This window comes from Candidatus Nanohalobium constans (genome assembly GCF_009617975.1).
Taxonomy (GTDB): Archaea; Nanohalarchaeota; Nanosalinia; order Nanosalinales; family Nanosalinaceae; genus Nanohalobium; species Nanohalobium constans.
In genome coordinates this window covers 329908-385022 of the sequence record NZ_CP040089.1, presented here as the reverse complement: position 1 = coordinate 385022, position 55115 = coordinate 329908, and the positions used below count along the sequence as shown (strand labels likewise).

62 protein-coding genes (2 of these 62 only partly in view) are annotated in these 55115 nt (G+C 42.9%); 22 read left to right on the top strand and 40 right to left on the bottom strand.

Annotated features, from left to right (window positions below):
• The 10 genes from LC1Nh_RS02260 to LC1Nh_RS02215 form a co-directional block, all read right to left on the bottom strand.
• Window positions 1-1700, bottom strand: the 5' portion of a protein-coding gene (locus tag LC1Nh_RS02260; RefSeq protein WP_153550088.1) for a hypothetical protein. It extends 1063 nt beyond the left edge of the window; 1700 of the gene's 2763 nt are visible here — the first part of the coding sequence; it begins with the start codon at window positions 1698-1700; its stop codon lies beyond the left edge, outside the window.
• Between the two features lie 31 nt (window positions 1701-1731).
• Window positions 1732-2256, bottom strand: coding sequence for a HemK2/MTQ2 family protein methyltransferase (locus LC1Nh_RS02255; protein ID WP_153550087.1), 525 nt, complete (start codon window positions 2254-2256; stop codon window positions 1732-1734).
• A gap of 153 nt (window positions 2257-2409) precedes the next feature.
• On the bottom strand, window positions 2410-3987 hold the full coding sequence (pyrG, locus tag LC1Nh_RS02250) for a CTP synthase (RefSeq protein ID WP_153550086.1): 1578 nt from the start codon (window positions 3985-3987) through the stop codon (window positions 2410-2412).
• Window positions 3988-4042: 55 nt separating this feature from the next.
• Entirely contained in the window at window positions 4043-4225 is a 183-nt protein-coding gene (locus LC1Nh_RS02245) for a hypothetical protein (RefSeq protein ID WP_153550085.1), read from the bottom strand.
• The gene (locus LC1Nh_RS02240) at window positions 4222-4584 is read right to left on the bottom strand and encodes a nucleotidyltransferase domain-containing protein (RefSeq protein ID WP_153550084.1); all 363 of its coding nucleotides are present in this window, start codon (window positions 4582-4584) and stop codon (window positions 4222-4224) included. Before LC1Nh_RS02240 ends, LC1Nh_RS02245 begins: the two co-directional genes overlap by 4 nt.
• Window positions 4566-4994: a DUF86 domain-containing protein gene (locus LC1Nh_RS02235; RefSeq protein WP_153550083.1), complete on the bottom strand. Its 429-nt coding sequence runs from the start codon at window positions 4992-4994 to the stop codon at window positions 4566-4568. The genes LC1Nh_RS02240 and LC1Nh_RS02235 overlap by 19 nt, the downstream gene beginning before the upstream one ends.
• Window positions 4995-5024: 30 nt before the next feature.
• Entirely contained in the window at window positions 5025-5816 is a 792-nt protein-coding gene (gene rsmA, locus LC1Nh_RS02230; protein WP_153550082.1) for a 16S rRNA (adenine(1518)-N(6)/adenine(1519)-N(6))-dimethyltransferase RsmA, read from the bottom strand.
• A 12-nt stretch (window positions 5817-5828) separates the two neighbouring features.
• On the bottom strand, window positions 5829-6365 hold the full coding sequence (locus LC1Nh_RS02225) for a DUF655 domain-containing protein (protein WP_153550081.1): 537 nt from the start codon (window positions 6363-6365) through the stop codon (window positions 5829-5831).
• A gap of 114 nt (window positions 6366-6479) precedes the next feature.
• Window positions 6480-6821 (bottom strand): hypothetical protein, encoded by a 342-nt coding sequence (locus tag LC1Nh_RS02220; RefSeq protein WP_153550080.1) that lies wholly within the window; start codon window positions 6819-6821, stop codon window positions 6480-6482.
• A 5-nt stretch (window positions 6822-6826) separates the two neighbouring features.
• On the bottom strand, window positions 6827-7114 hold the full coding sequence (locus LC1Nh_RS02215; RefSeq protein ID WP_153550079.1) for a 50S ribosomal protein L21e: 288 nt from the start codon (window positions 7112-7114) through the stop codon (window positions 6827-6829).
• A 162-nt stretch (window positions 7115-7276) separates the two neighbouring features.
• Here LC1Nh_RS02215 and LC1Nh_RS02210 point away from each other — a divergent pair, with 162 nt between their 5' ends.
• Window positions 7277-7777: a hypothetical protein gene (locus LC1Nh_RS02210; RefSeq protein WP_153550078.1), complete on the top strand. Its 501-nt coding sequence runs from the start codon at window positions 7277-7279 to the stop codon at window positions 7775-7777.
• 6 nt (window positions 7778-7783) lie between these two features.
• Here the strand turns inward: LC1Nh_RS02210 and LC1Nh_RS02205 are convergent, their stop codons facing one another.
• The 10 genes from LC1Nh_RS02205 to LC1Nh_RS02160 all read right to left on the bottom strand — a co-directional run bounded on the left by LC1Nh_RS02205 (window position 7784) and on the right by LC1Nh_RS02160 (window position 15960).
• Entirely contained in the window at window positions 7784-9019 is a 1236-nt protein-coding gene (locus LC1Nh_RS02205) for a tRNA pseudouridine(54/55) synthase Pus10 (RefSeq protein WP_153550077.1), read from the bottom strand.
• Window positions 9020-9157: 138 nt separating this feature from the next.
• The gene (locus LC1Nh_RS02200; RefSeq protein ID WP_153550076.1) at window positions 9158-10060 is read right to left on the bottom strand and encodes a hypothetical protein; all 903 of its coding nucleotides are present in this window, start codon (window positions 10058-10060) and stop codon (window positions 9158-9160) included.
• Window positions 10060-11232, bottom strand: a complete 1173-nt coding sequence (locus LC1Nh_RS02195; RefSeq protein ID WP_153550075.1) for a twin-arginine translocation signal domain-containing protein — start codon at window positions 11230-11232, stop codon at window positions 10060-10062. Before LC1Nh_RS02195 ends, LC1Nh_RS02200 begins: the two co-directional genes overlap by 1 nt.
• Before the next feature lie 74 nt (window positions 11233-11306).
• Window positions 11307-11744, bottom strand: coding sequence for a hypothetical protein (locus LC1Nh_RS02190; RefSeq protein WP_153550074.1), 438 nt, complete (start codon window positions 11742-11744; stop codon window positions 11307-11309).
• Between the two features lie 27 nt (window positions 11745-11771).
• Window positions 11772-12461: a twin-arginine translocase subunit TatC gene (tatC, locus tag LC1Nh_RS02185; RefSeq protein WP_153550073.1), complete on the bottom strand. Its 690-nt coding sequence runs from the start codon at window positions 12459-12461 to the stop codon at window positions 11772-11774.
• A 10-nt stretch (window positions 12462-12471) separates the two neighbouring features.
• Window positions 12472-12684 carry a twin-arginine translocase TatA/TatE family subunit gene (locus LC1Nh_RS02180; RefSeq protein WP_153550072.1) on the bottom strand — a complete coding sequence of 71 codons (213 nt, stop codon included), beginning with the start codon at window positions 12682-12684 and terminating at the stop codon, window positions 12472-12474.
• A 253-nt stretch (window positions 12685-12937) separates the two neighbouring features.
• Entirely contained in the window at window positions 12938-13291 is a 354-nt protein-coding gene (locus LC1Nh_RS02175; RefSeq protein ID WP_153550071.1) for a hypothetical protein, read from the bottom strand.
• A gap of 1 nt (window position 13292) precedes the next feature.
• Window positions 13293-13655 (bottom strand): hypothetical protein, encoded by a 363-nt coding sequence (locus LC1Nh_RS02170; RefSeq protein ID WP_153550070.1) that lies wholly within the window; start codon window positions 13653-13655, stop codon window positions 13293-13295.
• A gap of 3 nt (window positions 13656-13658) precedes the next feature.
• A complete protein-coding gene (locus tag LC1Nh_RS02165; RefSeq protein ID WP_153550069.1) occupies window positions 13659-14336 on the bottom strand; it encodes a hypothetical protein in 678 nt (225 codons plus the stop codon).
• A gap of 433 nt (window positions 14337-14769) precedes the next feature.
• Entirely contained in the window at window positions 14770-15960 is a 1191-nt protein-coding gene (locus LC1Nh_RS02160) for a hypothetical protein (RefSeq protein WP_153550068.1), read from the bottom strand.
• A 349-nt stretch (window positions 15961-16309) separates the two neighbouring features.
• Between LC1Nh_RS02160 and LC1Nh_RS02155 the strand changes: the two genes are divergently transcribed.
• The 4 genes from LC1Nh_RS02155 to LC1Nh_RS02140 all read left to right on the top strand — a co-directional run bounded on the left by LC1Nh_RS02155 (window position 16310) and on the right by LC1Nh_RS02140 (window position 17955).
• On the top strand, window positions 16310-16513 hold the full coding sequence (locus LC1Nh_RS02155; protein WP_153550067.1) for a peptidylprolyl isomerase: 204 nt from the start codon (window positions 16310-16312) through the stop codon (window positions 16511-16513).
• On the top strand, window positions 16513-16914 hold the full coding sequence (locus tag LC1Nh_RS02150) for a type II toxin-antitoxin system VapC family toxin (RefSeq protein ID WP_153550066.1): 402 nt from the start codon (window positions 16513-16515) through the stop codon (window positions 16912-16914). Before LC1Nh_RS02155 ends, LC1Nh_RS02150 begins: the two co-directional genes overlap by 1 nt.
• Window positions 16915-17141: 227 nt before the next feature.
• Window positions 17142-17462 (top strand): UPF0175 family protein, encoded by a 321-nt coding sequence (locus LC1Nh_RS02145; protein WP_153550065.1) that lies wholly within the window; start codon window positions 17142-17144, stop codon window positions 17460-17462.
• Between the two features lie 7 nt (window positions 17463-17469).
• Window positions 17470-17955 (top strand): PIN domain-containing protein, encoded by a 486-nt coding sequence (locus LC1Nh_RS02140; RefSeq protein WP_153550064.1) that lies wholly within the window; start codon window positions 17470-17472, stop codon window positions 17953-17955.
• A gap of 11 nt (window positions 17956-17966) precedes the next feature.
• Here LC1Nh_RS02140 and LC1Nh_RS02135 read toward each other — a convergent pair whose 3' ends face one another.
• The 10 genes from LC1Nh_RS02135 to LC1Nh_RS02090 all read right to left on the bottom strand — a co-directional run bounded on the left by LC1Nh_RS02135 (window position 17967) and on the right by LC1Nh_RS02090 (window position 32190).
• Window positions 17967-20915 carry a LamG domain-containing protein gene (locus LC1Nh_RS02135; protein WP_153550063.1) on the bottom strand — a complete coding sequence of 983 codons (2949 nt, stop codon included), beginning with the start codon at window positions 20913-20915 and terminating at the stop codon, window positions 17967-17969.
• 9 nt (window positions 20916-20924) lie between these two features.
• Window positions 20925-21554 carry a twin-arginine translocation signal domain-containing protein gene (locus LC1Nh_RS02130; protein ID WP_153550062.1) on the bottom strand — a complete coding sequence of 210 codons (630 nt, stop codon included), beginning with the start codon at window positions 21552-21554 and terminating at the stop codon, window positions 20925-20927.
• Window positions 21555-21589: 35 nt separating this feature from the next.
• Window positions 21590-23188: a hypothetical protein gene (locus LC1Nh_RS02125; protein ID WP_153550061.1), complete on the bottom strand. Its 1599-nt coding sequence runs from the start codon at window positions 23186-23188 to the stop codon at window positions 21590-21592.
• A gap of 86 nt (window positions 23189-23274) precedes the next feature.
• Entirely contained in the window at window positions 23275-23913 is a 639-nt protein-coding gene (locus tag LC1Nh_RS02120) for a hypothetical protein (protein ID WP_153550060.1), read from the bottom strand.
• A gap of 44 nt (window positions 23914-23957) precedes the next feature.
• The gene (locus LC1Nh_RS02115) at window positions 23958-24524 is read right to left on the bottom strand and encodes a hypothetical protein (RefSeq protein ID WP_153550059.1); all 567 of its coding nucleotides are present in this window, start codon (window positions 24522-24524) and stop codon (window positions 23958-23960) included.
• A 226-nt stretch (window positions 24525-24750) separates the two neighbouring features.
• The gene (locus LC1Nh_RS02110; RefSeq protein ID WP_153550058.1) at window positions 24751-25947 is read right to left on the bottom strand and encodes a hypothetical protein; all 1197 of its coding nucleotides are present in this window, start codon (window positions 25945-25947) and stop codon (window positions 24751-24753) included.
• A 3-nt stretch (window positions 25948-25950) separates the two neighbouring features.
• Complete coding sequence (locus tag LC1Nh_RS02105) at window positions 25951-29010, bottom strand: hypothetical protein (RefSeq protein WP_153550057.1); 3060 nt, start codon at window positions 29008-29010, stop codon at window positions 25951-25953.
• The gene (locus tag LC1Nh_RS02100; protein WP_153550056.1) at window positions 29007-30701 is read right to left on the bottom strand and encodes a hypothetical protein; all 1695 of its coding nucleotides are present in this window, start codon (window positions 30699-30701) and stop codon (window positions 29007-29009) included. Before LC1Nh_RS02100 ends, LC1Nh_RS02105 begins: the two co-directional genes overlap by 4 nt.
• Window positions 30702-30773: 72 nt before the next feature.
• The gene (locus LC1Nh_RS02095) at window positions 30774-31565 is read right to left on the bottom strand and encodes a hypothetical protein (RefSeq protein WP_153550055.1); all 792 of its coding nucleotides are present in this window, start codon (window positions 31563-31565) and stop codon (window positions 30774-30776) included.
• A gap of 40 nt (window positions 31566-31605) precedes the next feature.
• A complete protein-coding gene (locus tag LC1Nh_RS02090) occupies window positions 31606-32190 on the bottom strand; it encodes a riboflavin synthase (RefSeq protein ID WP_153550054.1) in 585 nt (194 codons plus the stop codon).
• A gap of 54 nt (window positions 32191-32244) precedes the next feature.
• On the opposite strand from LC1Nh_RS02090, the gene LC1Nh_RS02085 reads away from it, so the two are divergent.
• Genes LC1Nh_RS02085 through LC1Nh_RS02070 form a run of 4 tightly spaced genes read left to right on the top strand, consistent with a single transcriptional unit; the run spans window position 32245 to window position 34992 of the window.
• On the top strand, window positions 32245-32685 hold the full coding sequence (locus LC1Nh_RS02085) for an NUDIX hydrolase (RefSeq protein ID WP_153550053.1): 441 nt from the start codon (window positions 32245-32247) through the stop codon (window positions 32683-32685).
• A 4-nt stretch (window positions 32686-32689) separates the two neighbouring features.
• Window positions 32690-33178 (top strand): histidine phosphatase family protein, encoded by a 489-nt coding sequence (locus LC1Nh_RS02080; RefSeq protein WP_153550052.1) that lies wholly within the window; start codon window positions 32690-32692, stop codon window positions 33176-33178.
• Between the two features lie 42 nt (window positions 33179-33220).
• Window positions 33221-34651: a cysteine--tRNA ligase gene (cysS, locus tag LC1Nh_RS02075; RefSeq protein WP_153550051.1), complete on the top strand. Its 1431-nt coding sequence runs from the start codon at window positions 33221-33223 to the stop codon at window positions 34649-34651.
• On the top strand, window positions 34648-34992 hold the full coding sequence (locus LC1Nh_RS02070) for a TIR domain-containing protein (protein WP_153550050.1): 345 nt from the start codon (window positions 34648-34650) through the stop codon (window positions 34990-34992). The genes cysS and LC1Nh_RS02070 overlap by 4 nt, the downstream gene beginning before the upstream one ends.
• Before the next feature lie 27 nt (window positions 34993-35019).
• Here LC1Nh_RS02070 and LC1Nh_RS02065 read toward each other — a convergent pair whose 3' ends face one another.
• The 6 genes from LC1Nh_RS02065 to LC1Nh_RS06160 are packed head-to-tail and all read right to left on the bottom strand — an operon-like array spanning window position 35020 to window position 40213.
• Window positions 35020-35172 carry a hypothetical protein gene (locus LC1Nh_RS02065; protein ID WP_153550049.1) on the bottom strand — a complete coding sequence of 51 codons (153 nt, stop codon included), beginning with the start codon at window positions 35170-35172 and terminating at the stop codon, window positions 35020-35022.
• 48 nt (window positions 35173-35220) lie between these two features.
• A complete protein-coding gene (locus LC1Nh_RS02060) occupies window positions 35221-35592 on the bottom strand; it encodes a type II toxin-antitoxin system VapC family toxin (protein WP_153550048.1) in 372 nt (123 codons plus the stop codon).
• Entirely contained in the window at window positions 35576-35806 is a 231-nt protein-coding gene (locus tag LC1Nh_RS02055) for a hypothetical protein (RefSeq protein WP_153550047.1), read from the bottom strand. Before LC1Nh_RS02055 ends, LC1Nh_RS02060 begins: the two co-directional genes overlap by 17 nt.
• A 39-nt stretch (window positions 35807-35845) precedes the next feature.
• Window positions 35846-36952 (bottom strand): DHH family phosphoesterase, encoded by a 1107-nt coding sequence (locus LC1Nh_RS02050; protein ID WP_153550046.1) that lies wholly within the window; start codon window positions 36950-36952, stop codon window positions 35846-35848.
• Between the two features lie 57 nt (window positions 36953-37009).
• Window positions 37010-40030, bottom strand: a complete 3021-nt coding sequence (ileS, locus tag LC1Nh_RS02045; protein ID WP_153550045.1) for an isoleucine--tRNA ligase — start codon at window positions 40028-40030, stop codon at window positions 37010-37012.
• A 57-nt stretch (window positions 40031-40087) separates the two neighbouring features.
• Window positions 40088-40213, bottom strand: a complete 126-nt coding sequence (locus LC1Nh_RS06160; RefSeq protein WP_256727648.1) for a hypothetical protein — start codon at window positions 40211-40213, stop codon at window positions 40088-40090.
• 71 nt (window positions 40214-40284) lie between these two features.
• Here LC1Nh_RS06160 and LC1Nh_RS02040 point away from each other — a divergent pair, with 71 nt between their 5' ends.
• From LC1Nh_RS02040 to LC1Nh_RS02015, 6 genes are read left to right on the top strand one after another with little or no spacing between them, the layout of a single operon-like run.
• Window positions 40285-41109 carry a hypothetical protein gene (locus tag LC1Nh_RS02040; RefSeq protein WP_153550044.1) on the top strand — a complete coding sequence of 275 codons (825 nt, stop codon included), beginning with the start codon at window positions 40285-40287 and terminating at the stop codon, window positions 41107-41109.
• Between the two features lie 54 nt (window positions 41110-41163).
• Window positions 41164-41490 carry a twin-arginine translocation signal domain-containing protein gene (locus tag LC1Nh_RS02035; protein ID WP_153550043.1) on the top strand — a complete coding sequence of 109 codons (327 nt, stop codon included), beginning with the start codon at window positions 41164-41166 and terminating at the stop codon, window positions 41488-41490.
• Window positions 41491-41509: 19 nt separating this feature from the next.
• On the top strand, window positions 41510-41980 hold the full coding sequence (locus LC1Nh_RS02030) for a hypothetical protein (RefSeq protein ID WP_153550042.1): 471 nt from the start codon (window positions 41510-41512) through the stop codon (window positions 41978-41980).
• Window positions 41981-41984: 4 nt separating this feature from the next.
• A complete protein-coding gene (locus LC1Nh_RS02025) occupies window positions 41985-43427 on the top strand; it encodes a LamG domain-containing protein (protein ID WP_153550041.1) in 1443 nt (480 codons plus the stop codon).
• Complete coding sequence (locus tag LC1Nh_RS02020; protein ID WP_153550040.1) at window positions 43424-44770, top strand: LamG domain-containing protein; 1347 nt, start codon at window positions 43424-43426, stop codon at window positions 44768-44770. The genes LC1Nh_RS02025 and LC1Nh_RS02020 overlap by 4 nt, the downstream gene beginning before the upstream one ends.
• Window positions 44770-45435, top strand: a complete 666-nt coding sequence (locus LC1Nh_RS02015; protein ID WP_153550039.1) for a LamG domain-containing protein — start codon at window positions 44770-44772, stop codon at window positions 45433-45435. Before LC1Nh_RS02020 ends, LC1Nh_RS02015 begins: the two co-directional genes overlap by 1 nt.
• Here LC1Nh_RS02015 and LC1Nh_RS02010 read toward each other — a convergent pair.
• Together LC1Nh_RS02010 and gatC are read right to left on the bottom strand one after the other, a co-directional pair.
• A complete protein-coding gene (locus LC1Nh_RS02010) occupies window positions 45432-45923 on the bottom strand; it encodes a metallophosphoesterase (RefSeq protein ID WP_153550038.1) in 492 nt (163 codons plus the stop codon). The two genes, LC1Nh_RS02015 and LC1Nh_RS02010, sit on opposite strands and share 4 nt — an antisense overlap.
• Window positions 45924-45962: 39 nt before the next feature.
• Window positions 45963-46241, bottom strand: a complete 279-nt coding sequence (gene gatC, locus LC1Nh_RS02005; protein WP_217907073.1) for an Asp-tRNA(Asn)/Glu-tRNA(Gln) amidotransferase subunit GatC — start codon at window positions 46239-46241, stop codon at window positions 45963-45965.
• Window positions 46242-46645: 404 nt separating this feature from the next.
• Here gatC and ftsZ point away from each other — a divergent pair, with 404 nt between their 5' ends.
• The 6 genes from ftsZ (at window position 46646) to LC1Nh_RS01975 (ending at window position 52301) form a co-directional block, all read left to right on the top strand.
• A complete protein-coding gene (ftsZ, locus tag LC1Nh_RS02000; RefSeq protein ID WP_153550036.1) occupies window positions 46646-47713 on the top strand; it encodes a cell division protein FtsZ in 1068 nt (355 codons plus the stop codon).
• Window positions 47714-48095: 382 nt separating this feature from the next.
• Window positions 48096-48593: a hypothetical protein gene (locus LC1Nh_RS01995; RefSeq protein ID WP_153550035.1), complete on the top strand. Its 498-nt coding sequence runs from the start codon at window positions 48096-48098 to the stop codon at window positions 48591-48593.
• 46 nt (window positions 48594-48639) lie between these two features.
• Entirely contained in the window at window positions 48640-49143 is a 504-nt protein-coding gene (locus tag LC1Nh_RS01990; RefSeq protein ID WP_217907072.1) for a transcription elongation factor NusA, read from the top strand.
• A gap of 74 nt (window positions 49144-49217) precedes the next feature.
• Window positions 49218-51008 (top strand): ribosome biogenesis/translation initiation ATPase RLI, encoded by a 1791-nt coding sequence (locus tag LC1Nh_RS01985; RefSeq protein WP_153550033.1) that lies wholly within the window; start codon window positions 49218-49220, stop codon window positions 51006-51008.
• Window positions 50998-51417: an NUDIX hydrolase gene (locus tag LC1Nh_RS01980; RefSeq protein ID WP_153550032.1), complete on the top strand. Its 420-nt coding sequence runs from the start codon at window positions 50998-51000 to the stop codon at window positions 51415-51417. Before LC1Nh_RS01985 ends, LC1Nh_RS01980 begins: the two co-directional genes overlap by 11 nt.
• Window positions 51418-51476: 59 nt before the next feature.
• A complete protein-coding gene (locus LC1Nh_RS01975; protein ID WP_153550031.1) occupies window positions 51477-52301 on the top strand; it encodes a hypothetical protein in 825 nt (274 codons plus the stop codon).
• A 27-nt stretch (window positions 52302-52328) separates the two neighbouring features.
• Here LC1Nh_RS01975 and LC1Nh_RS01970 read toward each other — a convergent pair whose 3' ends face one another.
• Window positions 52329-52475 carry a hypothetical protein gene (locus tag LC1Nh_RS01970; RefSeq protein WP_153550030.1) on the bottom strand — a complete coding sequence of 49 codons (147 nt, stop codon included), beginning with the start codon at window positions 52473-52475 and terminating at the stop codon, window positions 52329-52331.
• Between the two features lie 165 nt (window positions 52476-52640).
• On the opposite strand from LC1Nh_RS01970, the gene LC1Nh_RS01965 reads away from it, so the two are divergent.
• Entirely contained in the window at window positions 52641-52832 is a 192-nt protein-coding gene (locus LC1Nh_RS01965) for a 30S ribosomal protein S17e (RefSeq protein ID WP_153550029.1), read from the top strand.
• Here LC1Nh_RS01965 and LC1Nh_RS01960 read toward each other — a convergent pair.
• Window positions 52804-55115: the 3' portion of a vWA domain-containing protein gene (locus tag LC1Nh_RS01960; RefSeq protein WP_217907071.1), read on the bottom strand. The gene runs 31 nt beyond the window's last position; the window shows 2312 of its 2343 coding nt (coding positions 32-2343); its start codon lies off the right edge, out of view — the gene reads right to left on this strand; its stop codon occupies window positions 52804-52806. The two genes, LC1Nh_RS01965 and LC1Nh_RS01960, sit on opposite strands and share 29 nt — an antisense overlap.

Below are 55115 nucleotides of genomic sequence, written 5' to 3'. Positions count from 1 at the left end.
GTGCTTGCGTCTGTGAATTTGATTTCGCCTTCTTTGTCGTTTAGTTCTGTGAGATTGATTTCTATTTCTATGTCTGTGTCTTCCTCTGGTTGTAGGGTTATCGGGTTGTCGTTGATGGTTATCTGGTCTTCTAGTTCTGTTACTTCGGCTTCAAGTTCGTTTTCCTGTTGTAGAAGGTTTTCTGCTTCTATGTTGAATGTTGCGGGTTCAAGCCTGTTTACCTCTACTTCTATGTTTTCTTCTGTTTCAAAGGTTGCGTCTGCGTCTTTGACGCTGAAGCCTGAGACTTCTGTTTTTTCTTCACCGTAATTGTTTTCTGCTGTTATTTCGAGGCTGTAGCTTCCTGTAGGGTTGTCTTCATCTATTACTGTTGATGCTGTGACTACTCCTTCTGTTTCTGAGTAGCTCAGGTTGTTCATTGTGAATCTTTCGTAGTTTGTTCCGTTGGAGTCGTCGATGTCTACTTCTATGTTGTTGAAACGGTCCATGCTGTAGTCGTCTAGTGAGAATGGTTTTCCGAGGAAGATGTTGAGTTCGTATTCTTTTCCTAGGTATGTTGTTGCTGAGCTTCTGTCGTCGATTGTGAACGTGTTTAGTGTTATGTTTCTTCTGTCTACGCTTTCTCTGTTTCTGTTTGTTGCGTTGAACTTGAACTCTATTTCTTTGTCGTATTTTGATGTGTTTATGTCCGGTACTTGGACTGAGCCTGAGAAAAGTGTGCTGCTGTCCTCAGTCAGGTTCATTGTGTCCAGACGTGTTCTTCCTGAGTTGTTGAAAGCAAATATTGATAGGTTAACGTTTTCTGCTTCTGCGCTTGTGATAGAGTATTCTATGTCGATTGTTGCTCCTTGTTCGCAGCTTGATACTTCTTCCTGTGTTCCGCAGCCTCCTTCTGCGTCGAATCCTGTTATTTCTCCTTTTACCTGTGGTGCTATGTCGATGATTCTGGATGTTGTTCCTTCGGTGTCTCCTGTTGTGTCATTTATGGCTTTGACGTGCATCAGGTAGGTCGAGTTCGGGTTGTCTGGGTAGTTTACTCTGGAGTTGTAGAACTCTCCTGCTTCGTAGTTGTCTATTTTGGTTGTAGTTGTTGTTTCGTCTGGGTTTGTGAAGTATGCTTCAACGCTTGCTTCGCTGTCGTCTTTTACATTATCTGACTGGTCTGTTACCACGGCTTCTAGTTCGAATTCCATTCCTGCTTTGACAGGTTTGTCGTATTTGTCCTGTAGTTCGACGGTGTAGTCTCCTATGTTCAGGGTTTTTGTAATGTTTGCTTCTTCGTTTGAGTTTTTTACGCCCTGTTTGGTTGTTGTGCCGTTTGCTGAGAAAAGTAGTTTGTTTCCAGCGGTATTGTTTGGTGTGAATTTGGTGTACCACATTCCGTTTTTGAGGTGGGTTAGGTCGCTGTCAGTTCCGTTTGTTGCATTGTATGCTGCGGTTATGTTGTAGTTTTCTGAGAGGTAGTCTGGGGTAAGTTGTACGGGATATGCTGTGTCGTCGTCAGGGGTTAGCGTGGTATCGGTCGTGTCGGCAGTTATATTTACTACCTGGACTGTAGGAGAGTCCGCTGATACTACTCCTGTGTTTAGTCCTGTGTTATCGTATATGCTCCAGTTTGATGCTGCTGATCCGAGTGTGGTGGCGAGTATACAAACTGTTAGAAGAAAGAATGTCTTTTGTTTAATGCTTGGCACGACCATATACACAGTTGTTAAAGTACCGTTAAAAAATCTATTCGAATTTCATCAAGAAAAGCGTTTCAAACCAGATTTTCTCAGATTCAACCTGTTCAAGGTTGAACTTTTCCACCAGTTTCTCGTATTCTGTCTGCGAGCTCAGTATAATCCATGCCTTTCCACCATCAGTTAGGTAGGCAGGTACTTTCTTTAGGAATCTTTCTGCGGCTTCTAAACCGGTTTCGCCTCCTCGCCACATCTCTTCATCGCCGATACCTTCTTCACCTTTCAGATAAGGCGGGTTAAATATGATGAAGTCAAATTTTCCTTCAACCTGTTCAAATAGGTTGCTTAGGAAAAGTTCTGCCTCCAAATCGTTTTCTTTAATTCTTTCCTGGGTGTGTTTGATGGCTTCGGGGTTTATGTCTACTCCTGTGGCTTTTGCCCTTTTTTCAGCTGCTAAGACTGTGTTTTCGCCGTTACCTACTCCTATTTCTAGGAAATCTTTGTCTTCTAAGTCCTGCTCTTCTAGGTTTCTTTTGACTAGTAGTGTGTCTTCTCGGACGGGATAAACGCTCATGTTTGGAATCTCCGTGGTTTTTCCTGGTTTTTGGTATATTATTTGTGGTGAATATGCTTAATTCTTCGTCACAGATGGTTATGAAAAATCCCGGTTGAACGTGTGTGACTGCGTGGATTTATGGAAGAAATAAAGGGGGTTGAAAGAGTTAAATTAGGGGGTTTGGTTTTGGGCTGTCTTTGTGAAGGCGTGGTAGAGTGGATTAGGTTCTTCGAATGTGGAGTTGAATTCTGGGTGTGCCTGGGTTCCTATGAAGAAGCTGTGTTCCGGTATTTCGACATATTCGGCTAGTTCGCCGTTCCCTGTTTTTCCTGAGATTTTTAATCCGTTTTGTTCAAGTTTTTGATGGTATTCTGGGTTGACTTCGTAGCGGTGTCTGTGCCTTTCCGAAGCCATCTCTGAGCCGTAGATTTCTTTTACTTGTCCGGTTAGCTCTGCTTTGTAGCTGCCTAGGCGCATCGTTCCGCCCTTTTGATCGATTCCTTCTTGGTCTGGCATATGTTTCACTACATACTCTTGGTCTTCGTCTCCGAATTCAGCTGATGCGGCATCAATGTCTAGTTTGTTTCTGGCAAACTCCACCACCATTAACTGTAGTCCGTAGCAAAGTCCTAGTACGGGTATATCGTTTTCTCTGCAGTGCTTTATTGCTTCTATTTTGCCTTGGACGCCTCTGCTTCCGAATCCTCCGGGAATGACCACTCCATCAAGTTCTTCTAGTTTTTCGGGATCAAAGTTTTCCGTGTCTATGTATTCGATACCTATTTTGCCGCCTTCTTCGACTGCTGCGTGTTTCAGTGCCTCTTCGACTGAGGCATAGCTGTCTTCCATATCCATGTATTTTCCGCAGATTCCGATCATCGCTATTTCTCCATTTCTTAATGCTTTTACTCTTTTCTTCCAGTCCTGCATATCTTTGTTTCTGGTTTGAAGCTTCATCTTACGGGATATTATTTCGTCCACTCCTTGATCTTCGAAGAGTAATGGCAGTTCGTATACGCTTTCGAGGTTTGGATCTGAGATAACTGCTTCTTTTTCTACATCGCAGAAAAGTGAGATCTTTTCCTGTACTTCTTCCGTTAGTTTTTCCTGGCTTCTGCCTACTATCATGTCTGGGCTCAGTCCTTCTTCCCTAAGGTCTTTGACCGAGTGCTGTGTTGGCTTGGTCTTCTGCTCGCCAGTCGTCTCCAGATACGGAACTAGTGTAGTATGTATCAGGAAGGTATCCTCTTCCGGAAGCTCTGATCTCATCTGTCTTATTGTCTCCAAGTAAAGCATGTTCTCGATGTCTCCAACGGTTCCTCCGACTTCAACTATAACGATATCTGCATCTTCTTCTTGGGCTGAGTTTTCCCATTTATCTCTTATCTGGTCCGTTACATGAGGCACCATTTGAACTGTCTTACCTAGATAATCTCCGTTTCTTTCCTTGTCTATTACTTCCTGGAAGATCTTCCCGCTTGTAAGGTTCCAGTCTCCTTTTCCTTTAACGCCTAGAAATCTTTCGTAGTGACCGAAGTCCATGTCGACCTCTGTTCCGTCCTCTAACACGAAAACCTCTCCGTGCTCATGTGGATTCATTGTACCGGGATCAATGTTTAGGTAGCCGTCGCATTTGACTGGCATCATGTCCTGGTCTCTGAGTTGTAGGAGTTTGGAAACGCTTGCGGACACGAGACCTTTCCCGAGTCCCGAAAGAACGCCGCCTGTAACAAAAATCCACTTCGGCATAATATAATTACATAAACCGGAAATAAATATTCTTCGAAACCGTAAATTTTCGGATTCAAAGCTTTTGCAGGATTGTTTGCCTATTGTTGTAGATCTTCCAGATTACGAAATAAAATACTGTTATTATGAATGAAATATTTATTGCGGAATAATTGAAGTATTTCTGAGCTATTAGTGGTGTTAGCATCCAGAAGAGGATTACAAATGCTATTGCTGCGTATTGCCCGTATCTTTTCATGCTTTTATCCAGTTCTTGGCTTGGTCGTTCCAGAGTTTTTTGTATCTGAAAAGGTAGTCTTGAAGTTCTGTGTTGTCTCTGGTCCAGATTACTTCGTGATTTTGCATTATGCTGTTTTTTAGTCTGAGAGTTAACTCTTCAAATACTTTGATGTCGTAATTCTTCTTTTCGATGTTTATCTTGGGGTATATTTTAGATAAGATGCTCCATGGGTCTGTATCTGGTGCTACTATACAGATATCGGTATCGCTTTGACTGTGGTCTTGATTCTTCACTTTTGATCCGAATATCAGTACTGCTAGTACATCTTCATTTTCTTTCAGGAAATCAAAATCTTCTTTTATTTCTCCTCTATCCATTTTTCAAAACCTTCTACGAATTTTCTCACTGCTGGTTTTGTATCTTTTATCCCTGTGTATACTGTATTGTGTTGGATTTTATCGTATTCGTGGACTATTCTATTTCTCAGACCATTCAGATTTTTCAAATCTCTGGTTATTTCTTGATTGAAAAGCTCTCCTGAACATGCTTCTAGGTTCTCATAGTTGTCTCCTACTACTCTTTCTTTGTCTGATAGATACATTGCTGTCAGGTCTGTTACAGCCTCAGATATTTCTTGAATGGCTTTGTAAACCGAAAGCCTTAGTTGAAGTTCATTTGAAAACTCTTCTTTTGAAACATCTTCCATCCACTCCTCCACACTTTCTAGACGGCTCTCAATCCTCTCTAATTTTGCCTTGTACCTATCTTCTCGTTCCAAAACAGACATAGTTACAGTTTATGTTTGAGTCTTAAACAACTATCGCTCTTCTAGAAACTCTGCTACTTCAGCCAATTGTTTGATATCCAGGTTTATGACCCGTTCCTCAGAATGAGGTAGTTCGTCGCGAATTGCCTTGGCTTCTTCTTTTTCGTAGTCTAGCATGTGTCTAGTGTCGACGAAGGCGTTCCGCAGTTTCTTTCTCTTATGTGTAAACAGTGCTTTGACTAGGTCGAAGAATGCTTCTTCGTCTTCGACAGGGTGGCGATCCTTGTTCGGGTATAGCTTTACTATGGCTGCGTCTACCTCTGGTTCTGGGTAGAAGGTCCGTGAAGAAAGCGTCCTAAGTTTGACTGGTACGAAGTAGTACTGTGCTTTGACTGTGAAGAATCCGTAGTTTTTGTCGCTGGGTTCAGCTACTAGTTTATCGGCTAGTTCATCTTGGACGATTAATGCGGACTGCATCTGAGCTTTGCCTAGTTTTTCGATTATGTCGGAGGATATCTCGAAAGGAATGTTTGATACAACCCTCTCAATTTCCATTTCTTCTAGTTCAATTTCTAGGAAGTCTTCTTTCAGTACTTCTGCTTCTGGGAACTCTTTTTTGATGTAGTTTGCTAGGTTTCCGTTTCTCTCGACTAGGATGAGGTCGTCGGTTTTCTCTGCCAGTTTTTCGGTTATCATACCGGTTCCTGGTCCGATTTCCAGAGTCTTTTCTCCGTCTATTTCTCCTGCTTGGGCTAATGCTGCGGCTGTTGAGTCTGTTCTGAGAAAGTTTTGTCCTTTCCCTGGCTGTACTCCGATCTCTTGGAGTTTTTCCTCTATTTCCATAAAAAGAAGTTTTTAGGATAGAAGTAGTTTGTGTTTGGTTTCTCCTTTCATTTCCTGCACGATTCTTTCCTGAATTGTCTCTGCAGGGTCTGGTACTGAAGGTACTCGTTCTTCTATGTCTTCGAAGCTTTCAAAGTCACCGCTTTCTCTTTCATCGATCAGTTTCTGCATGTGTTTGCTTCCGATGCCTGGAAGTAGTTCAAATGCGTGTCTCCTCGGTGTTACTGGTGTGGCAGTGTTGAAGAATTCGACGAAATCGTCTTCGTTTTCCTTGATCAATGCTTTGAGCACATATTTGAGCTCTGCCTGCGCTGAGTTTGTGAGGTCGTCGTGGCTGATCCTCTGTTTGATGAATTCGACTTTGTCTCGGTCGCCTTCACCGATGTACAGTTTTTCTCCTCCTTTGGGTCTTTCTTCTTCCCGCATCACTACTTCTAGGAGTGTGTAGTTTTCTGTTCCGATTACTTGTGCGACTCTTTCGTCTCTGTCGTTGCTCCTCCCGTGTTCCAGGAAGTCAAGTACTTTGACATATTCGTCTTTGTCAGCCATTTTTGTTTTTGCACCTCAATTATGTTTTTATGGGAGAGAAAAGCCCTCTCACTGTGTATAATACGAAATCTGGAAGTTAAAAACCTTCCCTAATATAAGGGAGAGAAAATGTGTTTACTCCTGTTCTTCTGTCTCAATGCTCTGGCAGATATCAAGGATTTCCTCGATCTCCTCATCTTCAAGTTTAATCCTTTCTTTCTGGAATACTGCTCTAACAGTTGATTCGTGTTGAGGAACTACTTCAAGCAGCTTGAAGATGTGCTTGTCCTTCAGGGAGTCGATTTCTGAGAGTTCTCCGTGAATTTCTTCCAGTGTGTCTAGGTCTCTTACTTTGCAGTGTCGGGACAGGTTCTCGAGTGCGATTAACTGTTCATGCTCAAGTTCGTCTTCATCCCGTTCTTCAAGAAGCTGAAGTGCTTCAACAGGGTAGACTGTTTCCTCATCAACTACTTCCACAATAATCACTCAGTCCTTTTTAGGTGGATTGGAGGGATGTAGAGAGTTTTCTCGATGTTTCCGTCTTTGAACTTCACTTCGTAGCTGTCTCCTTGTTTACCTGTTACTTCGACTGTTTTTCCGTGGAATCTCTGGTGTGGACGTCCTTCAGATTCGCTTGGCTCAATTTTGATCAAGACTTTTTCTCCTTCTTCAAATTCTTTCAAGTATTCGTTTACCGTTGTCTTGTCCTTAGCAGTGTTGGAAAGCTTGTTCCGTGCACCTTGCTGAGAACCCTGACTCTTCTGTGCCATTTTAGATTACCTCTTATATAGTGTTTACGGCATGAAATCTTTAAAAACAAGAAGGACGGGACTTTGCTACTGGAATTCTCTATAGAGAATCCCTATTACTGAGGCAGTAAGAGTTGTAACTAGAGAATAACAAGTTATAATTGTTCTGGTCTAGGTTAGTCTATGACCGATTTGGGTGATCATGGGATCGAACCACAAGCAGAAGATATAGAGTATATCGCCAATAGGCTTATACTGTATACAGGAGCTGTTGACAATGTCCATGAATCTCTAAAAGAATTAGACGAAGTGACTGTAGAAGAACCGGAGTATTCAGAAATTTATTCAGATATTGAATCGTTTTTCATCCATTCTAACCCTTACTGGACAGATTCAGAAAATCCAGAAAAAGCTTATTTAAATAGCAGAGAGGATCTTCCAATCTCCGATGAAGTTGAAATATCTTCCACAAAGTTACAACCCGGGCCAGGAGCAGATAATGCTGAGCTTGGTCTCTATGCAGAAATGAGAGATGGTGAAGCAACTTCGTTCTGGAGACTAGACTATGAAAGCGGCAAATCAATTGAAGATGAAGAGAATATAATTCTTGAAACAGCAAGAAGCTTAAGTCCGCTACATGGAGAAAATGAAGGAAACTGGAACTTTGAAGAATTAAATGACTAAATACATCTATTTCTCAATCCAGATCACATCCAACTGAACACATTCTGCCCGAGTTCCAATCAGGTCAGAGATATTCGGCTGTGTCCGACCTTCATCACCGTGAATTAACTCTTTGATGTATGTCCCGGCTTCGGCCTTAACCTCTAACTCGAATTCTTTTTCTCCTGTCTTCTCCCAGGAAACTTCATAAACTTCTCTCTTCCGTGTTTTCTCGGCTCTACGGTGTTCTACTCTCTCTGGGGTATCCTGTTCTATCTCTCCGACTACCTCAGAAATATTCTCTAGGTCTTCCTCAGTTATCTCCTCTTCAGTCTCGACTACTGCTCGATACTCTTTGTCGGCGTGCTTCTGTTTGATATCAGCAGCCTTGTCTTTGTGCGTGAATTCAATATTGAAGATTTCTACTTTATCCGTTGATTCGTTGACTTCTTCCTGCAGTTCCTCTAAGTCTAGGTCTCTGTTTAACGGCTCTAATAGTTCAAGTACAAACTCTCTTTTACCTAAACATTTAGCATCGACATCTTCTCTGCCTCCACCGTGGAACTTGGATTCTACGGCTTTTGACTCTCTCAGGAACGGTTTTTGTATCTCTTCCTGCACGCTGGTTGGGTACTGGTGTCCTGTCCAGTCACATTCTTCGCATCCACTGCCTCTGCATTTCCTGCAGTGCCACTCTGTCTGCGGGATCTCCCGAGAATACTTGTTGTACTGTGCGTAGATCAGCAGCGAGTTGACCTGTAATTCGACTCTTTCCCTTCCTTCTCTCATATCGATTACAGCCATTATATCGGCTCTCTCGAAGTCAACCTCTACACCTAATTCTTTCTCTATCTTTTTTCCGATTAGTCGGGAGAGTTCTGTTTTCAATGGCTCTGTCCATTCTACCCCGTATTCTTCCCAGAGCTCTTCCTCGGCTCTAACTGATTCCTCTCTCGGCCGGATACCAACCAAGAAGGTCTCAAGTTCATATCTTTCAAAACTGTCTTCTACTTGGTCGACCCAGCGATCCAGTTCGTCGAACACGCCGTTACAGATTTCGCATTCCCCGCCTATTTCTGCGTCTTCTGGAATGTTTTCACGGACGAAACTGTCTTCTTCCAAGTTTTCTGTATTTCTGATTATTTGTCCTCTTTCGTAGTTTTCAAGTCCGTGGCCGAGTTGTGCGAACTGTCTTCCTAAGCAGTGGTCACACAAGTCTTCCTCCTCGAGAAGTTTCTCGGCTTTTTCCTGGATACTAAGCATAGGGATGTGTTAGTCTGGGAAGTTTTATTACAGTGGCTAAGAGTTTTTCCAGTTAGATTTGTAATTTGATGTCTTGAGAGAAAGTGTTTCTCAGCATTAGTATTTAGCTGTAGTTTTCTAAGATCAGGAACTGTGGTTTTAGGATGTTGTCTGCCATTGTGAGCCGTCAAAGTTGCTTATTTCGTTTGCCATAACCCATTTTGATCCATCCCAGTATTTTAGCCTGCCTGAAACCCATTTTGATCCATCCCAGTATTTCACAGTTACAGGCTCTGTGTACGTAATTTTGACCTTGCCGTTTCCTGTATTTTCATTGTCTTTTGTTGTTACATTGGTTACGCCTAGAGTGTATTGTTCTCCTGCTCCTCCTCCTGTGGCGTTGAGGTCGTTTCTGCTGAAGGTAATATCTACTATGCCGCGGCTTCCAGCATTGAAACCTCCTCCGCCTCCACCACTGGCTCCAAGATATGCGTCTCCATCCTTTGTCTTTTTTTCTTGATTTCCATCTTCTCCAATTGTTGGATCTGACTTGCTGCTTTCTCCTCCCTGCCCTCCTTCGTATTCTATTGTATCTGGTGCATCACCTCCGTTCGCGTGACCACCTCTCTTACCGTCATCATAGTTAGTTGCGCCACCTCCTGAACTAACGGCTGCACCTCCACCACCGCCGCCAGCCCCGATAACAACATCGTTTTGGCGGTCAGATCCACCTTGCATAACGTGTGAGGAACCACCGCCGCCCCCACTTTCTACCAATTGATACTCCATATTCGTACCTCTGACGTCTCCGCTACCTCCATTAGGAAATCCGCCGGAATCCTCTCCACGGTAAGCATCTCCGCCTGCTACCAAATGCAGGGTTTCTCCCGGAGTAACAGATAGATCTCCTTTCACATAGCCGCCTCCACCTCCGGCTCCATCATCAGTATCTCCATTTCCATCTCCTCCTTCACCACCCCAGCACTCAATAGTAACTTCGGTGACCCCCTCAGGAACAGTCCATTGCTCACTGTCAGGACCATGAAGAATGTGTTCCGCCATTAACTAGTATCAACCCATATATCCCCATTAGAAGGATTTGAAGGCTGAGAAGACTGCACAAAAACATTACTACCATCCACAGTGTCAGCATCACCAGCACTATCAGCATAATCAGCATTGGGTACATCAGCATTATTTTTAGTCCATTTCCGGGTTGCTACTTGGTCTCCATTGATAGTTACTGGTCCTTCGGGATATTCTACTGAGCCGTCTTGGTTTAGCCTCCAGACTGTTCCAATTCCTGTACCCGAGTAGAACCTCATGTCTCTATCGTCAAATCGTGCTGTGTGCGGGCTGGTATTGGACCCTCCCGAACCATCATTTATCCGCCAGAAGTCATTGCCTGAGTTGTTGAATGTTGTCTTTTCGACATTTTTGATATTGTTATTCCTCATGTCTAGGTTCGCTTTGGTCAACTCTAGAGTTCCTTTGGTTGAGTCGGTTGTGTATTTAACTGCGTTAAACTCTCCATTCTGATCATTTATGATGAAAGGTTGACCGCTTCTTGGGAAGAACTTTATATGGTTGGAGTCCTTGTACTGTGCTGCCAGATTTCCTGCTCCATCACGGACCTGAGTCGCCGTAGATGAATTAAACTCTAGTCTACTGTTTCCCGAATCATCTTCAAGCGATTGACCTGTCTGCAACCTAATATTTTCATCAATTCGGATGTAGTTAGAAGACATCGGTATTCTCAAAGGTATTTTATTATCTCCGTTGTCATTTCTCCACTGAAGAAACCATTCGTCATCTGAGAGAACTCCTTGCCGCCAATAATATCCATCATCATCTCTATCTCCGAAATCAATAAAAGTTGTATTATCTAAGTTGCCTCCAGTTAAATCCAGGTCAGAATTTTTAACTTCTACTGGTCCGCCGCTGTTTACTTGGAGTTCTTTGGTTGAGTCGTTGCCTGCGTAGACGCTGAAGTCGTTGCTTCTGATGTTTAGTGCTGAGGCTGGGCTGAGTGATAGTGCGCTGATTCCTATTGCTCCTGCTCCTAGTTTTTTGAGGAATGATCTTCGGGTGACTTCTTTTTTATTTGATTCTTCTTGTTCGTCGCTTTCTGCTTTTTCAATTCCTCTTTTTTCTAGTTCTTCTTGTACTCTTTGCTCTACTTTTTGTTCTATTATTTCTTCGATTTTCTGGTCGGTATTAGAGTCTTTTTTCATTGTTCTTGGTGGAGCCTCTGAGTGTTTTTTGGGTTGTGTCGATTAAAATTGTTTATTGTGTGCGGAGTGTTTTTTTATTGTACGTTTACTCTTCCTTGGGCTGAGTAGTCGTTGCCTGATATTTGGAAGTAGGTTATTCCGTTGATTAGAAGTGTTTCGGATTTGCCTGATGGAATTTCTATGGTGTCGTTGCTTCTGTCGAAGGTTATGGATATTTCGGAGCCTAGTTTGTTTCTGAAGCCGACTGATTTGCCTAGTTTGACGGTGTGTGATGCTGGTGCGACACCTATGTCTGTGATGTTGAAGACTTCGGCTGCATCCATCTGTGTTTTGTGTACGGTATCTGATCCTGCGTCTGCGTAACTGTCAGGAGTATCTTCTGTTCCCGACCATAGCATGAAGGCAGCTAATCCGCCTAGGAGAACTAAGCCGATGGCAAGGCTGGCTTCCTTTAATTTCTTGTTTCTCCAGGATTTCTTTTTGACCTCGTCTACGACTTTTCCATCGCCCATGGTAGAGTTTTAGTTTTCTACCTGTTTTTAAGTTTCCTCTATCCGGGACACCAGGAAGATACTGATCTGGTAGAGAAATATAACCGGTACTGTGACTAGTGCCTGCGAGATCACGTCCGGCGGCGTAGCTAGAGCTGAAACCAGCAGGATGCCAACAAAAAAGTATGGGCGGTATTCAACCATTTTGTCCTTGTTAAGAACTCCTGCATGGGCTAAAACCATTGAAACTATCGGCAGCTGGAAGATAATTCCTGTGAAAGCAGAGAGACGCAACGCAAAACCGATAGTGTTCTGCAGACCCCACAGGGCAGCTACATCAGCTGAGCCCGCAGTAGCCTGAAAAAAGTTCAAACTGGTCTTCACAACAAAATTGTAGGAAAATACCGAGCCCGTAACGAAAAGGAAGACCGAGAATGGAAGATAGTTACGCATAGCCTTGTACTCACTCTCCTTCAAACCCGGCTTCATGAAAGCCAAAGCCTCAAACAGGATGAAAGGAAGACTCAACAGAAAACCACCGAGGAAAGCAATCATCAACTCGGTGTAGAGAACCTCATACGCAGTCAAAGCATGCAGAGAAAAACCTAAATCATTCTGAAGCCAGTTAAGAATGTTAGATGAAAAATAGAAAGCAAGCACCGTCGATGACAAAAAGAATATAGAAACAAACTTCAACCTCTGCCTGAGTTCCTGGACATGTCTATCCAATCCCTGCATACAGAGTTATTTACTCCTGGTCTCCTTTAATGTCTTCCACCTGCCCCTCAACATCAGGAGTAGCCTCATCAGCCAAATCATCAGCCTCCTTCATAGACTTCTTAAACTCCTTCTTCGACTCACCTAAACTACGAGCCAATTCAGGAAGCTTTTTCGGACCAAAAATCAATGCCACAATAGCAGCACCCACAAGTACCATCTCCGCCGGACCAATCAATGCCATACCTACAATTTATTGTGTAGATTTATAACTCGTATGACTCTTTAGACCTCAAGAAGATACATCAATGAATTGAAACTGTATTGGTATTTGATCCTATAAACGAAGGTAAAAGATACCTGCACTTAACATGGTTCTTTTACGTGTTTGATCATCTAAGTGCCAAATACACTATCAAGAACACAGCTAAATATAATAGCAAAAATTCCTCTCGTTTTCCCCTACAGTACTGAGTCAGTAGCAATTTTCTTTGTCGTCACGAAATACGTGTTGCAGCCCAATATACTTTTAAATCATTGCTATCAGCCCAAATAGAAACTCCCTCGTGTACATCTCCATCAATAATAATGGAGGAAATAGACGCATCATCTATTGGAGCCACTTCTCCGCCAATTGCTGGTGTATGATCGTCACGTTGATTTTTGATTATGTAGTGATCCCCATTAGAAAGAGTGTATCCAATGCACAAATTAGCGTTACTCAATATATTACTATTATTATTTGCGTTTATATGAGTGAATTTCCACGTTTCCCCAGATGGAACAGTAATCGTATCATTTGAATCACCCGCTACTGTAATTGTATCCGTCTTTGTTTCACCAATATTCATATTAGGAAACCCTCACAGCCGACCAAACAAGTGTGTATCCCCCAATAGAAGATCTAACAGAAAGACCATTCATTGTATCTCCATCTATTGGGATTGTTTTAGATTGACTATGGTTGTTTTCGAACTGTGATGCTCCGACAGGAGGGGTCATGTCGTCTGTTGGATCTACCAAGACATAGTTATTTCCGTTGGAATCCTCATACCCAACCTTAATATGATTATTCTGTGCATTACCCTTACGATTTCCTGAACTTAAACCAACAGTAGTAAACTCCCATGTTTCACCTGCTGGAACACTAATAGTATACCATGTGTCACTTGACGTAATTTCTAAATCGCCGCTCGTTCCTTCTCCTATATTCATAATTTATTGCCCATTACCGTGTGTTTTGCTGAGTGCGATAAACCTTTTTTCTGCTGCTGTAGTTCCGAGATCATTAGCATCTTTTCCGTCTACTTTGTCTGCTATTAGTCCTGAGTTTTTTCCGTCGTTGCCTGCGTGCCAGGAGATGTTTCCTCCTATTGTTGTTCCGCTTGCTAGTGTTGCTCCTGTTTCAACTTTTGCAGGTTTTTGTTTGTGGCTTTTCTTGTAGTGGGAATGTATTTTATTGGTTAGGTGGGTGTAGTCTGGTTTTTTCTCTGTGTTTTTGATTTTTTCGGTTTCGAATTTGACTTGTGAGTCGGTTGCAGCGTTTTTTACGCATTGTGCGCATACAACCTTTTTTTGCTTGCCCAAGACATCGTGGTGGTCTATGTAGCCATAGGCGCCTTCAAACTCTTGGAAATCAACTACTCCAATGTATCTAGTATCATCTGTCTTTATCTGCACTACAGGATCTACTTTATCTCCTACAAGTTCTCCAATTAAACAGGATGCTACTTTTTCATTAAGATCAAAGTCTTGCTCAAGTTTTTCTACTGCCTCTTCTCTCTCAAACATCTCTCCCTCATGTTGATGAAACCATTCAGCAACATCTCTGACATAATTGTCTATATCTACGTTATCCTCCTCTACTTCCTCAAACACATTTTCAGCAGCCTTCATAACACGACCTACAATCAACCATTAGGTAAACTACTTATTAAGCTTTTCCAGCAGACTATTTACACTCAAAATTTCATCGGCATAGCAACTTTACCATTGCCACTGTTAGCTCCTACACGGATTGAAGAATCAGTTAAAGAAGAATATACATAACCATCTCGGCATCCAAGAGTCAGATAAAATGTCGTAGTACGAGCAGATTAAGGGAGTGAGCAGGTGCTACTTGGTCGATAAATCTATCTGCCATTATCATACTATTTGATTTGAAACCAGTAACCTCCGATAGGCACTGGTAGCTGAAGGCATCTGTCAGGTAACGACTACGCAGCCAAAGACAAATAACCATGAGCGACAGGCAGCCCGAAACGAGACGCGCCTGTTAACTCAACACCCGACGGCGACCTACACGAATTGGAGTAATTAACTCTGAGCATTATCTCAAGCAGTATGCTTCAAAACTAAAATCATAGTCTCCGTCGTCAAGAGGGTCTGGCTGAACTACAACTTCTAAAGTGCTGAACGATGACGAGAACGTGGGGTCTGCGGTGGTAATATAATAGTTGCCCGAACTCATCTCGTCATGCCACCGAGTGATCCCCACACTTATCGAACCATCTGGTCTGGGTACTTCAGTTACCTCAAATGACGCATACCCAGGACCGATGTCAGCACCGCTTTCGGCCACATCAACCTGTCCGAAGAACTCTGAAGTACCCGCACCTTCCGCGTGGTTTACATAATCCCATGAATCCACTCCTGGAGACCGCGCCCCCAATTTTGCATCAATATCGGAGGCGTTCTCAAAGGTTAAGACTCTTTTTGTGTAACCGCTGCCGATATCGAACGTATAGACATCAGGATCGTCGTCAGAGCCGATATACCCGCTCGCACCGTCCGAGGCGATAAGTTGATACCCTAAATCATTCTGCGAGGCATAGTTTTCGGTATGCGACCCGTTTCCGTGATCCTGTGGAGAGTGGCTTTGAACTTGCGAGGTAGTATTACCTTCAAGCTGTCCAGCGTTGTCAGCATGGTCGGCGTTGGGAACGTCGGCGTTGTTGTTGACCCAGTTTCTTGTTGCTGCGCGGTTTCCTCCTATTGTTGTTCCGCTTGCTAGTGTTGCTCCGGTTTTTATTTTTTCTATTTTGGTGTTGTGGTGTTTTTGGTGGTGTTGGTTTATTTCTTCTTTTAGTTTTGTGTAGTCGGGGTTTTTTTCATCTTGTATTTTAGTTGATGATGTATATTTTACCTGTGAGTCTTTCTCTGAGTTTTGTACGCATGTTGCGCAGACGGCTTTCTTTTGTACGCCGTTTATATCGTGGTAGTCTAGGTAGACGTAACCTGCGTCGAATTCTTCATAATTGATTATGCCTATGTAGTTTCCTTGGGAGTTGTTTATCTGTGCTACAGGGTCGACAATGTCGCTTGTCAGTTCTTCAAGAACTTCACTGACAAGTTCTGGTTCAAACTGAAGGTCGGAGCTAATTTTCTTCTCGGCTTCACTTCTCTCAAACATTTTTCCTTCCCTTTCGTGGAACCACTCTGCAACATCCCTGATGTCATCGTAGAGTTGGTCCTCTTCACGTTCTGCTTGATTAATTACTTCCGCAGCGTTCAAACCCATAGGAATATTTTATCAGTTTAGAATATTAATGTTTTTCTTAGGTTTGCATTGAGTTAATAGGAGTTTTCTTTCCCAAAAATTCTTGAAGTTAACCTGCTACTCTAAGATAAAAAATTTAACCTCTGTGAAGACACAACCAAAAATCTGTATTCCTACAACAACTCACTGAACTCGCCTTTAGTGTAAACTGTTCCATCACTGCTCTGGATAACCCTTTGATCCCGGCGAGGATCAGTCAAATTATACAACGATTCAATCTCCTCAGCAGTCAAAGCACGGTTGAAAACCTGAGGTCCTAAGAGTAGGGTTATCCATCAGATTTTAATATTTTGCTCGATGAATAACTGTCATGGTAACTGCAAATATAACCTCGAGACTCAATAGGATAGAGGATGAGATAAGGAAGATAAGGTCAGAGGTACAGTCGAAGGAGTCGTTTGAAGAGATGGCTGGAGCCTGGTCTGACTACGAGACAGAGGAAGGAGAAAGCCTGGAAGAAATGAAAAATGAGATTTACGAACGCAGAGAAGGCGAGTCCCGGCGATTCAACTGATGAAAGTTTTCGACACAGATGTTGTCATCGATTTTCTACGCGGAGACAAAGAAACCGAGGAGTTTATCCAAGAGTTTGAGGAGGAAATAGCTATAACCTCTATAACACTTGCAGAACTATACCACGGCGCCGAAAAATCAACCAAGACAGAAAAACACTTGGAAGACGTTGAAGAGTTAGCACAATACGTTAAAGTTCTACATACTACAGCAAAAAGCTCACATATCTTCGGAAAGAAAAGAGCCGAACTGGAAAGACAAGGCAACAAAGTAGACGACATGGACCTGCTAATCGCATCCATAATACTCGCCGAAGAACTCGAAATAGTGACAAGAAACACCTCACACTTCAACAAAATAAAAGAACTCGAAGTCCATAAACCAAAAGAATTCAAAAAATAACAATATCACCGCCTAAAAATCAAGATTCTTACAGCTACAACAACTCACTGAACTCACCCTTACTGTAAACAGTTCCATCTTTTCCTTGGATCACTCTCTGACTTTGTCGAGGATCAGTCAAATTGTATAGAGTTTTAACCTCCTCAGCAGTCATATTCGCCGGATTATATCTTGGGTCTGCTGTACAGCGCTAAAGTTATTAAATATTGCTAACTATTGTTAGGTTTATGACAAGTGCCAGTACTTCTTTCAGTATACCCGAAACTATGAGGGATGAAATTGATGTTCTCGTTGATTCTGGAGAATATAGTTCCAGAAGCGATGTCATGAGAGATGCATTCAGAACTTTCCTGAGGAAGAACCCTGAGAAACGGATCAGGATAACGGTAGAGCTCTACAAAAGTAAGGATATCTCACTTATGAGGGCTGCCGAACTCGCAGAAATGGACCTGGAAAACTACAAAGAAGAACTCAAGGAGAGAGGAATAAACATAGAGACCAGAGAAGGCGGCGAGGAAGAGAAAGAAGAAGTTGAAAAGAGGCTGTAAAAACCGTATGCTTATAATCGATACAGATGCAGCCAGTGTCTTAGCCAAAGGCGAACTTGTAGACGAAACACTAAAACTATTTAAGAACCACAAAGTCGTCATTACTCCTAAAATTGAAGAGGAACTCGAAAAACCGCTTGAACACGGCTACAAATACCCAAACAAAATATTCGATAAGTTAGACACTGAAACACCTGCCAAAGAAGAAAGAAAACAGTACAGAGAACGATTCAACGAACAATCAGTTGACAAGGGCGAACTTGAAGCCATCACAGTAGCAGAATCAAGAAACGCAATATTCTTCACGATGGATCAAGCCGCCGCCAAATACGCAGAAAAACAAGAAGTACAGACAATAGCCTTCAACAACCTCGCCAAACTACTAAACCAAAAAGAAATAATCTCTAAAGACGAACTCAAAGACTCAATCAAAACAATAGAACGAAAAGACAACCGAAAAATAAACACAGACAACATACTCAAAGAAAACTAAAAAACCAACTGCTACAACAACTCGTTGAATTCGCCTTTAGTGTAAACAGTTCCATCTTTTCCTTGGATCGCTCTTTGATCCTGCCGAGGATCAGTCAAGTTGTAGAGAGTTTTGATCTCCTCTTCGGTTAAGGCACGGTTGAAAATTCTTACATCTTGGATTTTTCCATCTAAGTATTCGCTGCTGTTGCCTCTGCCTATAAAAGGATCTCCCCATGATATACTGCCGTCGGTATCTAAGGTGTTAGATCCTTTCTCGATACCATTTATGTATAAAACCACATTTGAACCTCTAACTACGCCTGTAACAAATAGCCATTTACCTTTTGATATTGAGGTAGATACGATTGTAGAAGACGAAGCGTTATCTGGATAGACATAAAACAACTGCTCATTGCTATCCATATCAGCATACAGAGAAGATTGAAAAGTAGGTGACTGACTTGAAATAACAGCATTTCCTAAGCTTCCAGACCCTCCTGACGCATCAGAATCATATCTTACCCATGCACTAAATGTCAGATTATCGAAAGTAAAGCTTCCAGAACCTGAAATATAACTACTTGTACCATCAAAACTATAGGCGCTCTGCCCCAGTCCAGAGGTAACTGTGGCGCCGTTGTTGGTGCCGTGGTTGCCGTTGCCGGAGTAATCCCGGGTGTCGCCATCCAGAGGCCAGTAACCGACAAGGGAATCAGCGCCAGGCCCTATTTCGTTGAATTCGTCCATTGAGTAAATGCCTGAGGATTTTACGCCGTTCCTCTTTTTGTATTCTGATTGTGTAAAGATTTTTGGGTCTGCTATGTATGCATAACTGGTGCTATCAGAGTTGCCGAAGAACTGTCTGAAGTACTCATCTCTAGAATTTTGACCATCATTTCGGAATACATACTTTTGGTATTCGGATGTGCTTGGTGAAGGATATTGTATGTTTTCAGAGCGGCTCCAGTCCGGAATGTTGTTTCCCTTAGCCCAGTACACTAGATAAAGATAATTTCCTGAGCCCGAGTTACTCCAGTCAGAGGTCTTGACTAAATTAGTTAAGAAATTCTCATAGGAATCGTTCTCCCTAGCATCGACCTTGTAAACATTTTCAAACCCGTCCTGAGCTCCTAATACCTCTGTATCTGAATTTACGCCGCCGGCAAAATCATCAAATTTATTTTCTGCTTCATGCAATTCATGTGAATGAAGATTACCGCCACCATCAATACTGGCTCTCTGTTTGTAGAGTTGCTGGATTTCTGATTGGTTGAGTGCCGAGTGATAAATTCTTATATCATCCATTTCTCCCGTAAATGATCCTCCGGACCCTGTATTGAATGAATCTGCTTCACTGTAGTCGCCGATAAAACCATATCTCGTCAAGTTCTGTCCTATGGCATTACCGCCTGTGGATGCTGTTCCATCTACCTCACCATCTAGATAAAATGTAACAGAACCATGGTCATATACGAAGACCACGTGATGCCAGTTTCCATCTGTTACATCTGTATTAGCACTGATATCTGATACGCCGTTTTCATCAGCTAATCCTATATCTATAGCGTTGGAACCTGTACTTCCTCCAACTCCAAAACGCCAAAACTCACTTCTATCCCATGAATTAATTACCTGTCCACTAGAATCAACTTTAATCCATGCGGACAAAGTAAGTTCAGGAAGTTGACTGGCAGAATCATAATACAGATTTTTCACAGGAATCTTGTCTCCTTCAAAACTGTAAGCACCAGATCCAATCTTCGAATTTTCAATCCAGGTAGGAGTATCTGAATCCAGAGGACCATGATTGCCTTGACCGCTACTATCAACTACTTTATCTTTCCGTGTTCCTGCTACAAATGGTGTTGCATGGTCTTTAGTTTCTATCTGTACGCCACATAGCTCCAGCCACTGTTGGTCTGTTGAATAAGCCCATTTTAGACCAGGTTGAAAGCCGTCAGAATAATCCTGAGTTATTTCAACTGTTATCTCAAACCTGTGCCAAAGTTCATCATCCTCCATCGTGATAGACTTGCTTCCTTTAGTATCCCAACCATCTGACACCCAGTTTAACCCGGCTAAATTTTTCTGGGTCGCACCCGATTCTAATCTGTACCACCCTGAATATGTTACATGATCTCCTGATGATAGACTGACAACTTCTGTATTATCATGCATTCCATGCCACTGATCATCCGAACCTGTTTTCTCTAAACGAACAACCTCGGGATAAGGGGCAGAATTATCTTCTTTAGTCACTGTATTACTAGAAGCATTTCCCTTCCAACCATAATCCATGTCAGGCTCCTCTAACCTACTATCCTTAATTATGTTCTCAGTATACTCGGCAAAATCATCAAACTTGTAATGCAAAACTTTCGCCCTTGAAAGCTGCTTTACTTCTTTTTTTGATAGTTTATGATCGTAGAGTCTTACATCATCTATCTTGCCTTCAAAGTGGTTGCCGCTTATATCTCCATCTCCTTCAGTGTTTCCTCCAATAACATAGGGGCGATTTGCTTCAGTATTATGGGTGCTGCTAGTACCGACAAGTTCGCCATCAAGGAAAATCCTTGCTTCATCGGACCCCACATCTACTGAGAATGCTAAGTGATGCCATTGATTCACGCTTACAGAGAAATCGGGTAGACCTTTATTACTGGAGGACTGTGGTGATGACTCATTCTGGCTTAATAAGACAGTAGCATATTCCGAGTAATCGCGTGATATGATACGCGCCCCTCCATTACCGGATGTAGTAGTAGATTTAAACCAGAGTGAAAAGGAATAGTAATCTTCATACTCTACGAAATCACTATGGCGAATCAACTCTACACCGTTGGAACCTCCACTAGTATTGTCATAACAATCTCCAATTTTCCCATTTGAATAAGAAGGACTGCCTTGCTCATAACCATTATAACTTCCTATAGAATCCTCAGCACTGCCATCTAACTTCCACCAACCAACTAGACTCATAAACCAGAATCAACCCGTATAATTGAAATCCAAACTATTAGTATCAGAGTTTTCCACAACCTCAAAATTACTGGTTTTAATTTTATTAGAACCAACATTCAAATCCGCGTTCGTCAATTCCAACGTGCCAGGTGCGCTGGTCGACGTGGTGTAACTTAGAGCAGTGTTGCCCATTGTTTTATCATGTAACAACGCTCTTGAGGTTTCATCAGACTGTCCGTGTAGCATATATCCGTATCCGTCACGGATGTTGAACAGAGAGTTCCCATTCCCATCCTCGATACTCCGACCAGTGGCGAGGCGGAGATTTGAGTTCATTATCTCTACGGGTGCGCTACTGGCGTCTATTAGTTGATTGCTTCCTGACCAGACTTCTAGTCCGTCTGAGGATTTGATGTCGTAGGCTGAGACTGATGGGAGCATTGAGGCTGCTCCTAGGCCGAGTGCTCCGGCTCCTAGTTTTTTCAGGAATCCTCGGCGGGATACTTCCTCTTTTTCTTCTTTGGTATTTTTTTCTCTTTGTTCTGTTTCTCTGCTTGATACTTGTTCTACTTTTTCTTCTATTTTTTGTTCTATAAGCTGTGAGAGTTTTTCTGCTTTCTCTTCGTCTTCCACAATGTCTTCTATTTCGTCTTCCATTTTTTATCAGCTTTTTAAAGTGTTTTCAGGAGTTTTCAGCATCTGTTTCCGGCGCAAATTTCGCCATTTGACGATGTTAGGCTTTGTCCGTTTAGATCTATGTTGTTGGTTCCTGCACTGTTTCCGTTGCTCAGTGTTTGTTGAAGGTTTTGGCTGCTGGAGGTATCGCTGTCTTTCACGCAGTTTCCGTTTCCGTTGACAAATTCGTCTGCACCACAGTTTTGAAGTCCTCCTATATTGTTTATGGAGTTGCCTTCAAGGTCTAGATCGCCTGCTTTTATTGCTACGCCGGTTACAGTTCCTGATTTTTGGATGAATGCAAGTTGTTTCTCACTGTTCACGTAACCTGCTATATCATTGCCGGAATTGTCAGTCCATCTGACATCGTTAATATTGTTTAGGTTAGCGTTGTTGGCATCACTTCCTCGACTTAAGACTTGACCAAGGTTCTGAAGTTCGTTTGTGCTTGAAGTATCTCCATCATCTGCGGCTTCATAATTTGAGACACAGTTGTCACCTCCCTCAAGAACTTCATCACTTCCACATCTCGTGGCAGCGTCTGTATTGGCTTCGTATTTGTCGGTGAAGGACGTGCTTCCTCCGTTTTCTATTGGAATTGTTACTGTACCACTGTTCCTTGATGTGTCTTGTAGGTTTTGATCATCAGTACTTCCAGGAGGTTGGTCGCTGTTGCTCCAGTCGATATTTTTGATTGGGTTATTGCTCATATCCAGTGGTCCGTACATATTGTCTCCTGATTTTCTTAGGGAGCCTCCTTGAGTTCCTCTATCCCCGTGGAGATACATGTTCCATGAGCTGAATCTTATGTCGTCGGTATATTCAGAGTTTCCGTCCAGTGTGGTTCTGAGTTGACAGGTCTGACCATCTCCTTTCATGTCTATTATGGTCTTTTTGCCTTTAAAGTTGGAGTTTTGGTATATGGTATCCCAATATTCGTTTCCGTCTCCACAGGTGTCGTCTCCTCCGGCATGGTATCTTTCGACTTTGACGTCTGAAACATGTCTACCGTACTCGAAGTAAAGCATCATTTTGCCGAAGTCGTTGGAAAATGAGTATGTGTTTGCTTTGTTAAAATCTATTTTGATTTTTACAGGCAGATCTGCATCGTTGAAGTCGCATCCTGAATTCCACTGATGATCGAATAAATCTTCTAAGCTTCCTGAACGACAATTAGTGTTGGATGAAACACTCCATTTTTCATCGGCACCAATGAAGTAATTATTGTAATGACCAAGTATAACCGGGTCACTTATCCATGAGAAAGGAGATATTACAGCGTTTTCTATACTGTTATCTTTCAGATTAAGATCTCCTGTCATGGCATCGCCATTACGGTTTAGGTATCTTGAGTCTGTGTCTCCTGTGTCTATTCTGTATTGGTTGTTGTTGAGGTATAGGCCCCATGCCGGGTTGTCTAGGTCTACTCCGTCTACTTTTGTTGGTGCTAGGATTGGGTTGTTATTGTTTAGGTCTAGTGTTCCGTTGACATTAATGTTTTGTGATCCTAGAGGTGTTATTGATTCTATGTTTTGTAGGTCGGTGGCTGTGGCTATTCCTGTCAGTATTAGAAGTGAGAAAAGTGTTGTAAGTATCTTTGTACTTTTTGGTTTCAAGGATATCTGTTCCTGTTGAATGTTTTTTGGTTGCTGGTTTAAACTATTTTTCTTGAGTTGGAGGTGTTTGATGGTTGAGAGTGTTTTTACTGGACTATTATGGATCCTGATATTTGTTCTGCAGTGGTTTCTGCGGGTTTTGCAGTGTAGTATGTCAGTGAGTTAAGGTTTGTTGTTTTGGAGTCTTGGGCGGGTATCTGCAGGTTTTCTTTTTCTGATTCGAATACTATCTTCATTTTGTAGTTTTCTTTGTTTTGGAATTTTATGTTTTCTTCTGGCGTTATTGATGGTCTTGATGGCTTGGCTACACCATTAGAGAGTTTGATTGTGGTGGTGTTTCCTGCCTTGTTTTGTTTTTCTGTTTGGTCGGTCTGCCCGGTTTTTTCCTGGATAGGTTTATCTGTGTTGTTTATTGTGTTTGTTATTGGTGTTGCTAGAATTGTTCCTGTTGCTACTGTTGCTATGACTATGATTATAGCTAGCCTTGGTTTCCATTCTTTCTTTATCTCTTTTTCGAGTTTTTCGGTTATTGTTTCGCTTTTCTGTATTTTTTGTTTAATTTCTTCTGTATTGTTTGTCGTTTTTTCATGGTTTGTTTCTTGTTTTACTTCGTCTACTATTGATGGTTTGTAGCCTTCTTCCAGAAGTGCTTCCTTGAGTTCACGAGGATTCTCTCCGTTTCTCAATTCTTTTTCGATCCATTTCCGGATGTTTGAATCCTCCATAATTCTTTTGTGTCAAAGTTCGAATAAAAAATAGTTCCTTGTGTTCAAGGAGTATAGATACTTCCCTTAATTGTACGTCCATCATCCAATGGGTCGGCATCATAATAAGTGGTTCTGTTAAAATTCCTGACCACAGAACTACCGGGTTGAATGCTGAAAGAAGAGATATTCCTGTCAAAACTTACCTTGAACGAATGTGACGCATTGTTCCTGAATTTAACAGCATCAGTACGGTTGATTGTAGCTGTTGCCGGATTGGCAGAGACTTTTCCCAAGGTTACTGTTGCAGGTTCTTCTGATGTTTTTTTGTCTGTGGCAAATGGCTGAAAGTATAATCCTAGAAATAAAGCTGTTAATATGGTCGAAAGGATTATCACTTGTTTAACACGGATTTCAGATGCTCCTTCAATACCCTTCTCTACACCTAAAGATATTTTTCTGATTTTATCCTCAGAATTGATGGAGATACTTGAACTAACCTCCTCTTCTTCAACTTCATCTACTATCGAAGGATCATAGCCCTTATTCTCTAAAGCTTTCTGTATTACTTCACGTGATTCCCCTTTATCCAACTGCTGCTCAACCCATCTCTTCAGCTTTCTATCTACCACAGACTTAAATTTGAAGATTTAGGATAAAAAATCCCATGATATCTCATTTGACTGAAACAAACAAAGATGATAACTTCACTATTTTTTATTTGCTGATAAGGACTATTAATTCCTGAGTCAATGATAAAATTAATACTTGCTCAAATATCTGATCCTTATTCCCAGATAACACTGCTCGTTTGAACAATTCTGATCAAAAAAGTATTCTACCCGACCACCTTATCTTTCATCTCTGGATCTCACCTATTTTCTGGATTATTTTAGCTATTACTTCCTGTCTAATTGCTGTGAATATGAGTAGTAGTGCTGATATCAATCCTAGTCCAATCTTCACTTCATCAGTTTTTGACTGTATCTTTTGTGTGGTTCCTTTGTTGTATACTGTGTGGTATACTTTTTTTTGGCTTGTGTAAGCCGTGTGGATGTTTCCTATGTGGTCGATTTCTATGTCGTTGTACTCTCCTGTTTCTGAGCCTTGTTTTATTGTTTTGGTCGTCCATTCTCCATCTTTTTTCTTTGCATATTTTAGACCTGTTCCTTCATCGTGGTATACTAGATGTGTAGTATTTCCTTTTGATGTAAGAGCTAGTCTTGTGAAGAATGCATCACCGAATGTCCTTGAATCTTGGTCTTTGTAGGTTATCTGTTCTGTTTCGGTGTCTAGGTATGCTAGTTGTTCATCGCATCGTTGATCTGTGTCGATGTCGAGGTCTGATTTTATCTTGGTTGAGGTGTTTTCTGAACTCCAACCTCCGTCGTATTCTCCTATCTTTAACTGTTCAGAGTTTCTGCCTGTATAGGCTACTTTTATCGTGTTCCCGCATTTCGATGTCTCTGTATACCATCCCTGTCCGTCCTCAAGTATTTCTTTGCTCCATTCCTGTTTTTTCTCAGCCATTTTCAGCCCTTGAGAAGGTGAGTGGTAAAATATTACAGGTTTGCTTTGGTGGAAGTTGAGTGAGGAGTACATTCCTACGGAGGTTCCACCTCCTACAACATTATCGACTTCTGTCCTGTTCCATTCACCGTTCTGCCTATTTGCGTAGTACAGTTTTTCATTTCCTAGGTCTCCATCTTGGTATGAAATCGACGGTTGACCGCTCTTTGACTCCAGTGATGGATACATCCCTGTCTCTGATCTATTATCTATTACCTGTGTATCCCAGTTCCCCTTTCTCTGAGCTGAGAAATCGGTGATTGAGGTCGAGTAGCTTTTCTCTGCCAGCCTCAACCCTGTGTCAATCGAGTCTACATATGCAATTCCTACATTGCTTCCATAAGAATCTACTTCCACAAACTTCCCATAAGTATCGTTGGCTACTACTTCTGTCTCCCAGCTCGGTTCTGGCGGCGTGTACAGCAGTGAGACTGATGTGGCGATTATTGCTGCTGCGGTTGCTGCCTCTAAGACCCCGTATTTCATTTTTTAACTCATCGAGATAAGCATATTGATTTTAGAGGTTTTTTCTGCTGGTTCTAATGCTTTTCCTATGATTGAGCCTGTGCATTTTGTCAGGTCTTGACACTTCATAGCCTTACCGGCAGCGGAGGATGTTGTTAACATGTCTCCTGGTTTAATTTCTCCGTTCTCCATCGTGACTTTGACCGGTACTGTTCCAGTCATAGCGATCGGTACCCCGTCTCTTTCCTTAGCCATCACCATTGCTGGATCGGTTGAAACTACTCCTGCAACCATTCTATCATGTTTTCCTTGAGTCTTGTCAACACTGTTATTACCTGAGATAGTTACCACCGTACCAGGTTCTAGCTGGGATTCATTGTTGATCTTCTCGGCAACATCCGCTCCAGAACCAACAATATCTCCACCGACCTCTACATCGTTCTCAACCCAGACATCACCGCCATCAACACTGGACTCACCAGTACTGTAAGAACCAGCAATCAAGTTGTTCGACTGTGTAATACTACCACCTCTAACCTCCTCATTATTCAACTGGATATTACCAGAACCACTACCATCAATATCAATATTACCAGAACCAATACTCGTTATAGCCTGACTACCAGCATCATTACCTTCAGACAGCACCTGGCTTAAAGTCTGCGTAGCCCCGGATTCAGCATCTCCAGTCTGAGCATCAACATAATCCTTCGTAGCAGCATCAGTCCCAGAATCAGGAGTCTCCAGGTTCCTGATATCATTAGAGTTCATGTCCAGATAGCCATTAGGAATCTGAATATTTCCATTCGGGCTCACATCCAGCAAATTATCTCCATTAGAATTTCTCACCTCTAAATCATGGTAACTCTCGCCACCACCTTCACCGTCTATAACCAGCCTCATATTCCTACCTGTTTCCATCCTAATATCGTTCCCCTCATGTCCAATATAATCATCGTTAGTGAAACTAATCATGCCTCCGTTACGGATATTTAGGTTTCCGTTTGGAATCTCAATGTTCTGACTGCCATCGAATCTGATTGCGTCTGTTCCATCTGTCTGAATTTGTCCTTCAGAATTCAAGTCAAGATAGTTCAGATTGTCTACATGATGTCCTTGCATGTTGAGGCTTCCGCTCATTGAGTCTCCTGATTCATCAACGAATAGACCGCCGATGTCGTTTCCGTTTTCTTGGATTGTTGAGGCGTTTATCGTTCCTACATTCTGTACATTATTGCCGCTCATATCAAGGGCTCCCGTCATGGTGTCTCCACCTTCATTTACGTATGTGTCATCGGCTGTTCCAGTGATTGATTTACAGTTGTAGGTACCATCCGAGTTAACACTTTCAACTACTTCATCAGAGGCACAGTTACTGCCGAAGAAATTATTGATTAGATTAGAATTCATATTTAGACTACTTTCTATACTTACCAATTGAGAATTATCATCTTGTAGGCGAAGAGCATTACCCTGACTATTTATAGCTAAAGCTCCTCCACTATATTCTCTAATATAGCCAGAATCACCATTGTTACTGAAGCTTATACCTCTAGCATCTTCAATTTCATTATCAGATATGTTCAGAGGTCCAGTCATTGTATCTCCGCTCTCATCCACAAAGTTACTGTCGGATTCTGTTTCTGTGTAGTATCGGTTGTCTAGGTTGTAGCTGTTTTGTCCTGTGACGTGTCCGTAGCCGTCAAAGTTGAGGTCTTGGATGATGGTTCCTCCGGAGTTGTCGATGTTTCCTATATTTGATGTGTCTGCGTGGCTTAGTCCTGTGCTTCCTCCTAGGTTGGTTGTTCCTCCTCCTGATAGACCTGAGTTTGCGTTGATTGTTATGTCTGTGTTTGTGATTTCTGAGTTGTCTATTGCGTTGTTTCCTAGGGTTATGTCTTGGAAGTATCCTGTTTTCCATCTTCGGCTGGAGCTTCCTACGTTGAATGTGTCGGTGTATCCTGATGGTGGTAGGAGTGATCCGTTGATGTTTAGGTTGGATACGTCTGTGTTCTGTACATTTCCCCAGACGTCGAGGTTTCCTCTTATCTGTACATCGTTTTGGTATGTCCATTGGTTTGCTGTTATTGTTTCGTCAGTGTTTTTACGTGGTACTAGGGTTGTGTCTATTTGTACTTTGTCGGAGTTGGTTGTGATTCCTGTTCCGGTGTTTACTGATAGGGCTGATCCGCTTCCTCCAGATAGTCCGTCTCCTGCTGTGGTTGAGTCAAGTTCGTTTATACCCACTGAATTGGTTGAGAGCTTGTTTTTTGATATTGCTCCTGAGGATATCTGGTTGTTGTTTACGATGTTTGTTCCTTCTAGGTTTGTTATTCCGGTTATTTCGTTGGATTTTAGGTTTAATTGACCGTTTACTTGGGCGTCTCCGTTTACATCTAGGGTTGCTGAGGGATTACTTGTTGCTAGTCCTAGTCTTGTTTGTGAGTTGTTCCAGTATAGGTTGTTGCTGCCTGTGATGTTTTCTCCGTCTATGTAGAAGGCGATTTCTCCTTTTTCTCCGCCTCCGCCTACTGATCCGCTTGGATCTAGTGAGACGCAGTCTAGTGTGTCGCCGATTACTCTTACTGCTTCTTCGGGACCGCAGCCGTTTGGATAGTCTGTTAGGTTAGCCCAGCCTAGGTCCAGTCTTCCAACGTTATTTATCCGGTTTTCGTTCATGTTTAGGTTGCCGTTGGGAATTTGGACATCTCCGTTTCTTCTTATCCATAGTTCGTTATCTCCGTTTTGAGTATCTCTGAACTGTATTGAGTCGGTTCCACTATCATATCGTATAGCATAATTTGATGACTTCAGATTGAAGCTGTTAGCTTTGACGTTGTTTGAGATATCTAGGTTTCCGTTAGGTATTTCTACGTTCCCCCCGTCTAAGGTGAGTGTGCCTTCTTGATCAGTTATCTTGTTTCCGTTGAGGTATAGGTTGCCGTTCTGGATTTGTTTTTCTCCTGTTTCGTTGACTACGAAGAGGTTGTCGCCGTTGCTGTCTTCTATTATGTAATCGCTGGCAGTTACTGTTGCTGTTAGTGCGATTAAAGCTAAGGTTAGAATTGTTTTCTTGTTTTTCATTGTCCTAGGCTCACCACTACGTTTCCGTTTGAGTCTACTTTCATTTCTGTTCCTGCGTTTTGTACTGATGCTGTTCCGTCGACATCTAGGTCTTCTTGTGGATTAGCTGTGTTGATTCCTGCTTTCCCTACATCTTGTAGTTCGTTGCCGCGCATGTCTAGATTTCCTTTCAGGGAGTCTCCTGACCTGTTGACGTATACATCCGATACGTCGTTTGCGATGCTGACACAGTCAAATGTGCCGTCATTGTTGATGTTTACTACTGTTTCTCCTGATGGACAGGCTGACCCATAGTAGTTTTTGATTTTATTGCTGTTTAGATCTAGGTTTGCATTCTGGATATCTATATCTGATTTGCTGGAGTCTGCTGTTATCTGAAGCCTCTTTTTTGTGCTTCCTGAGTTATCCCCTGTGTTTACTGTGTACTGCCCTGTGCCCCCGGCATTTATTGTTACTGAGTCATCTGTTCCATCTCCTATTGGTATTGAATTGCTTGAGGTGGAATCAACAATCGAGTTGCCCTGAAGATCGAGGTTTCCCCTTACAATTTCAATCTTTGAGGATCCTAGTTCTGTGACTCCTGGCTCTATATTTAGTTCGGAGTTTCCAGAACCTTGTCGGGATATTTCAATTCCGTTGCCAAACTGACCGAGTGTGTAATCTGTTCCATCCCCTCCTCTTATCGTTAAACCGTTGTTTTCGATGTCGAGATCGCCGTTGGGAATTGCCACTTCTTCATTTGCTGTTCCTGCCGTCAGTATTTGGGTTCCATCTTCTTTCTCTAATACCACTCCGTTTGATGCTTCTGACCTGAGTGTAAGGTTTCCTGAGCCTTCTACGCTGTTTACTTCTTTCAATATGTTTCCTGTGGCGTTGATATTTGCTGTGCTTGTTAAGCCATCTACAGTTATTCTTTGAGAGTTATTTAGCTTGTTGTTACCTATTGAGCTTGCTATTATTTGGTATCTGTTGTTTTTTATCGTCAGGGATTCTGCAGGATTGTCTAGGTCTACTCCGTCTACGTTTCCCGGGTTTATGAGGTTGTTGCCTGCCATGTCTAGGTTCCCTGATGGCAGGTATACTGCACCGTCTATTTCAAGTCTTCCTTCTGAGTTTCTCAGTTGGTTGCCGTTCAGGTCTACTGGATCTAGTACGTCGATTTCGTCGCCTCCGCCGTCAATTGCGTAGACATCGCTTATACTACCGTTATCAAGGTTTACATTTCCTCCTGAAGTATTCAGAGAGCCGTTTATACTGAATCCTGACTGAAATTTAAGTGTATCTACATCTGAAATGTTGTATCCGTTCAGGTTGAGGTTTCCTTTTAATGTGTCTCCTTCGATACTGACTACGTCTTTCCACCTGGCAGCTGAGTCTCCTGTTACGGATGCAGGATCGGCTAGATTAGTTATCTGGTAGCCGTTGGCGTCAATATTCTTAATCAAAGTATTGTTAACTTCTACTGCAGTGTCTAATCCTCCTGCTGGCGCACATTCGAATGATCCGTTATTATATACGTCTTTTACTGCTTGGTCTTCTCCGCAGGATTGGTTAAAAAACTGTCTTATCTCGTTGTCGTTCAAATCAATGTGGTTGTAGAAGTCTATCGGCTGGTCTGATCTGAAGTCTATCTCAGCTGAAGCCGATGTTACTGTTGCTAAAATGAGTGCTGAAATCAGTAGTTTACGCATCTTAAGTATACACTTGTGAGTAATTTGTTTTTGTACACATTTTATACTTTTTGAGAAGGAAAGTGTCGGTAGCTACTTTAGCAGGATCTTCTTTTCATCATCATTTTTGGGCATCAGTTCGGTCAACCGAAGTGTGCCTGCCATGAAGCTTTCGTTAGAGTTAACATATCCCTCAATGTCTCCACCTTTTTCCTCACATTTCACGCCGTAGCAGACCGAATCAAAACGGTTTGTTCTCAGAGTACCCCTCATGCTGTCCCCACTGTAATTAAGATATTTTTCAGGCTCGGTTGCGTTGCCTCCTTCAGTTATACCACACCCTAAACCTACACATATCGTTTCATTCGTTGGTTTTACTGAAGCATCTACTTCAAGGTGCTCAATACTATCGCCTCTTGTACGGATAAGAGAAAGAAATCTTTTAACCAGTTCATAAGGTGCAGATATCTCAATTTGTTTCTTCTGGCTCTGAAGAGGTCCTTTATCAAAGGTTATCTCTGCATCAAAAGTATCACAGCCCGATGTTCTCTCGACATCTCCTATTTTATACGCAATTTCCCCGCCAGGAGAGATTTCCCGAGGCTGTACAACAGTCAAGCTGTCCTCACTCCCTTCAAGCCTTATAGACTCCACCTGAAGTTTCTCCCTAGTATCACTGTCGAAAATAACCTTCAATGTGCCGTTCTTATCAGCTCCAACTTGTTCAATTGCCAACCCTCCGGTTCTGATATCGCCGTCAAGCTGAACATTACAACCAGTATTCAAACTCGGATAAAGTGCCGCCCCTGCAACTGTGACTGCTACAGCCATCCAGCCATAAGTAGCTAAGTACTCAACACCCGACTGTCCAAGCCTACTACTCATCAACAACCTAGAATTAGATTCACTCGTTTATTTAACTCAGTCATCCAACCATCTTCTCAACATAACGACCAATCGGATCCGACTCCAAATTCACTTCGTCACCCTCCTCTTTCTCGGAAAGATTAGTGACCTCCCAAGTCTCCGGGATGATAGTCACACAGAAAGAATCCTCAGTCACCTCAGTAGTCGTCAGAGAGATACCTTCCACCGTGATGAAACCTTTCTCAACAACATAGTTACTCATGCTCTCAGGCAGCCCGAAACTCATGTTCCATCCTTCTTCAAGTTCTTCTACTTCGAGGACTTCTGCTACTGCCTCCACATGGCCTTGTACCTGGTGGCCTCCCATCCGGTCACCGGCTTTCAAGCTTCTCTCCAGGTTTACTTCATCCTCTTCAGAAATATCGGAGAACCAGGTCTTATCCAGAGTTTCTTCAGCTAGGAAAAAATCCAGAGTTGAATCAGAGAATTCTTCTACGGTGAGGCATGCACCGCTGACGCTGATAGAATCTCCCTTAGAGACATCTTCCACAACTTCTTCCGCTTCGACTGTTATCCTTTTTCCTTCACCTGTTTCTCTGACTTCCCGTATTTTTCCGGTTTCTTCTACCAGTCCTGTGAACATGGAAAAGTTTTCGTCAGGGAAGGGTTAAAGAAGTTGCCTCGGAAAGATTTAGGCATGACAGCGCAACACAGAGTAGTCGTAAACGGGATAATAACATGCCAAGGAGAAATACTGCTAGGGAAAAAGAAAGAGGTTGAAGGCCATCCTATAAGCGGCGAATGGCACTTTCCAGGAGGACATCTAGACGAGGATGAGGAACCAGAAGAAGGAGTAGTCCGCGAGATTAAAGAGGAGACAGGACTTGATGTAGAAGTCCATCAGATCGTGGATGCGACTGCCAACACCTGGAGAGATACAATAGACAAACCGGTTCAAATCATGTACCATGTCGAAGCTGAGAATAAAGATGCAGAAGCAATGGACGATTTAGAAGAGGTCAAATGGGTCAACCCAGAAAAACTGAAAGACAGTCTAGACCCTGAGTCATGCAAAAAAGTGAAGAACCGGGAAGAAGTGGAGAAATTCCTGAAAAGAATTGAGAAAGCTCCTTACTAGGCTTATGAAGTTTCTCAGGCATTTCCAAACAGAATTAGAACCTGGAACTCCTGTTTCAGAGTGGAGGCTGTCCGAAAAAGGCAGGAAAGAGATGCAGAAGTTTGTCAGAGAGAATAATTTTGACATCGATATTGTCTATACAAGCACAGAGCGGAAAGCTGTTAAGACAGCTAGAAGGATTGCTGAAAAAGCCGATGCCGAACTTGTGAAAACTGAATTGCTTTGTGAGGTTGACAGAAGTGGAGAAGGCTTTGTAGAGGACCACGATCGATATGTTAACCTGGTTGAAGATTACCTCAACGGCGGCAAAAAGGCCGACTGGGAAGATCAGGAAGAAATGAGAGAAAGATTCCACGAGTTTATTGAGATGGCTGAAGGAAATTCCCTAGCTGTAACTCATGGCATTTTTCTTTCACTAAATGTTCCAGAGTATGAAAAGGTTGATTTCTGGCATGAACTGGGTTTTGGACAGATCGTGCATTATGATTTTTAACTCTCAACCAGTTCAAGTCAATACACAGCAGCTGATGAACCCATGACTTTGAAACTGTTTAACACCTTGACCAGAGAGAAAGAAGAGTTCAAACCAATAACTGAAGGAGAGGTAAAGTTCTACAGCTGCGGTCAGACGATTTACGACGACCTTCACATCGGAAACGCAAGAGCATATGTCGCATGGGACACCTTAACTCGATACCTCCGATGGAAAGGCTACAACGTAAGACACGTCCAGAACATAACAGATGTTGGTCATCTAACTGACGACGGCGATCAGGGGGAAGATAAAGTAGAGAAACGGGCGAAAGAAATGGGTCTAGAGCCTATGGAACTGGTTGAAGACCAGATCGAAAGATACTTCGAAGACACAAAGGCACTGAACATCAAAAGACAGGATATAGTGCCGAGAGCCACAGGACATATCAATGAGATGATTGAGTATGTTCAAAAGATAATAGACAACGGCTATGCCTACGAAGTCGATGGGAATCTCTACTTCGATGTTGAGAAGTTTGCGGAAGACTATCCGTACGGAGAAATGGCTAACAAAGATATTGAACAGTTGAAGGATGAGGCTGAAAGCCGTGTAGAGGAAGATGAGAAAAAGAAGAACCAGTATGATTTTGCCCTATGGTTAAATTCTGAAGGAAGCGGTCACTTGATGGAATGGACAGCCAAGTTCGAAATCAATAGTGAAATCGTCGAATCAACCGGTTATCCTGGCTGGCATCTAGAATGTTCAGTGATGGGACAGAAATACTTGGGAGACGAGTTCGACATCCACGCAGGCGGAAAGGACCACATCTTCCCACACCATCCAAACGAAAGAGCACAATGCTTCGCAGCAACCGGAGAAGGTCAGGCACGGTACTGGCTTCACAATGAATTTATTCAGGTAGAAGGTGAGAAAATGAGTAAGAGTGAAGGGAATTTCTATACTGTTAGAGAACTGTTGAATGAGTACTCAGGAGATGCCATCCGGCTTCATCTTGTGTCCTCCCATTACAGAAGCGAGACTAGTTTCTCCCACGAAGGATTGGAGAAGGCCGAGAAAGAGTTAGGTAAGGCTCGCAGAATGGTTCAAAAAGTTGGAGTTCCTGAGACAGACAATACTGAAGAAGAAATCAAGGAACAGTTTGAGGAGTTTATGGATGACGACCTGAACACTGCTAAGGCGAAGCAGTACTTGATGGAGACAGTCTCTGACCTAAATTCAGTGAGGGAAGATGATGAAGAAGTTTCTCCTGCCGCAGCGAACACAGTTATCCAACTCTTCCAGATTTTAGGAGTAGATATCACTCCTAATACTTCTGAATCTGAAGCCGAGATGGCCGATCTATTGATGGAGATTCGTGATGAGGCCCGTGAGGAAGAGGACTGGGAAACCTCCGATTACATCCGTGACCAGCTTCAAAATCTTGGTTTCGAAGTTGAGGATACGGATGAAGGCAGCAAGTGGCTGAAATGAAGATTTATATCGGGCATTCATCCAGCATGGATTTTAGAGGGAACCTGTACGAGCCATTGAGGAACAGCAAGTTATCTGAAAGACATAACTTGGTGTTTCCACATGATGGCTCTGACGAATTATTTGATTCAAAGAGTTTTCTTCAGGATGAGGCTGATTTGATGGTAGCTGAGGTGTCTCAACCATCTACCGGTCTTGGTATTGAGCTGGGTTGGGCTGATAGTTTTGGCCTTCCGATAATCTGTATCCACAGGGATGGAGAAACGCCATCGAGTTCGATTAAAGCTGTTGAATCGGAGACAGTAGAATACAAAGATAATGAGGAAATGTTGGGTTGTTAAAGGAAAGTATAGAAAAAGTGTAAGGACTTATTCTTCTCTTTCTGCTTTTTCCTGTAGTTCTTTCTTCTTTTTCTGTGTTCGGCTTTCTGTTTCTTCGAAGATTTCTTCAGCTCGTTCGTCGCTTAAACCTAGCATGTCTGCTGCTTTTTGCTTCTGCTTCTTTGCCTTGTCTCGACTCATAACAACCAATGATTAGGTTCTCGGGTTTAAACAGTTTTTGGAAATTGTTCAGTGAATCCTTTCTACATCCTTGAATTGGTCGAAGTCTTTGTCAAAGGAAACTATATCCATATTTAGTTTTTGTGCAGTGGCTGCTATTGAGGCGTCTGTGAAGCTGAGATCTTTTTCCTGAAAATTTTGAACCGTTTTCTTCATTATTGGTTGCGTTACTGGGATGACTTTCGCTGATTTTTCTAGAAACTTGGAGTAATTTACTGCTTTCTTTTTTCCCTGGGAAGAGTAAATGGTATCTAAAACTTCAGCGTATATGTAATCGTTGACCACAATCTTTTCCGGCCTTAGCTCTCTAGCTCTATCATGATGTTCGTCTCTCTTATTGTGATAGGCTATTAGGAAGCTTGTATCAAGCAGTTTCGCCATATAGTTCGTCCTCGTGTTCCTCACTTAGTTTCTCAGTTCCTTCTCCCCAGTCCCATGCATCCATATCATCTAAAGAAACATCTTCCTTCGTCTCATTCAACCACTGAGACATAGCCTCTGTTACCGCATCACCAATAGTTCTACCTTCCTTCTGAGCCTTCGCCTTAAACTCACGGAAGGTTTCATCATCAATACCACGAATAGTCCTAGACATGTAACACATGTACTACTTCAGACTTTTCAATCTTCGCACTTACTCCACCAACTGCAGGAAGTTCGACTTGAACTCCGGATAATAGTCGGGCTTCATTGAGGCTCCAGCCGCCTTTCTGTGACCACCGCCTTCAGCACCTTCTTCAACCGCTTTCTCTGGTAATGCTTCCTGAAGGAGTTTTCCGAGATCTACACGACCGGACTGACATCTTCCGGAGATGTTTACCTCGTCTTCGTCTCTCTGTACAACTAGGTGAATCCACTCAGGCGTCTTCGTCGACATATTTGTCGCAATACTGGAGTTAATGTTAAACTCGCTGTCAAGTTCGAAGAAGATTACACACTGGTCTCTATCTACTTCTCTTTCCTCTTCATAGTTCTCCAATACTTCGTTAAACTCGTCCTGCATCTCCAGGTAGACTTCATAGACCTGACGGTATTCCTCCTGCGCCTCGATCTCCATCAAGCTGTCGGACTTCATCAGTGCCTCATAGGCTAGTTTTGCAAAGTGTTTTGAATCCCTGTACGGCTTGATGTTCAGAATTGAGGAGTATCTTCCGTATTCACAGTTCTTAGCTAGTTGTTGCTGCGTCTTTTCATCCGGCAGATACTTATCGTACTCTTCCTCTAAGTTGTCAAATAGTTCAGGACATGAGTCGACTCCAAAGTCCTGTATAACCCCCATTCCAGCAATCCACCGCAGTTCGTCTTTTAATCCGAATTCCTCGGATATATCGAGGCAGATTTTGCTGCATGGAACATAGATTTCCGCATCGAACTCTCGCGGGTTGACGAAGCTTACTCCTTCCGGCTTTCTACCGAAGCTGTGATGATCAACCATCAATATTTCTAGATCGTAGTCTTCTAGGAGCTGTTCCATCTCATCTGCTTCCAAGTTGAAATCTAGGACGATCAACTTGTCCAGATTCTCAATCTTCTCATGATCTTTCTCGGATAGATGGTAGGCTCTTTCTTCCGGGATGGATACCCATTGGGCTGGCTCTCCTCTTACTTCTTCCAGTATTTTGGAGATAATTACTGAGGAGGCTGTGCCGTCCATATCCCAGTGGTGGATGATCCCTATATCTTCTGTTTCTTCGGATTTTTCCAGAAACTCTACTGCTGGCTTCAATTTTTCGACTTGCATAATCAATCACTCCGAACTCAAACGATTTAATGAGAGGGTACCAAGGTTACCCCCAATCTACTCTACAGGATCGGAGAAACTGAATTCGATTTTACGCCCCTCAAACTCAACGCTGCCGGAGTAATCCAAGTCCTCACCACCAAAGCCAAGCTCGGAGAGGTTAACCCTGCTCCGGATCTCCTCTTCATGCTGTTCGAGAGGCTCTGTATCACCACTGAAAGAAAGCTCTACCTGATCCTCAACTTCAAGCTCAGCTTCCTTTCTTTTCTGCTGGATATCTCTTATCACTTCAGCGACGAACGCTTCGTCAAGAAGCTCTTCTGTCCTTTCCTGATCTATGTAAACTGTTCCATCGGAGAACTCCTCACCTTCCATTCCTTCTGGCACATGGGTTCTTACATCAAACATTTCTGAACCAAGTTCTTCACCAGCAAGCTCGACAGATTCACTTGCCTCGACTTTCTCAGCAACCTCTGCATGATCTAAATCAGCGAGTTCTTCTTCAGCGTCTGAAACTTTACCACCTAGGACCGGACCTGCCTCAGCATAGTCAAGTTTGACCTCATAGTCAAGCTCAACTTTCTCAAATACCACTTCTTTGGCATTGAGATTCTCCTTCAGCAGTTCTTCAAGATCTTGTACAGCCTGCTCTACTTCTTCACTTCCTGAAACAGTTACTCTTTTGACAGGATGCCTTAATTTTATTCCTTGGTCCTGTCTGAGACGAGCCGCTGCTTCCTCGACATCCTGGAAGATTCCCATGCCTCTTTCTAGGTCTCTGTCTAGGAGTTCATCATTTACTTCTGGCAGATCCTGCATATGGATTGAGTCTTCGCCCTCATGCAGATACTCGGCAAGATAAGGCGTGAACGGTGAGAGCAGTCTTAGAAGATCATCTGTAACCTTTCTAAGAGTCCAGGATGCAGCTTCCTGGTTTTCTCCATCTTTTAGTCTGTCTCTAATCATCTTGATGTATCCACGAGACAGATCGTTTTTTGTGAAGTCCTCTAGAGTTTGTGCTGCTTTGTATGCCTGGTAGTTCGGCTCTGTGCACTGTTCTCTTACTTCTTCAAGCACAGAGTTGAACCTAGACAGGATCCATCTGTCCTCAATCTCTAGATTCTCTGGTCTTTCTGTTTCCCCTGTGTATGTGTCTTTGTAGTTGTATGTGTTCCAGAGGATGTTGAGGAACTCCATGTTTTCCTCCATCTTATCCCATGTAAAGTTCAAATCGTCCGCAGGATTCCCGGAGAGAATGAAGAATCTGAGAATATCCCTACCGTACTTTTCCACTGCTTCTTCAGGCGAGACAACTATTCCTTTCGACTTACTCATTTCCTTTCCATCCAACATGACTTTTCCGTGGTAGATGACATTGTCGAACGGCTTCTGATCATAAGTCATGTGGGAAGTGATGAACTGGCTGTTCCACCATCCACGGATTTGATCAAATCCTTCGAGCTCCAGATCAACCGTATCGACATCCTCAAACGAGAAGTCTATCTCCGGGTTCTTCAGTGAAGCCCAAGGAGCTACACCAGAGTCAAACCATACATCTAGTACATCAGGAATCCTCTCCATAGTGCCTCCACATTCCTCACAATCCAGCTCTACATCGTCAATGTAAGGTCGGTGAAGGTCATCCGGTACTTCCGGCAGTTCGTCTCTATCACCGATTACCTTTGTGTGGTCGCAGTCCTGGCATTCCCAGATCGGAAGCGGGATTCCCCAGTAACGCTGTCTGGAAACCGGCCAATCACCTAGCTGTTCAAGCCACTCATGGAACTTCTGACCAGCCCAGTCCGGAACCCAGTTAACCTCCTCATTGTAATCTACAAGTTCGTCTCTAAACTGCGTTGCTCCGAAGAACCACTGTGGGATTGAGAGCTGTAGAAGCGGCGTGTCACATCTCCAGCATTTTGGATACTCGTGGTTAATCTCTCCAGAGTAGAGAAGATTTTCTCCTAGATCTTCCATAATCTGAGGATCTGCATCCTTGACATGAGTACCTTCATACTTTCCGGCTTCTTCAGTAAATTCTCCTTTCAGGTCTACAGGGGAAATCTGTTTGACATCGTTCTCCTGCCCTACTTCATAGTCTTCTTTACCGTGGCCTGGTGCGGAGTGAACGAGTCCTGTGCCGCCTTCTAGGTCGACATATCTTTCTGACAGGATTACTCTGCCCTGAACATCTTCTTGAGCAGGAACGATATCTTCCAGAGGATGATTATATTCTCTACCCTCTAATTCTGAGCCTTCAATCTCTTTCAAGACCTCAAATTCGTCTTCCTCAATTCCGAACTTCTCCATTATCTGGTCTCGGAGCTCGGAAGCCATCCAGATTTTCCTATCATTAAACTTGACTAAAGAGTATTCATGTCCTGGATGTACCATGATCGCTGCGTTAGCCGGAAGAGTCCACGGTGTTGTTGTCCAGATCAGGAACTCCTCATCAGAGTCTTTGACCGGCATCGCAACATAGACTTCAGGATCATCTAGCTTAGTATATTCGATTTCATTGTATGCTACAGCCGTTTCACACCGAGTACAGATATGGACTGGATACTGGTCCTCGTAGAGATACCCTTTCTGATACGCTTCCTTGAATGTCTGCCAAGCTCCTTCAATATAATAATCGTGATAGGTTACATACGGGTTCTCCCAGTCCATCCATATTCCAATATCTTCAAAGTCATCGTTCATCTGATCGATGTGTCCATCAACAAAGTTCTGACATTCCTTGATGAAATTCTCAACTCCGAAGTCTTCAATTTCTTTCTTAGAGTTAAAGCCTTTCTCCTCTTCTACTTTGTTCTCGATCGGAAGGCCGTGAGTATCATATCCTGGCTGAGAATGCACATTGAATCCCAGCTTTCTATGGAAACGCAGGTAGAAGTCTTTCAGTATTTTGTTGAGTCCGGTTCCCATGTGGATGTTTCCTGATGCATAAGGAGGACCGTCTAGGAAGTAGAATCTTTCGTTTCCTTCGTTTCTGTCTAAAACTTTTTGCCGCGTATTGTTTTCCTGCCACTGTTTTGAAACAGTTGCTTCAATTTTGTCCGGATCGTAGCCTGTCATAACACCGGTTCCGGCTCTGAAAGTTAAAAGTATTTTTCAGTCAGGATGCGTCCAGGTTTATTTCTGTGTGTTTTTGCAGTCTTTGACATGGAAGTTTTTACCGCACTCCGTGCATTCTGGGAATAGCGGGCGGTATCCTTTGAATGTCATTTGTCCTCCGCATTCAGGGCATTTTAGTTTCATATCTATCGAGATAGACCTTTTTACTGAAAATATATAGATTTTATTAATGAGCTTTTCTCAGTTTATACATTATGTTTTCTGGTTTTATAGGTCGAGAAGTTAGTAAAGGACAGTCTGCGATTGAGTACTTGACTACTTATGGATGGATGCTTGTTGTAGTTGCGGTTGTAGGCGGAGCGATTTTCTCAGTTATCCAGAGTCAAGGAGGCGTTGAGGCTGTTTCTGGGCTTTCCGATTCAAAGATTGAGGTAACTGATTTCGGTGTTACCTCAGAGGGAAATCTGCAGATGCGTGTACGGGCTGCAGCTTCTGAGGATGTAACTGTTAATGAAGTAAAGATTTCTGATCCATCAAATAATACTCTAAAGACTTCAAACAGCTCTCAAATTTCTGTCCCTATCGGAGCCTCTGACACTATAACCTTAAGTAATGTAGAACGCTCTGAAGGGAGCAACACTTATGATTTAAGTGTAATTTACGACGCCGGAGGATTGACAGATCTGGAAGCTTCTGGGCAGATTCAAGGACCTATCAAGATAGTCCAAGTTGTTATAGAGAAGCTCTTGACATCAGGCGGTGAGATGGAATCACTGGACATACAGTCATCTCTTCGATCAGGCGACGGCACACCAATCTGTATCGGAGAAGGATGTAGTTCGACAAGTGGTTCTGAACTAAGTGGAACTGAAAAGTATGTAAACCGTTCCGGAGACAACATGACCGGAACACTTCAAACAGATAGCATCGACTTTAACTGTCTTGGCAACAACTGCAGCATCTCAACAGGCAGTTTAGAAGGCTATGTGAACACAGAAAACAATTCAATGGACGGAACATTAAACACAACTGAGGTTAAACCAGTAAATGCTCCTGTCTGTCTTGGCGAGACCTGCTGACAAACGGAAGAATATTAAACAAAGAAAAACACAACAAAAAGGTATAAGATATTTATGAAACAAGAAAACGAAGAAGCTGAAGGAAACATAAGCAGGAGAAAATTCCTGAAAAAAGCCGGGCTCGGATTAGCAGGTGTAGGAGCATTCTCAATGCTTCCTGCATCAGCAGTCGACATAAAAAGCAGTGACCTGAAGTTCTTTGGAACTGACAGCAACACAGAGTTCGATATAACCGACGGTGGACCAGCAACGTTTGACACAGAAGTAGTCATGAACTCAAACGCCGACATGTCATCCTCAGATACATTGAAACTGCCAACAGTGAACGGTGACCCTTCAAATCCGGAAGAAGGAGAAATCTGGTACGACTCCAGCGCATAAATAACAAGTGATCCAAAAAATGGGAAAAATCGGAGAAATCGGCTTGAAAACATCAGCAGGAACACCAGTAAAGCTGCCAGTATACCAACTCAGCGACTTCTCCGAAACACCGTCCTTGAAAATCAAAGTAGGTTCAGAGATCGGCGGACTCAACCTTGTAGACCCTTCAAACTCAGATGCAACACCAGTAAAAGTCAAAACAGCAAACGACATCCTGGCAATATCCACAACCGGACCATCAACCGGACCTACAGCAACAGTAGACGCAACACTGAACAGCCAGACAGCAGAAATAACAATATTCGAAGACACAACCGGAAGCGGAACAGCCGACAACACAGAAACAATAACAATCAACGACGGAACCAACACAACCACACTAAGCAACATACAAGGCGGCACAGGAAACAAGTACTGGATCAAAACAACCCTAACCAACTCCAACATGGAGAAAACCGCAGAAATCAACTCAATAGAACTCTCAGTGTAGAAAAATGGTAAAACTAAAATGGAACAGCAACGACTTCAAAGATGAACAGGACTCATCCGGAATCTCTGACGGAATAGACACTAACGGAAAACTAAGTCAAGGATATCAACACGGAAGCCTGACCAGAGGATTAGTAGCATACTACCCCATGGAGAAAGGGCAGGGAGAGGTTTTGCTGGACGGAGCCACTGGAAATCATGGACAGATTAACCCAGGAACCAACGGAACAAACACTTCTGCTTCTGACATGTGGTCTGCCAACTCCAATACAGGGAACAACGCACTAAGCTTCGACGGAACAGATGATTATGTAAATCTAAAAACCGAGATCCCTCCACTGAGAGGCGAGTATACAATATCTGCATGGATAAACTGCGGTGACCTGACCTCAGAAAGAGTCTTCCTATGCCCATTATCAAATAATAATATCAGCATAAGATATGATAACAGCACAGACTCACTGACATATACTCATTTCGGATCATCAGACAACTCAACGCTGAACGGAAGATCTCCCAGTGCATCAACCTGGTATCACATAGTAGCAGTAAGAGACAACCCAGATGTAAAACTCTACATCAACAATACCCTAGAAGTAAAAAAATCCAACTCCTCCAACACCGAAGGAGTATCAGGAAGAATAGATGCGATAGGAGCTATAGAAGGAAGCAGCGGACCAAGTTCCTACCATGACGGAAAAATAGACGATATACGAATCTACGACCGAGCACTTTCAGAACCAGAAATACAAGCATTGTACAACTCCGGAAATGGTGTACAAAGTGGAATAAAAAGGACTGGGCAAGAAGTTCCTAGTCAGAATCAGGGCGGAATCAGCAGATACAAATTAAACGGTTCAGTAAATGATTCATGGGGAGAAAATGATGGCACCGACAGTACAAGCACCGGATTTGTTGACGGGGTCTATGATCAGGCAAAGGAGTTTGATGGAAGTGACGACCAAGTAGAACTACCGCAGAATGCCTTTGATAGCGGCGACGGCAGCGTAACTATCTCCAAATGGATTAAAACAGAGACTACAGGCACAAATGTTGTCCCTCTATCGATAGAGGGAGTCTGGGTTCACAGAGTCAATAGAGATGGGAACGGAAAATTCAGTGTAACGTATACCGGCAGCTCTGCAGATATTATCTCATCTCAGACAACTGTCAATGACGGTAACTGGCATCACGTAGTTTCGACAAGTGATGGCAGCACTACATCCATATATGTAGATGGCATTCTTGAGAATCAGCAGTCTCAAACACAGAACACTGTATCTGACCTGTCCGCAGCCTCAACAATAGGATCCAACACCGGAAACGCACACTACAAAGGGTACGTTGACGATGTCCGAATCTACAACCAAGTCCTCAACCCAATCCAAATCGAAAAACTGTACAACAAAGGCGCTTACAGAATCAGCAGAGGTGATACACTGCAATGAATCTTACAGGATGGTGGCCACTACATGAAAACAATGGACGAGCAAACGACCTTTCAGGAAACGGCAACCATGGAACACTTGGCGATGGATCCACAACCTCCACATATCCTACACAAGGAGTAGCAGGTAAAGGAGGACTAACTGCTTATAGCTTCGATAATTCCAATGATCAGCATGTTCGAATAAATCTGCCTTCAAAATACAGCATCAAAAATTCGACATTCTCTGTCTGGGCTAAGATGGACTCAAGCGATTATCGATACATTTTGTTTTTGTCTAGCACCGATAGTGGCGATACACCCTATTTGTTTGTTAGAACATCTGATACCGGTGCAGCACAAGTTCACTACGATGACGGCAACAGTAATTTTGCCGAGGTTAAGGACTCTGGAAACTATTTTGATGAATGGCATCACTTCTGTTTCTCTCTGACTGAGAACAGGATTAATCTGTATATGGATGGAGAACTTGTGGATCAAAGCGATATTTCATCCCACTCAGATTTCTCACTTAACGGGAGATTCAGAATAGGAAACCGACCAGCAAGCTTCCCTGCCTCAGGAGAAATATGCGACGTAAGATTCTACAACCGAACCCTAACACCTCAAGAAGTACAAAAACTGTACGAATGGGGGAGCGGCGACTACACAGACCAAAGCTTACATGACAGTTCCGATTCAGGTGCAGTCTCAAGATGGACATTTGACGACACAGTAAATGATTCTTGGGGAAGTAATGATGGAGGAAGCGGCACAAGCTCAGGGTATACCTCAAATTCGATTAGAGGGAAAGCTATGCAGTTTAACGGATCTGATGAGTATGTGCAGGTATCTAATGATTCATCGCTTTATCCATCAGATTCCGATTTTACCTTGTCTGGATGGTTCAGATACACTCAGTCAGGCGAGTTTGAGTATTTCCTGGGATTTGCCGATCAGACATATTCTGTGAGAGCTAACTCCGATAATACACTGAACTGTAGAGTGGATGATGGCTCAAATAAGGTGGATCTTTCCTCAAACAAAAAAATAGCCGATTCATCGTGGCATCATTTCACATTCGTAGTAGATAAATCAAGCAACCAAACCCTGTTATTCATTGACGGCGCATTATCTGGCACCGCAGACATATCCGCTGTAGGAAAATTATCAACCTCAGAACCCTTAAACATCGGAACATTTGACACCACTACCTCATCCGGAAACTACTTCACAGGCGACATTGACGACCTCAGAATCTACAAACGAGCACTAAAACCTCACGAAGTATTCCAACTCTACCAATGGGGAACCAGAGGACGAGACATGAGAAAAATGACTGTAAACGCTAAAGGTGACCAATAATGGTTTTAATCGGATACTGGCCGTTAAACGAAGAATCAGGAAGTACAGCATACGACCACAGCGGGAACGAAAAACATGGTTCAGTCAACAACGGTGGAGATAGCACAGTGGTTGGAGCAACGATAGGACCCACAGGACAAAACGCATACAGTTTTGATGGGAGCAATGATTATGTCTCAACAGGATTTAACCAGGATAACAGTTCTTTTACTGTTTCCTTTTGGGCTCGACCAGGCAGCGATATAACCGATTTCAGCAATGTTATAGGACAGGGAGACGATTCTAAAACAAGCAACAATTCTTTTACATACACTATTAGATGGGCAGGCGGAGATCTTGACTTCTATACATCTGATGGATCCAGTAATGCTGCCGTTGCCATCTCAGCACCTAAAAGCACTTGGAACCACTATACTCTGTCTTGGACTGGATCAGAGATGCGGGTTTTCAAAAACGGTAAACTCGAAGGAACGGACAACTCAATATCTAAGCTTTACTCATCGACTAACAACACTGAACTCGGAGGTTTAAACAGCAGTGACCTGTTTAAAGGCTCAGTATCAGAGGTCCGAATCTACAACCATGTACTAACACCCCAAGAAATCCAATACCTCTACACAGTCAGCCAGAGAGGAAGACATGTTTCTAGCAAAAAGAAATCCTAATCAATTATCTCATGAAACCCTATTTCATCTTCTTCTAAATCAACAACCGCAAAATTGAACTCTTCCTCCTGTCCCAGCAGCTTGATGCCGCCCGGATTTAACTCAGTAGTGTCTCCATGACTCTCCACTTTTTTACGATGAGTGTGACCTCGGAAAACATAATCGTAATCCTTCTCAACTAACCCTTCTACAATTTCTTCTTCAGTACCGTGATAAACAGCTATCTTCTTACCAGAAAACTCTAAGTCTGCGATATTATTGTAGAACTCTCCAAACTGTTCAACTGTCTCTTTCAGACTCCACTCTCCATCATTATTTCCTCTGACTGCATAGAAATCAAAGTCTGCGTCGAAGAGTTCTGCAGTGAAAGGTGCAATCATGTCTCCACAGTGAATAACTGCCTCAACTTTCTCAGCTTCGAAGAATTCCACTGCTTTCCTAGTCAAACTCAAGTTGTCGTGTGTATCTGAGATTACTCCAATCTTCATGAAGTCAAGGTTAGAGAATGATAGAAATAAGATTTAGGATTATACGCTCGGTCCCTTGAAATAACCGTCTTCCTCATTCTCTGTATTCTGGAAGACATCTTCTTTTTCCAGTGTTTCTTCTTTTTGGTCTTCTCTCTGCTTTGATTCTGTCTCTACCGGATGGAAGCTTGGTTCAACATCTTCTGTGTCTACCTGGTCGAGTGTTTCGAACATACCTAGGATTTCCTGGAAGTCTTCTGTAAAGTCTTCTGCTTCTTCGTCACTTATTTTGATGCGTGCGTTTTCTGCTACTTGTTTGACTTCCTCAGTATCTACCATGTTAAGAATTGTGTCAGCGAAGTTTTTTGAATTCGACTGCAGAAACATCGGTGAATGTCTGTGAAGTGTTTTTTCTCTATCTGTGAACTGTTCTAAACAGTGCGAACAATCAAGGCAGAATTCGGAAGATTTATAAACGAGGCTAGAAAATGTTTAGATAACAAGTAATTTTCGTCCTTGGGCGGACGAGAATGAAATGACAGATCAGATTTGTTTCGAACTCGCGGGCACGAGTTTGAAACGGGCAAATGAAGTTTAGTATCGTATTAGGTTCGAACTTTGGGCAAAGTTCAAACAATCGTATTTGCATGTGAATCGAGTCTTGGGCAAGACTCACAACTTCTATAGGAGAATTAGGTCTCTCGATTTAAAAAGGTAATGCTAACAAGCAGGCTGATTGTTTAATGGAATCTATAATAGACAACGCTGAAAACGAAGGTAAAACCCCTGAAAATCTTGACGACGTTAAAGATGCCAAGATCCTGGTAGTAGGGGCAGGAGGTGCTGGAAACAACCAGGTTACACGCATCCAGAACAAAGATGTTGAAGGGGCTGAAACTGTTGCTATCAATACCGATAAGCAGCATCTTCAGATGTCCTCAGCCGATAGAAAAATACTAGTCGGACGAGACCTCACCAAAGGACTCGGAGCAGGAGGACAACCAGAAAAAGGAGCACGAGCAGCAGAAGAAAACCGTGCCGAACTACGCAACCTATTCAAAGACGCTGACATGGTATTCCTCACCGCAGGAATGGGAGGAGGAACAGGAACAGGAGTCTCACCAGTCCTCGCAGAAATCGCAAAGAAAGAAGACTGCATAGTAATCGGAACAGTAACAATGCCGTTCGAAATCGAAGGAGCACGAATGAGCAAAGCAGAGGACGGACTCTACAAACTAAGACAACATGTAGACACAGCAATTGTAATCGAAAACGACAAACTCCTTGAAATCGCAGGAGACATGCCACTCGACCAAGCATTCGGCGTAGCAGACGAACTCATCACCACAATGATCAAAGGAATCACAGAAACAATCAGCAAGCCTTCACTCGTCAACCTAGATTACGCAGATGTCCAGGCAATCATGAACGATGGAGGAGTAGCAGTAGTAGGATACGGCGAGTCAGATACAAACAACAAAGGAAAAGAAGCAATCCACGAAGCACTCTCCAACCCACTACTCGATGTAGACTTCGACGGAGCAAACGGAGCACTCCTACACGTAGCAGGAGGAAACGACCTGACCCTGAACGAGATCAACGAGGTAGGACAACACGTCAAAACCAAACTCAACAACCAAGCACAGACAATCTGGGGCGCAAGAGTCAAAGACAGCCTACAAGGAAAAATCCAGGTCATCTCCATCATCACGGGAGTAGAAAGTCCATACGTCCTCGGAGACATCAACGAAGAAGACGAAAAAGAAGTCACCGGAGATGTCAACGACCTAGGACTAGAAGTGATGAAGTGACCGGAACTTTTTGAGTTCTGGGAATCAAGAAGATCTCTGATCTTCGCTAAAGCCAGCTTCTAGCTGGCGAAAATCTATGTTACGAAGGAGACCACTTTTCCAAGCCAAAAAGCAAAAACACTCCCCTCCCCCCCTTTTTGGTTTTTGCTTGGAAGGTCTCCTTCGAACAAAACCTATATTTTCAACAGTCCATTCAAAGGAAGAAAACGGAGAGGTTTGAAACATTTTTTCGGATAAAAACCCGAAAAAACTCCCCTCCCCCCCGTTTCAGACCTCAACCAGTATCTTCCTTCGAATGGACTTATCCTTTAATTTAACTCAACAAGAAAAACCGGCAAACAAGAGGGAAAAAGTGTTAACACTTGGCAGTAAAATTCTATCTGTGAAACAGAACTACGGGCTGAGAATACTTACATCGCTAGCACTGTTGTTAATCGCCGCTGCCAGTACACTGGCTCTAAGAAATCCTGGTCTGACCGGAATCTGTTTAGCAGGAAGCTACCTGACTTTCAATAGAGCTAGGAAGGTATCAAACCTTGAAGGAAAGACAGACTCAATCAAAATACTGAACAGCCTCACACCCAACCTAGTGGAGTTCTCAGGACTAACGCTGACAGCATTTTTCTCCCCTCAAATACTGGTCACAGTAGCTGCAATCGGCTTAGTTGGGTTTACAGAGTGTTTCCGCTCACAGTTGGATAGAAAGATTTCAAAAAATGGTTTTAGCTTCATTACACAGCAGGAAAGAACGCTGATACTAGGTGGAGTGTTCCTGTTAAGTTTTCTGAATGTTTACTGGATGTTTTACGGTTTGATCCTGATTTCCGGTTTGGTGCTGGCAGATCTTGTTTACAGCCTGTATCAGATGACCAGAAACTAAGTTCTGTGTTCCACCTATTTAATTTTTCACTCCGGCTATGTTTTGTATGAAGGCGCCAATATGTAATGTATGTCTAAAGAGCGATGTCCTCTGCAGCAACTGCGAGGAAAAACTCGAAAACGGTGAAATCAACGAACTTGAAATCCAGATCTCACGGAAACTGAAAGAGCTCAGCGACGAATACGGAAGCTTGAGAGACAGTGAAATCCTGCATGTCTACGACACAGAAAATGTAGTAGTAATAGTAACAGCAGAAGGAGACGGAGCCAAAGTAGTAGGCAGAAGCGGAGAAATCGTCAAAAAAGTCGCAGAAGAAATCGACAAAAGCATCAGAGTAGTAGAAAAAAGCGAAAACGACAGAGAAGTAATCAAAGGTCTCCTGTCACCTGCAGAAATCGAATCAGTTAACACAGTGTTCACACCAGACGGCGAACACCAGAAAATCGTCGTAGACGAGGAATACAAGGGCAAAATCAACATGTCCAACGAAGAATTCGAAGAAATAATCGAGAAGATAACAGGAAGCCACTACCTCCTCAGCTTCGAATAACTTACCTCCACTTTTTCTTCCTCATCCTAGACGACAAATCACTTCTTTAATTCTTTCTAGTCTAAAACTCTTCCATGGAACAAGGCAAAAACAGCGACAGATACGTAGTAGTAATAGACCAAGACAAGATAGAACCCGAGTTAGCCCGAGAGACAGTCATCAACTACGATCCTTTGAACAGGGCAGGAAAGGAAGGTGGTTTCTACATCGATGAAAACGAGGAACTCCATATAGATGAAGAAGATGTGATGGAAGCACACAAGATGGCCATAAACAAATACCCCTACGAAGGAGCCATTAAAATGATTCAATTGCCAGCAGAGGAAGGCGAGAAAGTCCACCAATTCCACGACAACTCCTTCAGGCTGTACGGGCTTCCAGCACCGGATGAAGGCAGTGTAGTAGGTATAATCGGAGAGAACGGGACCGGAAAATCTGTTGCTCTGAAGATACTGGCCGGAGACATCAAACCTAACCTTGGCGACTGGGAGAACCCACCTGAATGGGAAGAAATACAGGAAAGATATCGTGGAACAGACCTCCAAAACCACTTCAAGAAACTGGCTGAGGAAGATGTAGAAGCTGCTTTCAAACCACAAAAAGTAGAAGACATACCAAAAGCATACACCGGAAAAGTCAGAGAACTGCTCGAAGGCGTAGCCGAGAGAAAAAATGTTGAAGAAGTAGCAGAACAATTAGATATCGAGAAATTACTGGATAGAGAGGTTGATGTGCTGTCTGGCGGAGAGCTGCAGAGAGTGGCGATCGCATCAACTGTCCTGAAGGAAGCAGATATATACATGATAGACGAACCATCCAGCTTCCTAGATGTAAAACAGAGGCTGAACATGGGTGAGGAAATACGAAAACTAGGTGAAGAAAAACCAGTACTAGCAGTAGAGCACGACCTGGCTACACTCGATCTTATCTCCGATAGAATCAATATTTTCTTCGGAGACCCAGGAAACTACGGAATGGTATCCAACGCATTAAGCAGCAAAGACGGAGTCAACCGCTACCTAGAAGGCTACCTTCCAAGCGACAACATAAGAATACGCAGCGACGAAATCAAGTTCGATAGAACCAAGAGAAGTCAGGTAGAAAACAAACCGGTAGTCGCAGAGTTCCCAAAATTTACCAAAGATTTTGGAGAAGGCGAATTCAAGCTTGAGACCGAACCAGGTAAAATACACGACGAAGAGATAATGGCCATATTCGGAGAGAACGGACTAGGAAAGACAGTGTTCGCCAAGATGCTGGCAGGAGCCATCGAATCAGATGAAGGAGACAGCCCTGATATTTCAATCAGCTACAAACCACAATATTTGGACACTAGCGACGCAAAAGTAGAGGATGCAATCAGCGAAGTAGCCAATCCTAACGGCCGCAAGTTCGAGACAAGGATCGCAGAACCACTAGAACTAGAGCCACTTTACGAACAGAAACTCAGCGAGCTATCTGGCGGAGAACTTCAGAGAGTCGGAGTAGCAATCTGCCTAGCTAAAGACGCTGATCTATATCTCCTGGACGAGCCTTCCGCCTACCTAGATGTCGAGTCACGAGTAGAGCTAGGAAAAACTCTGAAGCGATTTGCACGAAAAACTGAGAAACCTTTAATGGTAATAGACCACGACCTCCTGCTCCTAGATTATATCGCGGATCGTGGAATGGTATTCAAAGGCGAACCAGGTGAAGAAGGAGTATCAACAGAGCCAAAAAAGATAGGCGAGGCAATGAACGAATTCCTGAAAGAGGTGGAGATTACTTTCCGTAAAGATCCTGAAACCGGTCGACCGCGAGCCAACAAACCTGACAGCCAGAAAGACCAAAGTCAGAGAAGTAAAGACGAGTACTATGAGCAGTAAGATTAATGTCTCCAAAACACTGATCAGGAACAATGATGGAGAATTTCTTATCGTTAAGAAATCTTCAGACTATGGCTGGAAAGCCGATAAATGGGAGCTGCCAGGCGGGAAAATGGAGGAAGCCGAAGATAGGTTTGAAGCAGCCAAGAGAGAAATAAGGTCTGAGGCAAACATGGAGATTGATGACCTGGAAAACGTGGTTAGAATGGAGATTGAGGCAGATGAAACTGTCAACTGCTTCGTTCTGTATACTGACAGTTTTTCGGGAGAAGTTGAACTAAGTGAGGAACATCAAGATTATCGATGGATTTCACGTGATGAAGCTAGAGAAGTGGATTGGCACCGAGATGCTGGTTATATCATACCGGTTGTTGAGAATTTAGAGTATTATCTGGAGAGGAATAATTAAATCTGGGAAGTAAGGGATCGGCAGATGTGACTTAAATTTTTAGTATGTTAGAGTGAATAGTGATAGGGACTCTTGATGATGTGAATTCGGTCTTGGAAAACCAAGATTTAGTCTATGATTTATCTAGAGTGGTTGGATCTTTGGATATGCCAGAGGGGTTTCAAGGCGGAAGAGTTGAGAAAGCGGAGTCTCTTGACAGACCCAAGCTGGAGGGTAAGATACCGAAACTGATTGGCTCTGGTTTCGAGCAGTTAGCGGCGTGGAATTATGGAGCAGAGTTCAAAGATAATTCAGCAGATGTATACATTGGGTTCGACGATGACTTCTCTGGATGGGGAGTACAGGTCAAATCTTGCTCCTTATTCGTTAATAATGGAGGATTGGGGCAGAGAGGGAGCTTCGTAGTCAGACATGAATCATACGACGATCTTCCTCCTAAATCACTTTTCGAACTCAACCTCTACAGCGTGGTAGATGAACCGGTTCCGAACGGCCGTACCACGCTAGGGTTTAACCCAGAGGAGTATGAAGGGATTGATGACTTCGAAGAGGCTAAAAGACAGACACAAATATTCGAACCAGCTGTCGATGGAAGCCCTGGAGATGACTTAATCTACCTAGATCTACATAGACAAGTGCTGATACCTAAAAATCTTTTTGAAGAAGTAGTCAGGCGATACGATGACTCTGATCTAAGCATTGACCCTGATGAGGAAGATGCACCATGGTATCCAAGGAAGGAATACAATGTTCCCTGGAAGAAGATTTTCGGAGAGCAAGGAACTCCTATCGAGAACAGTCCTCTACAGAAAACAGCTAGAGACATCTACCATCAACAAGAGAACCACAGAGTAACAGGATACACAGTTAACCAGGAAGTATAATATTCAGTGCTGCCACTACTAAACCTGCTAGCCCCATTCTAGCCCCTGCGATGTACCGTTTCTGCCTTGTTTCTTCCCCTGTATTTTGGCGTCTTCCAGGTATTCGAGCATCGCGTCTTCTACTTTTTCCGCATATATTTCACGTTCTACGGCGAGTTTGAAGTTTTGGAACAACTCCCTCCTTCTTGTCTTTGGATTTAATGGGCAAACTATGTTATTCCAGGTTTATGGTTGAGAATGTCCAGTACTTGTCTTCGGATGGTTGTCAAGGCTGAAACTTAGGTGTTGCACCGGTTTAAATCAGAGGGGTTTAAGAAAATTGTCTAAGACAGGTTTGATATGGGAAGAGTAAGACAGACATATGTGAAAAGACTGGCATCAAACCTGGTAGACGCAGATGAAGAAAGATTCAGCGAAGATTTTGATGAAAACAAGGAAGCATTGAAAGATACTGAAGAGTTTAAGTCCAAGAGACTGCGGAACCGAGTAGCAGGATACATTGTCAGAGTGCTGCAGAATAAAGAACTGTAGCTGCAGTAAAAAGGACTAGTAACTGGTAGAATCCTATTCCAGGCACATCTCTACCTGACTGCCTTGTATCACCTGTGGCACTGACAGGAACCCTCTCAGTAGTGTTAATACCTAAATCGTTATTTCTAACCTGGATAATCAGGTCATCGTTTACAGCCTTGTCAGGGGTAATCCTTATCCTATATGTCTCCACAGACTGCTTAGGGAAGTTAGGTATAGTTTTAGAATCCTCCCCATCAACAAATTCGGCTTCAACCCCGTTCAGATTAATTGTGATATTTTTCCTGTTATTTACCTCATTTTCAATGCTCAAAGTCGCATACTCGTTCGAACCCGCCTCCATAATTATCGAAGTATAGTTTAAGTCAGCTGAAAGCTTGCTTCTGTATGAACTGCCTATGATCTTGGTGAAAGAGAACGTCCTGTTTATTGCATCCCACTTATCTTCTACTTCTACAGTCCATTCATATTCTTTCTCAACAGCATCTGGGACATCCCAGTCATAGTTAATTACATCGCTAGGCATCACTTTAGCGGAAGTAAGCTTTTGATCATTATGATCGTAAATTGATACGTCAAGAGTTCTACCATGGTACTCAGAGTTCGCATCATTGACCTCAGAAGCCAAGGTTACAGGGAATTCAGAGATAAATCCTCCGTTTTCCGGATTAACAGCTGAAGCCTTGGGAGGAGGATTTACAGGATAATAACTCTTTGCATCGAAAACAGAATAGGTATTATCGCCATCAGTCAAATTAACAGTAAAATTATAATACCTCTCAGCAGGATCTGCACGATACTGATCGGTCTTCAAAACCGCCTCATTACTTGAATCTGGGTTTGGGACTGTCGACAGCTCTTCATCCTCATCTTCCAAGACTGTCTTATTGGTAAAATTGTACACTCCAGAAACCCTATCAGGGGCATGATGCCTAACAGTAAACTTAGGAGCATAAACATCATTCCAATCCACATTGTCAGGAGAAACAGAGTCTAAAATAGGGGGAAAACCAATAGGTTCATCATTATTATCTTCATTTGGCTCCAAAGTATCGCCCTCACCATGACCAGTTCCATCCCAGAAACCTTCAGGTTGACCGCTTAAATCTCCTGGAGGATCGACATGCAGCTTTAATTCTTCAGGATTGTCAAATATCTTATGAGAATTTGAAAAGGAATAAGAGATTTCAGTAGATTCACCAGGATCAAGAACCGGAATCTCTTTAACCTTATAATTCCCTGAAGAATCCTCTAATCGTACTTCATTCTTGTAAGATGGTTCCGTACCTTCATTTGTAACTGAAACTTCCACACCAACACCTGTACTAGTTCTCCGAACAGAATAACCTGAAATATTGAAATCCACGTAATCTACATCCTCTAGCTTAGGACCCGGAAACATAAACTCATTTGTCTCTCCTTCAGATGTAACCTCGATTAATGAGTCTCCTGTAACCATCTCAGTTTCAGTTCCTTTGACAGTTGGTCGCCACTTGAACTCTTCCTTATAACTACCAGAATCTACATTGTCATAACTACGGACAAACTCCTGATTCTCCCCCGATAACTCATTTCTCGACTCATAATTCCCATGGCTCTCGTATGCGAAATCCCTAAGCCTCATCCTAATATCAGTATCTGTTTCAGTCTGAGTAGTCTCTCTTATAGAAGTATAAACAGAATTAATCGTACCTGGCTCAGCATACCAGCAATTATCACCATCACCATTCTCACTAGAGTCAGTCGTACAATCAGAACCCGTCAAGCTTTCAAATTCACTGGTACTAGCATCCGATCCATAAAGTATACCATGTATCTTGATTCCATCAGCCCTAGCCTGATCCGCCTCATAACCAGGATCATTCCCATCCCCATCAGCCAAAACAATCATAACCTGCTCAGCATTCGTACCAGATTCCAGAGAATCATGTCCCTCACTTACACCCGCAGGCAATTCTGTTCCACCACCAGCGTCAATTGAATCAATCTCATCCTTAGCATCCTGCTTACTAGAAGTAAGCGACTGAATAGTACTAGCAGTATCCTCAAACTCCACCACCGCATTCTCATCCCCCTGACCAGTATTCGTATTCTCCACATACGTCTTTGCAGCATCTTTAGCATCATCCATCACACCATCCATACTTCCGGACTCATCAATAACCAAAGAAGTATCAACCGGCTCATAGGGATCATCAATATCATAACTGAACACTGAAGTCACCGACCTACCCAAAACAAAATCACCAGACGTCTCAACACTAGCATCCAAATTATCAGCAG

What these genes read in the sequence shown, in the direction of transcription:
- LC1Nh_RS02255 (WP_153550087.1), bottom strand. Translation starts at nt 2,256, where the DNA reads ATGAGCGTTTATCCCGTCCGAGAAGACACACTACTAGTCAAAAGAAAC.
- pyrG (WP_153550086.1), bottom strand. Translation starts at nt 3,987, where the DNA reads ATGCCGAAGTGGATTTTTGTTACAGGCGGCGTTCTTTCGGGACTCGGG.
- LC1Nh_RS02245 (WP_153550085.1), bottom strand. Translation starts at nt 4,225, where the DNA reads ATGAAAAGATACGGGCAATACGCAGCAATAGCATTTGTAATCCTCTTC.
- LC1Nh_RS02240 (WP_153550084.1), bottom strand. Translation starts at nt 4,584, where the DNA reads ATGGATAGAGGAGAAATAAAAGAAGATTTTGATTTCCTGAAAGAAAAT.
- LC1Nh_RS02235 (WP_153550083.1), bottom strand. Translation starts at nt 4,994, where the DNA reads ATGTCTGTTTTGGAACGAGAAGATAGGTACAAGGCAAAATTAGAGAGG.
- rsmA (WP_153550082.1), bottom strand. Translation starts at nt 5,816, where the DNA reads ATGGAAATAGAGGAAAAACTCCAAGAGATCGGAGTACAGCCAGGGAAA.
- LC1Nh_RS02225 (WP_153550081.1), bottom strand. Translation starts at nt 6,365, where the DNA reads ATGGCTGACAAAGACGAATATGTCAAAGTACTTGACTTCCTGGAACAC.
- LC1Nh_RS02215 (WP_153550079.1), bottom strand. Translation starts at nt 7,114, where the DNA reads ATGGCACAGAAGAGTCAGGGTTCTCAGCAAGGTGCACGGAACAAGCTT.
- LC1Nh_RS02210 (WP_153550078.1), top strand. Translation starts at nt 7,277, where the DNA reads ATGACCGATTTGGGTGATCATGGGATCGAACCACAAGCAGAAGATATA.
- LC1Nh_RS02205 (WP_153550077.1), bottom strand. Translation starts at nt 9,019, where the DNA reads ATGCTTAGTATCCAGGAAAAAGCCGAGAAACTTCTCGAGGAGGAAGAC.
- LC1Nh_RS02200 (WP_153550076.1), bottom strand. Translation starts at nt 10,060, where the DNA reads ATGGCGGAACACATTCTTCATGGTCCTGACAGTGAGCAATGGACTGTT.
- LC1Nh_RS02195 (WP_153550075.1), bottom strand. Translation starts at nt 11,232, where the DNA reads ATGAAAAAAGACTCTAATACCGACCAGAAAATCGAAGAAATAATAGAA.
- LC1Nh_RS02190 (WP_153550074.1), bottom strand. Translation starts at nt 11,744, where the DNA reads ATGGGCGATGGAAAAGTCGTAGACGAGGTCAAAAAGAAATCCTGGAGA.
- tatC (WP_153550073.1), bottom strand. Translation starts at nt 12,461, where the DNA reads ATGCAGGGATTGGATAGACATGTCCAGGAACTCAGGCAGAGGTTGAAG.
- LC1Nh_RS02180 (WP_153550072.1), bottom strand. Translation starts at nt 12,684, where the DNA reads ATGGCATTGATTGGTCCGGCGGAGATGGTACTTGTGGGTGCTGCTATT.
- LC1Nh_RS02175 (WP_153550071.1), bottom strand. Translation starts at nt 13,291, where the DNA reads ATGAATATTGGTGAAACAAAGACGGATACAATTACAGTAGCGGGTGAT.
- LC1Nh_RS02170 (WP_153550070.1), bottom strand. Translation starts at nt 13,655, where the DNA reads ATGAATATAGGAGAAGGAACGAGCGGCGATTTAGAAATTACGTCAAGT.
- LC1Nh_RS02165 (WP_153550069.1), bottom strand. Translation starts at nt 14,336, where the DNA reads ATGAAGGCTGCTGAAAATGTGTTTGAGGAAGTAGAGGAGGATAACGTA.
- LC1Nh_RS02160 (WP_153550068.1), bottom strand. Translation starts at nt 15,960, where the DNA reads ATGGGTTTGAACGCTGCGGAAGTAATTAATCAAGCAGAACGTGAAGAG.
- LC1Nh_RS02155 (WP_153550067.1), top strand. Translation starts at nt 16,310, where the DNA reads ATGGTAACTGCAAATATAACCTCGAGACTCAATAGGATAGAGGATGAG.
- LC1Nh_RS02150 (WP_153550066.1), top strand. Translation starts at nt 16,513, where the DNA reads ATGAAAGTTTTCGACACAGATGTTGTCATCGATTTTCTACGCGGAGAC.
- LC1Nh_RS02145 (WP_153550065.1), top strand. Translation starts at nt 17,142, where the DNA reads ATGACAAGTGCCAGTACTTCTTTCAGTATACCCGAAACTATGAGGGAT.
- LC1Nh_RS02140 (WP_153550064.1), top strand. Translation starts at nt 17,470, where the DNA reads ATGCTTATAATCGATACAGATGCAGCCAGTGTCTTAGCCAAAGGCGAA.
- LC1Nh_RS02135 (WP_153550063.1), bottom strand. Translation starts at nt 20,915, where the DNA reads ATGAGTCTAGTTGGTTGGTGGAAGTTAGATGGCAGTGCTGAGGATTCT.
- LC1Nh_RS02130 (WP_153550062.1), bottom strand. Translation starts at nt 21,554, where the DNA reads ATGGAAGACGAAATAGAAGACATTGTGGAAGACGAAGAGAAAGCAGAA.
- LC1Nh_RS02120 (WP_153550060.1), bottom strand. Translation starts at nt 23,913, where the DNA reads ATGGAGGATTCAAACATCCGGAAATGGATCGAAAAAGAATTGAGAAAC.
- LC1Nh_RS02110 (WP_153550058.1), bottom strand. Translation starts at nt 25,947, where the DNA reads ATGAAATACGGGGTCTTAGAGGCAGCAACCGCAGCAGCAATAATCGCC.
- LC1Nh_RS02105 (WP_153550057.1), bottom strand. Translation starts at nt 29,010, where the DNA reads ATGAAAAACAAGAAAACAATTCTAACCTTAGCTTTAATCGCACTAACA.
- LC1Nh_RS02100 (WP_153550056.1), bottom strand. Translation starts at nt 30,701, where the DNA reads ATGCGTAAACTACTGATTTCAGCACTCATTTTAGCAACAGTAACATCG.
- LC1Nh_RS02095 (WP_153550055.1), bottom strand. Translation starts at nt 31,565, where the DNA reads ATGAGTAGTAGGCTTGGACAGTCGGGTGTTGAGTACTTAGCTACTTAT.
- LC1Nh_RS02090 (WP_153550054.1), bottom strand. Translation starts at nt 32,190, where the DNA reads ATGTTCACAGGACTGGTAGAAGAAACCGGAAAAATACGGGAAGTCAGA.
- LC1Nh_RS02085 (WP_153550053.1), top strand. Translation starts at nt 32,245, where the DNA reads ATGACAGCGCAACACAGAGTAGTCGTAAACGGGATAATAACATGCCAA.
- LC1Nh_RS02080 (WP_153550052.1), top strand. Translation starts at nt 32,690, where the DNA reads ATGAAGTTTCTCAGGCATTTCCAAACAGAATTAGAACCTGGAACTCCT.
- cysS (WP_153550051.1), top strand. Translation starts at nt 33,221, where the DNA reads ATGACTTTGAAACTGTTTAACACCTTGACCAGAGAGAAAGAAGAGTTC.
- LC1Nh_RS02070 (WP_153550050.1), top strand. Translation starts at nt 34,648, where the DNA reads ATGAAGATTTATATCGGGCATTCATCCAGCATGGATTTTAGAGGGAAC.
- LC1Nh_RS02065 (WP_153550049.1), bottom strand. Translation starts at nt 35,172, where the DNA reads ATGAGTCGAGACAAGGCAAAGAAGCAGAAGCAAAAAGCAGCAGACATG.
- LC1Nh_RS02060 (WP_153550048.1), bottom strand. Translation starts at nt 35,592, where the DNA reads ATGGCGAAACTGCTTGATACAAGCTTCCTAATAGCCTATCACAATAAG.
- LC1Nh_RS02055 (WP_153550047.1), bottom strand. Translation starts at nt 35,806, where the DNA reads ATGTCTAGGACTATTCGTGGTATTGATGATGAAACCTTCCGTGAGTTT.
- LC1Nh_RS02050 (WP_153550046.1), bottom strand. Translation starts at nt 36,952, where the DNA reads ATGCAAGTCGAAAAATTGAAGCCAGCAGTAGAGTTTCTGGAAAAATCC.
- ileS (WP_153550045.1), bottom strand. Translation starts at nt 40,030, where the DNA reads ATGACAGGCTACGATCCGGACAAAATTGAAGCAACTGTTTCAAAACAG.
- LC1Nh_RS06160 (WP_256727648.1), bottom strand. Translation starts at nt 40,213, where the DNA reads ATGAAACTAAAATGCCCTGAATGCGGAGGACAAATGACATTCAAAGGA.
- LC1Nh_RS02040 (WP_153550044.1), top strand. Translation starts at nt 40,285, where the DNA reads ATGTTTTCTGGTTTTATAGGTCGAGAAGTTAGTAAAGGACAGTCTGCG.
- LC1Nh_RS02035 (WP_153550043.1), top strand. Translation starts at nt 41,164, where the DNA reads ATGAAACAAGAAAACGAAGAAGCTGAAGGAAACATAAGCAGGAGAAAA.
- LC1Nh_RS02030 (WP_153550042.1), top strand. Translation starts at nt 41,510, where the DNA reads ATGGGAAAAATCGGAGAAATCGGCTTGAAAACATCAGCAGGAACACCA.
- LC1Nh_RS02025 (WP_153550041.1), top strand. Translation starts at nt 41,985, where the DNA reads ATGGTAAAACTAAAATGGAACAGCAACGACTTCAAAGATGAACAGGAC.
- LC1Nh_RS02020 (WP_153550040.1), top strand. Translation starts at nt 43,424, where the DNA reads ATGAATCTTACAGGATGGTGGCCACTACATGAAAACAATGGACGAGCA.
- LC1Nh_RS02015 (WP_153550039.1), top strand. Translation starts at nt 44,770, where the DNA reads ATGGTTTTAATCGGATACTGGCCGTTAAACGAAGAATCAGGAAGTACA.
- LC1Nh_RS02010 (WP_153550038.1), bottom strand. Translation starts at nt 45,923, where the DNA reads ATGAAGATTGGAGTAATCTCAGATACACACGACAACTTGAGTTTGACT.
- gatC (WP_217907073.1), bottom strand. Translation starts at nt 46,241, where the DNA reads ATGGTAGATACTGAGGAAGTCAAACAAGTAGCAGAAAACGCACGCATC.
- ftsZ (WP_153550036.1), top strand. Translation starts at nt 46,646, where the DNA reads ATGGAATCTATAATAGACAACGCTGAAAACGAAGGTAAAACCCCTGAA.
- LC1Nh_RS01990 (WP_217907072.1), top strand. Translation starts at nt 48,640, where the DNA reads ATGAAGGCGCCAATATGTAATGTATGTCTAAAGAGCGATGTCCTCTGC.
- LC1Nh_RS01985 (WP_153550033.1), top strand. Translation starts at nt 49,218, where the DNA reads ATGGAACAAGGCAAAAACAGCGACAGATACGTAGTAGTAATAGACCAA.
- LC1Nh_RS01980 (WP_153550032.1), top strand. Translation starts at nt 50,998, where the DNA reads ATGAGCAGTAAGATTAATGTCTCCAAAACACTGATCAGGAACAATGAT.
- LC1Nh_RS01965 (WP_153550029.1), top strand. Translation starts at nt 52,641, where the DNA reads ATGGGAAGAGTAAGACAGACATATGTGAAAAGACTGGCATCAAACCTG.